This is a genomic window from Dactylosporangium sp. NPDC051087, assembly GCF_055586325.1.
Window position 1 is genome coordinate 273,452 of record NZ_JBVJIJ010000006.1, and the last position, 57,671, is coordinate 331,122.

The following is a 57,671-nucleotide window of genomic DNA, read 5'->3' on the forward strand; positions in this document are numbered from 1 at the left end:
CCACACCCCCCCCCCCCCCCCCCCCCCCCTCCCCACCCCCCCCCCCCCCCCTCCCCCCCCCCCCCCCCCCCCCCCCCCCCCCCCCCCCCCCCCCCCCCCCCCCCCCCCCCCACCGCCCTTTTGTCGGGACCTCTCTCAGATCGGGGAACGAGACACATGTTGAGTCCACGGGCCTTGCTGCGCGGCGCGCAAGCGAGGCCATACGTCGCGGTGGCCGCCGCCATGGGTACGGTGGCGGCGACGACCACCGTGGTCCTGGCGGTAGCGGCGATCGAGGCGCGCAGCCCTGAACCACCGCGGCCGGCGGCGGGGAAGTCGGTCACCGGGGTCTTCGAGATCCCGCCGCTGCCGACGGACAAGCAGAAGGTCGACGAGGTGTACCGGCCGACGGCGACGACCTGGCCGAAGGCGGCCTCCGCGTCGGTGGCGTTGTCGCCGGATCGGGCGAAGGCCGCGGGCACGCCGGTGTGGGCGCAGGCGATGTCCACCGGTGCGACGAAGGTCGACGTCCAGGTCCTCGACCACGACAAGGCCCTGGATGCCGGGGTCAGCGGTGTGCTGCTCACCGTGCAGGGTGCTGGTGATGTGCGGGTCGGCGTCGACTATGACGGGTTCGCGCAGGCGTACGGCGGCAACTACGGCACGCGGCTGCGCCTGGTCGGGCTGCCTGGGTGTGCGGTGACGACGCCGCGGCTGGCGGAGTGCCGGGTGCAGACGCCGTTGCCGTCGGCGAACAATGTCCGTGACTTGGACGTGTCCGCGCCGGTGCAGTTGAAGTCGGGTGCGGCGCCGACGGTGCTCGCGGTGACGAGTGTGGCGGCCGCCGATGGTGGTGCGGCGACGGGTTCGTATGCGTCGACGTCGTTGACGCCGTCGGGGTCGTGGGCGGGTGGGTCGAGTACGGGTGCGTTCACGTATTCGTATCCGATCGGGACGCCGCCGTCGCCGGGTTCGTTGTCGCCGAATGTGGATCTGTCGTACAGCTCCAGTGGTGTGGACGGGCGCACCTCGACGACGCAGGCGCAGTCGTCGTGGCTGGGTGACGGCTGGTCGGTGCCGGAGTCGTTCGTCGAGCAGACGTTCGTGTCGTGCAAGGAGGATCCGGGTGGTTCGGCGGCGCCGGTCGCGACCGTGGACCAGTGCTATGCGGGTCCGATTCTGACGTTGTCGCTGAACGGTTCCAGCAGTGCGTTGGTGTGGGATGCGACGAAGTCGGTGTGGAAGCCGCAGTACGACAACGGTGCGGTCGTGACGCACGTCGTCAACTCGGGGAATGGTTCGGGGACGTACAACACCGACTACTGGACGGTGACGCAGCGGGACGGCACGGTGTTCCAGTTCGGCCGCAACCAGTTGCCCGGTTGGACGTCGGGGAAGGCGACGACGAACTCGGTCGACTCGGCGCCGGTGTATGCGGCGCATGCCGGTGAGCCGTGCTACAACGCGACGTTCTCGTTGTCGGTGTGCACGATGGCGTACCGGTGGAACCTGGACTACGTCACCGACGTGCACGGTTCGGCGATGTCCTACTACTACGTCCAGGACACCAACTACTACGCGTCCTACCTGGGCGCGACGAAGCGGTCCTACATCCGGGCGAGCCGTTTGGATCACGTCGACTACGGCTTCACCGACGGCAACGCCTACGGCACGGTCGCGAACAAGGTGGTGTTCACGCCCGGCGACCGGTGCGTCTCCGGCACGTGCACGCCGCTGAACTCCAGCACCAAGGCCAACTGGCCGGACGTGCCGTACGACCTGATCTGCTCCTCGACACAGACCTGCACCAGCCAGAGCCCGGCGTTCTTCTCCACGGTGCGGCTGGCGTCGATCACGACGAAGCAGTACGACACGGCAACCTCGCAGCACGTCGCGATTGACACGTATGCGTTCACACAGACGATGCCGCCGGCGGGGAGTGGTCTGGCGCCGACGTTGTGGTTGTCGCAGCTGGTGAAGACGGGTTCGGACCTGACCGGTGGCGGCGCGGCGGCGATCACGATGCCGCCGGTCACGTTCGGCACCATCTCGCTCGCGAACCGGACGGATACCACCAACCTGCCGTCGTATTACCGGCACCGGATCGGGTCGATCACGACCGAGACCGGTTCGGTGATCACGCCGACGTATGCGCTGATCAACCCGTGCACGACGCCGGTGACGATCAACCCGGCGGCGAACACGTCGTCGTGTTACCCGGTGTCGTGGACCCCGGACGGCTACTCCCAGCCGATCAAGGACTGGTTCAACAAGTACGTCGTGAAGAAGGTGACGCAGACCGACCGCACCGGCGGTGCCCCGGCGGCGTCGACGACGTACGAGTACACGGGCGGCGCGGCGTGGCGCTACGACGACAACGAGGTCGTGAAGGCCAAGTACCGCACGTACGGCCAGTTCCGCGGCTACGGCACCGTCGACACGCTCGTCGGTGACGGGGTCAACGACCCGCAGACGCAGTCGCGGACGACCTACTACCGCGGCATGTCCAAGAACAACAACACCACGGTGGTCAACCTGACCGACTCCCTCGGCGGCGTCCACGAGGACATCGACGAGCTCGCCGGCAGCGCCTTGGAGAGCACCGAGTACATGGGCAAGGACGGCCCGGTCGACAACTCGACGATCACGTCGTTCTGGGTGTCGGACGCGACCGCGACCCGGAACCGGACCGGGCTGCCCGCGCTGACGGCGCGCCGGACCGGAGTCGTGAAGACCTACACCCGGCAGGCCATCACCGGGGCAGGGGCGACCACGTGGCAATACCTGCAGACGGACAGTTCCTACGACGCGAGCATCACCTCGCCGACGTTCGGGCTGCTGCAGCGGGTGTACACGCACACCTCGCCGGTCGTCGCGGTGTACGACCAGTGCGAGACGACGACGTACGCACCGGTCAACACCGCGAAGAACCTCGTCGGTCTCGTCGCTGAGACCGAGACGGTCTCCAAGGCCTGTGGCGGGTTCACGGCGGGTGCGAACTCGGCCACGCCAGCCACGTTCAACACGCTGACCGCGCCGGCGTCGGTATCGCGGCCCGCGCAGGTCATCGGCGTCGTGCGGAACTTCTACGACGACGAGACCTTCAGCACCACCTTTCCGCAGGTGAACGCACCGACCCGCGCTGACATGACCATGATCCGCAAGGCGAGCGGCTACACCGCCGGTGCGTACACGTTCCACACGCTGAGCCGGTCCAAGTACGACAGCTACGGCCGCGCGCACACCATCTACGACGGCAACGGCAACCCCAGTACCACCACCTACACAATGAACAGTGCCGGGCTGAACACCGGTGTGACGATCACCGATGCGCTCGGCCACGCCAAGACGACGACCGTCAGCCCGCGCCGCGGGTTCATCGTGGGATCGGTCGACGCCAACAATGTCACCGAGACCTATCGGTTCGATGCGCTCGGGCGGGCCACCGCGGCCTGGAAGGCCTCCCGGCCGACGAGCGCCCCGGCGGACCACCTGTACACCTACGACCTGTCGAACACCGGCCAGACCGCGGTCACGGCCAAGCAGCTGAATGACCAGCTTGGCTATGTGACGTCGACGCTCATCTACGACGCACTGCTGCGGCCGCGCCAGACGCAGTCGATGACGCCCAAGGGCGGGCGCATGGTCACCGACACGTTCTACGACAGCCGTGGCTGGACCACGTCGACGAACAACGGCTGGTGGGACAGCGCGACGCTGCCCAACACGACCCCGGTGTCCGCCGCGGCCCTCACCGCCCAGGTGCCCAACCAGACCTCCTACGTCTACGACGGTCTCGGCCGCGCGGTGCGGGAGGTCCGCAGCAAGAACGGCGTCGCCGTTTCCACCGTCACCTCCATCCACAATGGAGATCGGACCACGATCGTCCCGCCGGCGGGTGGTGTTGTCACCAGCACACTCCAGGACGCTTTCGGTCGCGCCACCGAGGTCAGTCAGTATTCGGCGGCACCGGTGGTGAATGTTCCGGCGAACACGTTCACCGGGACATTCAGCGTGACCGGTGGCACGAAAGTGACCACGACCTGGGGCTACGACGGCAACCACAACCGGTCCACGTTCACCGACGCGGTCGGCAACCAGTGGGTGAGCACGTACAACCTGCTCGGCCAGGTCGTCGACCAGGACGACCCGGACTCGGGTGTCAGCCACAAGGTGTATGACGGCAACGGCAACGTCACCCAGAGCACCGATGGCAGGACGGTCACCGTCTCGTACACCTACGACGCGGTGAATCGCAAGACCGGCCAGTACAACTCCACGACTGCCGCTCAGAGCACCGCCAATCGGACCGACTGGTGGGTGTACGACAACTCCGACAACGCCGTGCCTGGAATGCCTCGCCCGATCGGGCACCTCACCACCAAGACCGCCTACCGCGGCGGGTCCGAATACACCATGCAGGCCAAGGGTTTCAACGCTTGGGGAGCCTCAACCGGCGAGACCTACAACATCCCCGGCATCCCCGAAGGCGCCCTCGGTGGCTCGTACACATTTTTGCACCAGTACACGACGAACACCGGCCTCCTTCTGAGGGACGTATTCCCGGCCAAGGGCGGCCTGCCTGCCGAGACGGTCAACTACGGCGTGTCCGGCGTCTTCGACCTGCCTTCGTCGGTCGGCGGGCTCACCGGCTACGCCGAAGGTGTCACGTACGACGAATATTTCCGGCCGGAGTACGAGGTGATCGGCGCCCAGCCCAACATTGCGGCGCTGACGTACGTCTACGACAAGCACACGGGCAATGTCACCGACAAGGTGTTGACGCGTGCGGTCGGCACCCCGTCGGACGTTGACAAGGAGTCGTACAAGTACGACCTGGCCGGGAACATCACCAGGCAGACCAGCTACCGCTTCGGTTCGACGACACCGACCGAGACCCAGTGCTTCACCTATGACGGGCTTCGCCGGCTGACCGCCGCGTGGACCGCCACCGACGCGTGCGCCGTCACCCCGACCGCCGGCAACCACACGATGGTCGGCGACAGCCTCGGCGCCGCCAGCGCGTACTGGACCACTTGGACGTTCGACTCCCTTGGGCAGCGCACCAACCAAACCCAGCACAGCACGACCGGCGGCGTCGACACCAGCACCAACTACGCCTACGACGGCAACGGCGCCGCCCAGCCGCACACGCTCACGTCGACCAGCACCACCGGCCCGGGCGCCGGCACCACCAGCTACGCCTACGATCTCGCAGGCAACACCACGAGCCGTAATGCCGGCCAGGGCAACCAGATCCTGAACTGGAACAGCACCGGGAAGCTGACCAGCGTCACCGGCAGCACCGCAGGCCCCAGCACCTTCATCTACGACGCTGACGGCGAACTGCTCCTGCAGAGGGATCCCGGCACCACCACGCTCTATCTGCCCGGTCAGCAGCATGTCCTCAACACCACGACCAGCACGGTCACCGGTACCCGGTACTACACGCTGCCCGGCGGCGGAACATGTGTCCGCAGCGGGACAGCCGCGAATGCCGTCACGTTCCAGATGGAAGGTCTGCACGGCACTCCGGACCTGTATCTCGACGCCACTGCCCAAAACCCCACCTGGCGGCAGAGCACCCCGTATGGGGCACCGCGCGGCGCCGTCACCGGTCCCTGGGTCGACAACCGCGGATTCCTCGGCGCGCCCACGGATGTGACGACCGGTCTGACGCAAGTGGGTGCGCGTCAGTACGACCCTGGCACCGGACGGTTCATCTCCATCGACCCGATCCTCGACTTCACTGACTCGCAGACGCTCAACGGTTACACCTACGCCGGTGGCAACCCGATGTCGTTCAGCGACCCTTCCGGCCTGATGCGCGACGCGGACGGGGGCGAGGAATGGATTCCCGAGCCGAACACCAAGTGCGTCCAGAGCAGTTGCCGTGCCGATGGGGTCACCCGCTGCCACACGCAGAGCGCTTCCTGCGTCGGCGGCAGGTCGTCCGGCGGCAATCCGGTCATCAAGGTCTACAAGAACGGGACCGTCACGGTCCAGTACTACGGCAGGAGCTATCTCAACGGCGTCGACATGACCGATTTCGTCGATGCCCCGAACGGCATGTCGATCGAATGGTGGGCCAACGGCGCGGAGAAGTACCTCGACAGCAAGGACAACATGCTGGCCGTGCCGTACGAGGGCGACGACGCGGTCGGGTTCGTGATCACGCAGGCGGCGTCGAGCGGCTACTACGGCGAGATGGATCCGGTCCTGCTGATCTCCATCCAACGGCTCGATCCCAACCGCAAGAGCATGCTGGAGAGCGGCGGCGGCCAGCTGACGACCGGGTCGCTGGCGGACGCCGCGATGCTCAAGGCCGGAGGCGGCATCGGCGCCGGCGCCAAGGCGCGTCCCTGCGGCAACTCGTTTTCGGCGGACACGTTGGTCCTGATGGCCGATGGCTCGTTGAGGCAGATCGAGGATGTCCGGATCGGCGACGTCGTGTTGTCGACCGACCCCGAAACGGGAATCACGTCGCGCGAAGCCGTCGTCGCCACCATCGTTGGTTCGGGCCAGAAGACGCTCGTTGAAGTAGTCGTCAATGTCCACGGACCTGAGGGGGACGTCGAGGGTCTGGTCGTCGCCACCGACGGTCATCCGTTCTGGGTCGACAGCCAAGACCGCTGGATAGCCGCCGCGGACCTCCTCAAGGGCGACGTCCTCAACGCGCCCGACGGCAGAGCGATCGAAGTGGTGCGCACGCGGGTCTGGCAACAGTTGGAAAAGGTTTACAACCTGACCGTTGCCAACATCCACACCTATTACGTCGTGGCCGGCGGTGTTCCAGTGCTTGTCCACAACGCCGGTGGCGCGGCCTCCCCGAACAAGGGGAAGGCCGGCGTCGAGATGCTCCGAGTGCAGCTGCTGGACCGTGGGTACACGATCAAGGGCACGGAGATCAGCATGACGGCGGCAAACGGTGTGGAGGTCAGGTTCGACATCGTGGCCGAGAAGAATGGGAAGCTGTATCTGTTCGACGCGAAGAACGGGCCGAATGCGGGCTTCACCAAGAATCAAGGCACCCTGGGGGGATATGCCTCCGTGGAAGCCGCGGGCGGCACGTTCACCGGGGACAACGCGAAGGCTGCGCGGCTGCATGGCAGGACGATCGGTCCGACCACCGTCAACATCGGTGGCTTCGGTGGCTATCGTTTCTGCTAGGCGACCGGACCGAAGGATCTGAAACGATGACCAACCTCAAGGCCGACAGTCTGAAGGCGTGCGCGGTCGCGCTACGCGCCCATGGATTCGTGAAGAAGCAGGGAGTGTTTCTCAAGCCAGGCGCCAGTCCGGCGTGCAGCGGTTGGCTCGGGCTCAACCTGGCGACGTGGGACCTTCCTTCCAAACTGGAGGTGAACCCCGTCGTCGGTGTGCGGCATGTGCCACTGGAAGACGCCCTTGTGGAACTCGCCGGCTGGTCGGCTTTCGACGCGCAGGTGTCCAGCCCGCTCGGGTACCTGATGCCGGGGAAGACGTTTCAGACTTGGGATTTCCCCGCCGACGGCGACCTGTCGGCGGTCGCCGGGCAGCTTGCGGGTGCCGTGTCACAGTACGGTGAGCCGTTTGTGGAGAAATGGTGCGACTGGGAGGTGTTCTCGGCCGAGATCGGCGGATCCGGGCTGCTGACGGACAATGAGAAGTGTCTGGTGCTGCCCCTGGTCCTTGCCCTGAACGGAGACCGGCGCGAAGCGTCGAGGATCGTCGAACACGAACTCGACCGGGTCGGCGCTGCGGACGACGTCTACTCGCAGTCCTATCGCAAGTTTGCGGCTGGATTCGCTGCGTGGAGGCCCTCGCCGCAGTAGCTGTTGCACCGCAGCGATGCGGGACCGCAGGGCACGAATGACAGACGTGGCGGGGGCCTGGCTCCCGCCACGTCTTTCGCTGCGGATCCGCCTGTGAGGACCAGAGGCTTGTCGAGCTCGTGGGGCGCCGGACGTTCGAGGTGCTCGTTTCCGACGACTCCTGAGCACGGCGCCTCAGTGGGCGTCCGGGTCGGGGACCGCGTGTTCGGCGGCGCGGCTGACCTGCTCCCAGGAGGACCACGTGTCCATGCGCCGGCGGGACAGGTCGAAGGCCAGGTCGTACACCATGCTGCCGAGCAGGAGGCGCAGCGGTGGGTCGGCGCTGTCGACCAGCCGCAGCAGCGCCTCGGCGGCGAGGGCCGGGTCGCTGTCCACCGAGCCCGACGCCCACTGCTCCTCCAGTTCGGCACGCAACGGCGCGTACGGCTCCAGGGGAGTGGTGGCGGCGATGCTGGAGTACAGGTCGGTCCAGTAGCCGCCCGGCTGGACGATGCTGACCTTCACGTCGAACGCCGCGGCCTCCAGGGCCAGGGCTTCGCTCATGCCTTCGAGGGCGAACTTGCTGGCGCTGTACATGCCGGTGGAGGGGAAGCCGCCGAGCGCGGCGATGCTGGAGATCTGCACGATGTGGCCGGAGCGCTGGGTGCGCAGGTGGGGCAGGGCGGCCTGGGTGACCCACAGCGCGCCGAAGTAGTTGACCTCGAACTGGGCGCGGGCCTCGGCCTCGGTGAACTCCTCGAGCATGCCCATGGACATGGTGCCGGCGTTGTTGACGACGATGTCGAGGCCGCCGAAGTGTTCGGCCGCGGTGTCCACGGCGGCGGTCACCGCGGCGCGGTCGGTGACGTCGAGCGGCAGGGTGAGCAGGCGGTCGTCGGGGGTGTCGCGGGTGAGCGACCGTGCGGCGGCCACGACCCGGTCGCCCCGGGCGTGTGCGGCCCGGGCGAAGGCCCGGCCCAGGCCGCGGCTGGCGCCGGTGATGAACCAGGTGCGCATGAGCGCCTCCGTTCGGATAGGGCGAGACGAGACGGTCCGTCTCACTACAGGCAGCACCGTATGCCGACACATGCGACGGCGTCAAGACGAGACGGTTCGTCTCGGCGCGGGTACGATGGCCGCCATGACGACGCGACGGAACGAGGCTTCGCGGCGCGCCATCCTCGCCGCCGCGTTCGAGCTGCTGCAGGAGGTCGACTACGCGAAGCTCAGCATCGAGGGCATCGCCGCCCGGGCCGGCGTCGGCAAGCAGACCATCTACCGCTGGTGGCCGTCCAAGGGCGCAATACTGCTCGACGCGTTCCTGATCCTGAGCGAGGGAGCGGACGGCGGGCCGCCGGTGCTGCCCGACACCGGCGACCTCGAGGCGGACCTGACCGCGGTCCTCGACGCCACCGTCGCCGAGCTCGCCGACCCGAGACTGGGGCAGGCGATGCGCGCCCTGGCCATCGAGGTCGCCCGCGACGCCGACCTCGCCGCCGCCTACGCCGAACGCCTCGACGGCCCGCTGCGGCACGCCAAACGGGAGCGGCTGCGCAGCGCCCAACGGGCGGGTCAGCTCGCCGCCGACGCCGACCTCGACGTGGCGGTCGACCTGATCTGGGGGCCGGTGCTCAACCGGTGGCTGCACCGCACCGGCCCGCTCACCGCCGGCTACACCCGCGCCGTCATCACCGCCGCCCTCAACGGCCTGCGGCGCTGAGCCCGCGGCGGCAACCGGTTTGGCCAGGCGGGAGTGGGTAGTGCCCGCGCATGTCTTCGACGGTGGTGCCAGGTGAGGACCGGGCGAACGGTGTGACCGTGGCGGCGCAGGCGCGACCGGACCGCTGGTGGTTCGGGCCCGGGCAGCCGACCGTACCGATCAGAGCCGGCGCCGACGCCCCGGACGGCGGGCGCGCGCAGACGACCCAGGGCTACGTGTGGGCGTTCACCGCCGACGAGGCCCAGCGGCACCTGTGGTGGGGGACCGTCTCCAACGCCACCGGCGGCGGCATGGCGACCCTGGCCGCGGAGTTCACCGGCGCGGGGCTCGGCGCCCCGGTGCGGCCGTGGGACGACCCGGAGAACGTCACCTGCGAGTTCGACACCTCGTTCAACGCCGCGTACGACGTACCGCCGACCCAGAGCATCGCCGGTGACGCACTGCCGGCGCAGATCTGGCAGTACGACATCGACACCGGCGTCGCCACCGAACGCACCCCGGACCGGAAGCAGTGCCCGGAGTTTCAGCGGCTCGCGGGTGTCCGCGCGGCCGGGTCGGTCGGCGACGTCGTGCTCCTCGGCGGCATCGAGACCACCACGACCGCCGGCGCGCAGGCGGGCGGCACGGTGCTGCTGCTCGCGTACCGCGTGGACGGCACCTTCCTCGGCGCGCGGCGGTTCCCGGAATGGGACAACATCAAGAACTTCGTCGTCGCCGGCGGGCGGCTGTACTTCGGGGTGGGGCTCGCCGCGGACGGCAAGGCGAAGGGCAGCGTGCAGCGGTGGACGGGCACCGCGGCGGACCCGTTCAAGTTCGAGGAGGTCGGGCGGCTGGGCAACCAGCCGGCGTACTTCACCGTCCACCGCGACCGCATCGTCACCGGCACCTGGATCGGCACCGGCAGCACCGAGCCCGCCGGGGTCTACCTCAGCCCGCCGCTGCACGAGCTCGGCCCGGACACCCGGGACGGGTGGAAGCTCGTCTTCACCGCCGCCAACCTCTTCCCGGATCCGCTGACCGCGCACGCCATGGTGTCGTTCGCGGTCACCTCCTACGAGGGCTGGATCTACGCCACGTTCGGCATCCCGTCCGTCGCGCCGTCGCTGACCCACCACCTCGCCGCGTACCCGCAGATCCCGCGCGGCTCCGTCGCCGAGCTGGCGCTCGCGTACATGCGCACCTCACCCGGTGGGGTCGTCTACCGCATCAAGGACCCGGGCGAGGTCAACCAGCAGGTCGAGCTGCTCTACGGCGAGCACCGTTACTGGGTCTACGACCAGGTCACCGGCGAGTGGGCGCTGCGCGACAACCTACTGCACCAGGAGCCGCGGTTCGGCGGCGGCGGGTTCGGCAGCCGGTTCAACGACTACGTCGGCTGGGGCGCCGCCGTGTTCCGCGGGAAGCTGTACCTCGGGACGTTCAACACCGAGAAGGTGCTGCGTGACATCACGCTCAACCCCGCGACCGGCCTGCTGAACGAGGTGCTCGCCCGGCCCGTCCGGGACGTGGAGGTCAACCTGTGGCGGCAGATCGCGTCGCGTCTGGTGTTCCGCGACAACCGCACCGCCGGGCAGGTGTGGGTGTTCGACGACGCCGACAGCCCCGCCCGGCCGCTGACGACCACCGGGTTCAACAACGCCTGCAACTGGGGTGTCCGCGGCGTGCTGCCCGTCGGTGACGAGCACCTGTTCTTCGGCACCAACCAGGGCTGGCAGTACCCGACGGAACCCCGCGACGGCCCGCCCCGCCGCGCCGGCTGGCAGCTGCTCAGGCACGACCCCGCCGCCGCGGTCTCCTCGCCGCCGCTGTGGGAACGGGCGAAGCAGCTCGCAACCGCCGCGGGGCGAGCATCCCGATGAGGCCGTGCGGGGGCGGTGCCGCCGAAGATGACGAAGGCGCTACAGCTGCTCAGTGGCGATCGGGAGCGCCGGGATGATGACGAAGACCCGGTCCAGTGCGGTGAGCCGGAAGATCCTCAGCAGCCGTTCGTGCGGGCAGACCAGGGTCAAGGACTGGCCGCGTTCGGCGAGCCGCTTGTGGGCGCTGACGAGGACGCCCAGCGCGGTCGAGTCGATGAACTGCACCGCGGTCAGGTCCACGACGAGCGGCGTGTCGTGCTCGTCCAGCACCGTGTGCAGAAACCGCCGGAACGCGGTCGCGCTGGTGGTTTCCAGCTCGCCCGACGGGGCCACGACGGCGCCGTAGGGACGCAGTGTCAGGGCAGGTTCCACGCGTTCCTCGCAGCCGGAGTGGTGAGGGCGAGCTCGAACCAGACGTCTTTGCCGTTGCCGGGGTGCTTGCTGACGCCCCAGTCCGCCGAGATCGCGTCGACCAGCATCAGACCTCGGCCGTTGTCGAGATCCGGAGTCGGCGTGAGCCGGGCCACGGGCGTGCCGGCTCCCTGGTCGTGGACGGTGACCCGGAGGCGGCCGGCGTCGCACTGCAGGTGGACCGCTTCGAGGCCGCCGCCGTGCTGGACGGCGTTGACGCACAGCTCACTGAGCAGGAGGTCGACGTCGTCGGCGAGGTCGGCGCCGACCGGGTGGTCGAGCAGGCCCGGCAGGGTCTGGCGGGCCCAGGTGCGGGCCGCCGCCGACTCGGTGAGGTCCGTGGCGACCCGTGGCTGCCAGTGCGCGGAGCGGGCAGGGGGCCGCGGCCCGGCCGGAGGAGTGCCCGTGTCCAAAAGGCTGCCCTCCGCTCGGTGTGCGCCGCCGACAGCTCACAGGGGGACTGCGGGTGTACGCCCGCCGCCGAGCCGCTGTTGCAGTATTTGCCGGGCGGTACGAAAGCAAACATGTGCATACGGGGTCAGCCGGGCTGGGCCGCCATCGCCGGCTCGCGGGTCTCCACGCGCCGGGCGCCGCCGAACTGCAGGACGGCGACGCAGGACAGCACCAGGACGCCGCCGGCGAGCTGGATCGGCGTCAGCTGCTCACCGAGGGTCAGCGCGGCGAGGCCGGTGGTGACGACCGGCTCGAACGTCGACAGGATCGCCGCCGTCGACGGGCCGGTGCGCTGCAGGCCGGCGAAGAACGTCAGCATCGCCGCCGCCGTGGACACGAACGCGATGCAGGCCAGCCAGAACCAGCCGGCCGGGCCGAAGCTCAGGTCGAGCCCGCCGGACACCGCGGACCGCAGGCCGTAGCTGCCGGCGGCGCCGGTCATCACCAGCGCGCACAGCAGGATCGGCGGCAGCCGGTGTACCACCGTGTCGGCGACCAGGATGTAGACGGTGTAGACGACCGCGGTGCCGAAGCCGAACAGGGCACCGAGGGCGTCGAAGGTGCCGCCGCCGGCGCCGAGCAGCACCAGCAGCGTCCCGGCCGACGCGACCAGCAGCGCCGCACCGCGCCCCGCGGTGAGCCGCTCCCGGCCGATCAGGACCGCGGCCACGGTGACCAGGACCGGGTAGGTGTAGAGGATCAGCGACAGCAGCGACGCGTCCATCCGCTCCAGCGCGGCGAAGTAGAAGCCCGACTGCAGGGCATAGCCGACGGCGCCGAGCCCGACCGCGGTGGCCAGCACCTTCCCCCGGCCTCCGGCAGCGGTTTCGGCAGGTGTACGACTACCGCCCGGCATCCGCCGCAGCTCCGGCCGGACGAGCAGGACCAGCCACAGCAGGGCGGCCGCCAGTGCGAACCGCACGAGCAGCAGCGCCTCCAGCGACACACCCGCGTCGTAGGCGAACTTGCCGAAGATCCCGAGCGCGCCGAAGCACGCCGCGGACACCAGACATAACAGCGGTCCCATGCGATGCAGCTTCAGGCACCGGAAGCTGCAGGTCCAGCGATGAATCATGGAGCTGATTCGTTAGGATTCCCGCATGGTCGCTCTGGACCTCCGGCGCCTGCGGTTCCTGCGCGAGTTCGAGGAGCGCGGCACCCTCGCCGCGGTCGCCACCGCCCTCGGCTACAGCCCGTCCACGGTCTCGCAGCAGCTGGCCCTGCTGGAGAAGGACGTCGGCACGGCGCTGCTGGAGAAGGCCGGCCGGGGCGTGCGGCTCAACGACGCGGGGCGGCTCCTCGCGCAGCACGCGAGGGTGCTGCTGAGCGCTGCCGAGGCCGCGGAGTCCGACCTGGCCGCGCTCGGCGGCGACATCCGCGGCACGGTGCGTGCCGGCGGCCTGCAGTCCGCGGCCCGCCGCCTGCTCGTGCCCGCGGTCGCCCGCATGCAGGCCGAGCACCCGCGGGTCCGTGCGGAGATCTTCGAGCTGGAGCTCGAACAGGCCCTGCCCGGCCTGCGGCTCGGGGCCGTCGACCTGGTCATCGGCGACGACTACGACGGCCATCCGCGCCCCCGCCCGGCCGGGATGCGCTTCACGACCCTGCTCGAGGAGCGGCTGAAGGTGGTGCTGCCCGCGGCGCACCCGCTCGCCGCACCGGGCGGCCCGGTCCCGATCACGATGCTGCGCGCCGACGTGTGGACCGCCTCGGCCGAAGGCACCGGCCACCACGCGATGGTCGTCGGCACGTGCCGCGTCCTCGGCGGGTACGAGCCGGACCTGCGCCACCGCTCCAGCGACGCCGACGTGCAGCTGGAGCTGGTCCGTGCCACGGGCGCCGTCGCGCTCCTGCCGCCGCTGTCGCTGCCCGCCGCCGACCCGGCGATCGCCGTGCGTGACCTCGCGGAGGCGACCCTCGCCCGGCGGCTCGTCGCGGTCACCCGGGACACCCCGCCGGCGCCCGCCCTGACCGCCTTCCTGGCGGCCGTCACCGGCCAGGCGCGCAGGCTCGCCCGGTGACCCGCGGCGGGCACGGAGCCCGCCGCGGGGTGCAACGGTTATGCGTTGTTGGCGATGTCCCAGACGTTGGTGCCCGCGTCGACGCCGACGAGGTCGCACTTGCCGTCGTTGTTCAGGTCACCGACCCCGATCTGCACGAACCCGCTGAGCGCGTCGATGAGCACCTGCGGTCCGAAGGCCGTGCCGTTGTGCGGCAGGTCGTAGACGTCGCCGTTGGACGTGTTGCCGACGAGGTCGCTCTTGCCGTCGTTGTTCATGTCGCCGACGGAGAGGTTGCGGAAGGCGCTGTGGAAGATGATGTTCACGTTGGGGCCCCAGGACAGGCCGTTGGTGGCGTTGTTCTGGGTCGTGTAGACGTCGCCCAGGGAGTTGACGCCGACCAGGTCGGTCTTGCCGTTGGTCTCCAGGTCACCGACGGCGATGTCGGCGTACGGGCTGAGGCCGTAGATCAGCGTCGTCGCGCCCCAGCTGATGCCGTTGACGACGTTGTTCGGCACCATGTACACGTTGCCGTTGGACGTCATGCCGACCAGGTCGTTCCTGCCGTCGTTGTTCATGTCGCCGACCGCGACCCTGGTCCAGTTGGTGGCGCCGTTGATGAGCGTCATCGTGCCCCAGCCGAGGCCGTTGATGCCGATGCTCGGGATGATGTACACGTTGCCGGGCCCGGCGCCGGTGACACCGACGAGGTCGACCTTGCCGTCGTTGTTGAGGTCACCCACGGCGATGTCCTTGAACGCGCTGCCGCCTACCGCGAGGTGGTTGGTGTTCCACGAGATCCCGTTGCCCGGCGAGCCGACCATCGCCGCCGTGAGCCGGCTGTTCCACGCCTGCGCCTGGCTGACCTGCCCGGCGAAGTACGAGCCGCGGACACCGCCGAACTTCGCGCTGCCGATCACGAACCCGCCGGTCGCCGGCCATGACACCGTCGTGGTGTGCTTCTCGGTCGCCTTGTGCACCTTGTTGACGTACAGCGTCATCGCCTGCGACTGCACGTCGTAGGCCGCGACCAGGTGCGTCCACACGCCGATCGGGTTGACCGCCGGGGCCCTCGCCACGACATAGGTGGCCGTGCCGGTGTCCGACGTCGCCATGCCGAAGCGCCACTCGTGGTTCGTCGCGTCGGAGGACAGGTAGAAGCGTGCCGTGTTCGCGCCGTCCTCGGAGAGGATGACGCCGCCCTCGGCGGTCGGCTTGACCCACACCGACACCGAGAACGAGCCGTTGGTGTTGACGATCGGCGTGCTGTTCATCAGGGTCCCGTTGGGGCTGGCGACGACCGTGCCGGACGAGGTCGTGTTGAGCCGGATGCTCGGGTCGAACGTGTCGCCGGTGTGCTGCACGACGTTGCCGGCCGTGCCGGACGCGGTCAGTGTGGTGCCGCCGGTGGTGTCCGCGACCGTGCTGCCGGCCAGCTTGTCCAGCGGCCAATAATGCTCGGACGTGATGAGCGTCTGGCCGCTGCGCTGGGTGAGCGTGCCCGTGCTGCCGCTGAGGTTGCTCACCAGCCACGTCCCGACGCCCTGCGACGGGCCCACGGCCCACACGTCGGCGGTGCCGTCGGCGTTGACGTCGGCCGCCTGCAGCGCGACGTTCGCGTTGGTGTACCAGCCGGTCGCCAGCTGGTACTGGGTGTAGGCGAGCGTGCCGGCGTTCAGGTCGGCGGTCACGTTCTTCCACAGGTACAGCGCGCCGGTCGCCTTGTGCCACAGGAACATCTGCGTGCCCGACGCCGTCTGCGCGGTGGTGATCGTCCACGCCTGCCAGGTGGTGCCCCCCACCGGCGGTTGCGTGCTCAGCTGGTACGGGAACTGGTAGTTGTTCAGGCCGTTCTGGTTGGGGATGTAGGTGAGGTAGTAGCCGTTGCCGGCGTCACCGTTGACGGTGAGCAGGTCCGGGTAGGCCAGGCCCTGCCCCGCGCTGTTGTAGGCGTTGACCACCTGCAGCGGGTTGAGGCTGTTGATGTCGCTGAGCATCCCGGCGGAGATGGTGTGCTCGTTGCCGGAGCGGTGCGCCTGCAGCACCGAGCCGTCGCCGATGCCGTTGATGACCATGCCGCTGCCCGGGTTGGCGCCGCCCGGGTAGTACACCAGGAAGTCCTGCAGCCCGGTGCCGGTGAAGCGGCCGGTGACGACCTTCGCGCCGTCGAAGTTGGACGGCAGGTTGTCGCCCATCACGCCGTTGCCGTTGGCGCCGATGTTGATGCCGGCCACGTCGATCGCTGAGCCGGTGCCGCGGGCCTGCCACAGCCCGGCCGGGATGCTGTTGACCGCGCCGACGGCGTGCAGGTCGGCCTTGCCGTCGCCGGTGGTGTCCTGATCGGCCTGCGCCGCCGCGGCGTTGGAGTTGAACACGACGGTGGCGTTGTCACCGATGTTGCTGCCGGCCGACAGGCTCGTCACGGTCAGCACGTTGGTGGACCGGTTCGGGGTGACCGTGATGGAGGCGTTGCCCGACGTCGCGGTGACCTGGGTCGGCGGGCCGGCGTTGAGCTGGTACAGGTAGCCGGTGGGCGCCGGTCCGGTGGCCGGACCCGCGATCGTGAACGTCGCCGGCTGCCCGATCGTCGTGCTCGCCGGCTTCGTCACGGTCGGCGCGCCGGTGCGGGTCGGGTCGTAGGCGAACGTGCACGTGTCCGACCACGGGCTGTCGTAGACGGTGTCGGTGACCTTCACCCGCCAGGAGAACTGGGTGAGGCTCCCGTTGGCCGCGGTCCGCAGGACGTTGACCGGCACGATGAGGGTCGCGTTGGAGCCGGAGGGCGCGGTCAGCAGCGCCGGATTCGAGGTGGCGAGCAGGGTGTGGCCGGCGTCGGAGGTCTTCCAGAGCTCGTAGGTGACGCCGAGGCTGCCGCCCTCGCGGTCCGACACCGGCGCGAACAGGCTGACGTTGCCGTCGCCGATCGTCGACGGCGGGCTGGCGGCGCAGGCCGACGCCGGCGATGTGGTGAGATTCTGCGGCTTGTCCGGCGCGTGGTTGTAGGTGACCGACAGCGTCGTCCCGCTGACGGTGAACTCCTTGTAGTTGCCGACGTTCTCGTCGCCGCCCATCATGCCGAACGTGCGGGTGGCCCGGGAGGCCGCCACGTCCGCGACGATGGTGCTGGTGACGACGAACGACTCCCCGGCGGCGGCGCAGCCGCTGTTGTAGCCGTGGGCGAACGTGCCGGTGGCGACGACGGTGCCCATGTTGTCTTTCCACGCGTTCCAGTTGGCGTTGCCCGAGGTGAGCGTCGCGCTGGGGGCGGTGATGTTGAGCTGCTTCGCCGTGCAGCTGTACGAGTACTGGTTGAGCACGTACAGCCGCGCCTCCTGGATGGTGGCACCGGCGAGGGTGCCGACCGGGATCGCGAAGTTGACCAGCGTCCGGGACTTCATGGAGCCGGAGTTGCCGACCTGCATGCGGCCCTGCGGGTCCGGTGTGTTGTTCCAGTAGTTGCTGCTCGGGAAGTTGGCCGTGACGGTGGACCAGGCGCTCCTGGCCGGGCCGATCGGCTCCCAGCCCGGGTCGATGTAGACCGGGTAGGTGGTGCCCTCGCCCTTCAGCACGGTGCTGTCCGGCACGAGGTTGATCTCACCGGAGCTCGCCGAGGTCATCTTCGCCGCGGTGCCGAGCTGCGCGGTCCGGGCGTGCGAGCCCGGCCCGTCCGCCGTCGACGGCTCCTCGATGGTGCCCGGCGCCACGGACCGCATCGTCCCGGCAGTCGCCGCGGTGGCCGAGTCCCACATGATCGGGGCGGCGGCGCTGAACACCGGCCGGCCCTTGTCGTCCTTCGCGGCGAGGTTGCCGGCACCGTCAGCGGTGACGCTCAGCCCGGTGGTCTTCGTGCCCATCCGCAGTTTCGCCAGCGCCGGGTTCGCCGCCGCCTTCGCGTCGCGCACGACGAGCACCTGCCGGACCCCGCCCTGGGTGTCGGCGGTCAGCTGCAGGTCGACGCCGGGCAGCACGCTCTTGTACGTCGCGGTCGCGCCGGACAGTGTCGGCTCCGGCAGCGTGAACGGCACCTCGAGGCCGAGGGACCGGCCGGTGTCGGTCATCGTCACGGCCGGGCCGGTCCCGCCGCCGGACAGCCGCAGGTCGCCGGTGGCCACCGCCGGGCTGATCGAGCCGTCGCCGTTGCGGCGCAGCGTCGCGTCGAGCGTCTTCCACTGCCCGCCGACCCGCTTGCGGACCGGTGCCGCCGCCCGGGTCAGCGTGAACGTGCCGGTCGGGTTGGCGACGAGCGTGTCCGTCGCGGTGGTCGAGCCGGTCACGTCGACCGGCTTGCGGGTCGCCTTGGCCTGGGCCAGGGCCTGTTCGGCGGTGAGTGGTGCGCTGGCCGGGTTGCCGGCCGGCGGCGCGGCGGCCGCGACGTCCGGCGCCAGCGCCGGCAGCGCGGCGGCGACCATGGTCAGCGCTACGGCCGCGAGCCGTCCGCGCCGCCCCCGTGAACCATCAACGTGCATGTTCCGTCCTTCGCTACGAGCCGGGGCATTCGGCGCCCGGGCGCGCAACGTAACGATCAAAAGCGATCCGTGGGGGGCGCCCGTCGGCGCCGATGTCGGACACGACCGGACAAACGATCTCCAACACAACAGCGGTACCGGTAAATATTCACCGAACCGTGATGTGTCCGGTACCGCCGCACGCCACCCCCGCGTAACCCCGTGACCAGCGGTCCCGCGGTCTACAGTGGATCAGCGGGGGCCACGGTCGTGCGCTCCGTGCGGGGCGGGCACCGGAGGAGGAAGCGGATGAGCTGGAGCGGAAGGCTCGGCACCGTCGGCGTGTGGCGGGGCGTCACCGCCGTCGACCCGGCGCTGGCCAGGACCATCGAGGGTCTCGGGTACGGCGCCGTCTGGCTGGGCGGCTCCCCGGGTTCGGACCTGCGGCCGGCCGAGGCCCTGCTCGACGGCACCGATTCGATCGTCGTCGCCACCGGCATCGTCAACATCTGGTCGTCCGACCCGGCCGAGCTCGCCGACTCCTACCACCGCATCCAGGACCGGCACCCCGGGCGGCTGCTGCTCGGCATCGGGTCCGGGCACCGCGAGGCCAACGCGGGCCGCAACCGCCCCATCGAGGCGATGGCCCGCTACCTCGACGTCCTCGACGAGCGGGGCGTGCCCGCCGCGTCCCGGGTGCTGTCCGCGCTCGGGCCGCGCATGCTCGCCCTGGCCGCCGAGCGCAGCGCCGGCACCCACCCGTATCTCACCGTCGCCGCGCAGACCGCCGAGGCACGGGCCACGCTCGGCCCGGACGCGCTGGTCGCACCCGAGCAGACGGTCGTGCTGGACCCCGACCCGGAAACCGCCCGGCGCAGCGCCCGCGCCTTCCTCACCCGGTACCTGGGCCTGGTGAACTACACCAGCACCATGCACCGCGCCGGGTTCACCGAGCAGGACACCGCGGGCGAGGGCAGCGACCACCTCGTCGACCGGATCATCGCGCACGGCGACGCCACGGCCCTCGCCGCCGCCGTCCGCGCCCACCTCGACGCCGGCGCCGACCACGTCTGCGTCCAGGTCCAGCCCGCCGACGGCGACGTCGTCCCCGCGCTGACCGCCATCGCCGGCGAGCTCCACCTGCGCCCGGCCCCTTAACCCGACCGGCCCGACCGGCACGGCGAAAGTTTCACGGCCGCACGGCGGCGGACAGGACCGGTCACGGGAAAACCGTAATCGGCGGGCGGCCGGACGCACCTCCTTCAACGACAAACGGGATTCGTTTGCGGTTGAAGGGAGGGGCCTGTGGGAAGACGCCCACGAATACTCTCGGTCGCGCTCGCCTGCGTGGCGGCGTCCGCCGGGGTCGTCACGCTGTCCGTGTGGCCGACGGAGGCGGCCGTCGCGCGGTCGGTGGTGGTGTGTACACCCTCGCGTCCGGCTCCAGCGGCAAGTGCGTCACGGTCGCCGGCGCCGGGACCGGCAACGGCGGCCTGCTGCAGCAGGTGGCGTGCAACGCGGCGGCCACGGAGCAGCAGCTGTCGGTCGTCGCGCAGAGCGGCGCCTACGGCCTCGTCAACGTCAACAGCGGCAAGTGCGTCGACGTGCCGTACTCCTCGACGACCACCGGCACCCAGCTGTGGCAGTGGACGTGCGGCGGCTCGGCGAACCAGACGTGGCAGCTGACCGCCAGTGCCGCCGCGTCCGGCAAGTACCTGGTGAAGAGCGCGGCGAACGGGTTGTGCGTCAGCAACAAGGACGGCTCCACCGCCGGTAACAACCCGATCGTGCAGGAACCCTGCGCGGACATCGCGCGGATGCAGTGGTCGTTCAACTACGTGTCCGGGCCGGCGACGCCGACGTCACCGGCGGGCAAGCCGACCGTCGCCGCCGACGGCAGCGGCACCTACCGGACCGTGCAGCAGGCCGTGGACGCGGTCCCGGCGAACAACACCACGCGCAGGGTCATCACCGTCAAGGCCGGGACCTACCGCGAGATCGTCACCGTGCCGGCGAACAAGCCGTTCATCACCCTGCAGGGCCTCGGCACGTCGCCAAGCCAGACGACGATCGTCGGCAACCGCGACGCCGGGCACTACGGGCTGCAGGGCAGCGCCACCGTCGGCGTGCTCGGCAAGGAGTTCACGGCGCTCAACCTGAGCATCGCCAACGACTACGACGAGAACACCTACGAGACCGGCGACCAGGCCCTGGCGCTGTACCTCGACGCGGACCGGGCCCGGTTCGACAACGTGCGGTTGCTCGGCGACCAGGACACGTTCCTCGTCGACGGCAACGCCCGTACGTACTTCACCCGCTCGTACATCGAAGGCACCACCGACTTCATCTTCGGTGCCGGCATCGCGGTCTTCAACGCCTCCACCATCCACGAGAAGCGCAGCACCGGCGGCACGATGACCGCGGCGAGCACACCGCCGGAGAAGACCTACGGCTTCCTGTTCTACAAGTGCACGATCACCGGCGCCGGCGGCAACAACACCACGCTGGGCCGGCCGTGGCGGCAGGGCGCGCAGGTGCTGTACCGCGAGTCGAACCTCAGCGCCACGGTCCGCACGTCGCAGCCGTGGACGGACATGTCGACGAACACGTGGAAGAACGCGCGGTTCGCCGAGTACCGCAACACGGGCTCCGGCGCGGGCACGAACGGCAACCGCCCGCAGCTCAGCGACGCGCAGGCACCGAACTACACCCCGCAGAGGTACCTCGCGGGATCCGATGGCTGGAACCCCGTCTAACAAAGGAGCACCCCAGTGCAGTACCGCAGAACGGCCGTCCTGGTCGCGTCGGTCCTCGCGACCTCCGCCGGTGTCGTGGCCGTCACCGTGTGGCCGTCGGAGGCGGCCGTCGCCCCCGTGAACGGCGGCGTCTATACCCTCGCCTCCGGCGCCAGCGGCAAGTGCGTCACCGCCGCCGGGACCGGCAACGGCGGCCTGCTCACCCAGGTCGCCTGCAACACCGCCGCGGCCGAGCAGCAGCTGTCGGTCGTCGCGCAGAGCGGCGCCTACGGGCTCGTGGTCAAGAGCAGCGGCAGGTGCGTCGACGTGCCGTACTCCTCGACGACCACCGGCACCCAGCTGTGGCAGTGGACGTGCGGCGGCTCGGCGAACCAGACGTGGCAGCTGACCGCCAGTGCCGCCGCGTCCGGCAAGTACCTGGTGAAGAGCGCGGCGAACGGGTTGTGCGTCAGCAACAAGGACGGCTCCACCGCCGGTAACAACCCGATCGTCCAGGAGCCCTGCGCCGACGTCGCCCGGATGCAGTGGTCGTTCAACCCGGCCGCCGGGGGCAGCGCCAGGACCTGGTCGAACACCGCCGACGGCTTCGCGCAGGGCACGACCGGCGGCGCCGGCGGCACGGCCGTGACCGTCACCACCTACGCCGACCTGCTCAAGTACGCGACGGCGTCCGCCGCCTACGTCATCCGGGTCAGCGGCACCATCACCGTGCCGAACTACGGCTACGAGATCCCCGTCGCCTCCAACAAGACCCTTGTCGGCGTCGGGAAGACCGGCCGCATCAAGAACGGCGGGTTCTTCCTCGGCGCCGGCGTGCGGAACGTCATCATCCGGAACCTGACGATCGGGGACACGGCGGTCGCGTCCGACGACCCCGACGACAAGGACTTCGACTACGACGGCATCCAGATGGACACCGCCGACCACGTGTGGATCGACCACAACACGTTCACGAACATCAACGACGGCTACATCGACTCGCGCAAGGACACGAACAACGTCACCGTGTCCTGGAACATCCTCGGCAACCACAACAAGACGTTCGGCATCGGCTGGACCGAGAACGTGGTGGCCCGCATGACCATCCACCACAACTGGCTGCACGACACCGCGCAGCGCAACCCGAGCGCGGACAACCTCGCCTACGCCCACCTGTACAACAACTACCTGCAGAACGTGACCAGCTACGGCAACTACGCCCGCGGCGCCACGAAGATGGTCCTGGAGAACAGCTACTTCGACCACGTGAACAACCCCTACTACCCGGACGCGAACGCGCAGCTGAAGCAGTCGGGCAGCATCGTGGTCAACAGCAGCGGACGGCAGGAGACGAGAGGCTCGGCGTTCAACCCGGGCAGCTTCTACTCCTACACCCTGGACCCGGCCGCCGACGTGCCGAACCTGGTGAAGACCTACAGCGGCCCGCAGGCGAACATCGTCATGTGACCGTCACGGCTCCCGCATCCCGGCGCCGGCGTCCGCGGTTGCGACGGCGACGAGGAAGTCGGTGAGGGGCAGGCGCCCGTCGGCCTGGCGGGCGCCCTGCGCGGTGGTGGGATCGGTGGACCGGAAGGTCGCCGCGCCCGCCACCGCGCCGCCCCCCACGCCGTCCCGCCGGCGCGGACCAGCGCACCGAGCGCGTCGCGGTCGCCGCCCCGCGCGGCGTGCACGAGCTCGACGACCGGGCGTTGGGGGCGGGTGTGAACCTCTCCGGCATGCGGGGTCCCTTCGGGTAGGTGCGGTCAGGCGTCCTTGTACAGCTGCGCGCCGACCCACCCGGATTGCAGAAACCTCACGGAATCGTCGGGACCGCCTGGTTGAGGCTCGGCACGTGGCCGACGATGAAGCGCCACGCCATGCTCTGCCGGTCGACGCGGTTGCTGCGGCCGAACCAGGACGCCGGCCGGTTCGTCATGTCGCCCTTGCCGCACGTCGCGCTGTCCCCGCCGCCGCTGGTCACGGCGAACAGCTCCGGCACGCCGGCCTCCCACTCCAGGGTCGGGCCGCCGCTGTCGCCGGAGGAGTGCCCGCCGATGACGCTGCGCACGTACATCATGTTCGCCGGCAGCGCGGGCACGGTGCAGCTCATCGTGTTCACCCAGGCCCGCGGCACGTTCTTGACCTCGGCGACCAGCGGCAGGCGCTGGATGTCGCCCTTGCCCTCGGCGGTCTCGCCGAAGCCGTACGCGTAGGCGTTGACGCCCGCCGGGATCGGCCGCGCCGCGATCCGGATCGGCGTGACGTTCGGGAACGGCTCGGCGAGCCTGAGCAGCGCGACGTCGTTGGCCATCGTGTTCTCGTCGTAGCCGTCCATCCGCCAGATCTCGCTGACCTTCAGCCGCCGCCCTCCGGGCGAGGTGACGGACGCGTCCGGCCGCACCATGATGTGCCTCGCCTTGTACGGGTCGCCCTGCTTCTTGCCCTTGTTCGTGCAGTGCTGCGCCGTGAGGACCCAGCGCGGCGCGATGATCGTCCCGGTGCAGTACTCGGTGACGTCGTACCGCAGCCCGCCGTCCGCCTCGAGCCGCACCAGCGCCGGAACGAGCGTCCTGCCGTTCTCGTGCGCCGCGAACCCGCCGATGACCGCGGCCGCCGGCTGTGCCGCCCCGACCGCGGCGAGCACGGCGGCCGCCAACATCGTGCCCGCCACGCGGCGGACCCGGACTCCAATGACCATGACTGTGCTGGGCCTTTCCTCGCTGACCGCTGACCCGCTCACGGTAGGCAGCGGCCCTCGGGCTGACCTCGCCCGACGGGCCCGTTGTTCCCGCCGTGGGGGAGCCCGTGCCGTCCGGCCGGTGTACCCCGATCAGGCGCCGGCCTTGGCCGTCCGGCCGAGGGTCACACTGCCGGCGTCATGCGTCGTACGCCGCGAACCGGTCGAGCAGGCCCTGCGGTGCGGTGTCCTCGAAGCAGAGCGCGAGGTTGTCGGCGGCGTCGCGGGCGGCGTCGGCGCTGCGCGGGAAGAGCTCCCGCTCGTATGCCGTCAGCGCGGCCTCCACGTCGCCCGGGTGCGCGGCGATCGCCGTGCCGAGCGAGGCGCCGTCGAGCATGGCCAGGTTGGCGCCCTCGCCGGCGAACGGCGACATGAGGTGCGCGGCGTCGCCGAGCAGGGTCACGCCGGGGACGCGGTCCCAGCGGTGCTCGACCGGCAGGGCGTTGATGGCGCGGGGGACCAGCGGCCCGTCCGCCTCGGTGATGAGGGCCCGCAGCTCGGGAGCCCAGCCGTCGAACTGCTCCAGCAGGACGGCCTTGCTCCTGCCGGGGTCGGCGAAGTCCACAGTGGATGCCCAGCCGGCCGGGACCCGCAGGGCGCAGTAGATGTGCAGGCTGCCGTCGGGCTCGCGGTGGGCGAGGAACCCCTTGCCGGGGCCGAGCGCGAAGAGCATCCCGGCGCCGACGACCGCGGCGGGTCCCGGGTGGCGGGTGTCGGCGTCGTGCAGGTCGACCTCGACGAACGACACCCCGGTGTATGCGGGTGCGGCGTCGGACAGCAGCGGGCGGATCCGGGACCAGGCGCCGTCGGCGCCGACCAGTACCTCGGCGACCTCGGCACGGCCGTCGGCGAAGGTCAGCTCGTGCCGCCCGTCGCCGAGGGCGCGGACCCCGGTGACCTTGCTTCCCCAGCGGATGGTGCCGCCGGGCAGCGAGTCGAGCAGGAGCTGCCGCAACCGGCCCCGGTCGACCTCCGGGCGGCCGCCGTCGCCGTCGTCGGCGTCCTCCCGGCGGACGGTGTTGTGCCGGTCCAGGACGCGGGTGGCCTCGCCGCCGGCGTGGATGATCGCCCGGAACCGGTCGAGGAGGCCGGCCTCGCGCAGGGCGACCTGCCCGTTGTAGTCGTGGATGTCGAGCATGCCGCCCTGGGTGCGGGCGTCCGGTGACCCGTCCAGCTCGTGGATGGTGGCGGGGATGCCGTGGACGTGCAGGACCCGGGCCAGGGTCAGTCCGCCGAGCCCGGCTCCGACGATGTCGATGGTGGTCATGACCGCTCCTTGTCGGGGAATGTGTTCGTGACGAACATGTTCGTGACTGATACGGAAAGCTCAGCGCAGGCCGTCGATGACCGCGGCGAACGCCCAGCGCTGGCGCTCCTCGCCGGTGCCGGAGAACAGCTCCCCGCGCACCCGGGCGAGGTGCGGATACGTGTCGGCGGGCGCCTCCGCCACCGCTTCGGCCAGGTCCTGCTGCTCGCGGGCGGCGTCGGCCTCCTCCGCCCGGCTGCCCTGCTCGGCCGCGGCGGCGGTGGCCTGCTGCAGCAGCAGGTCGACGCCCCAGGCGGCCCGCCGGTCCGGCACCCCGCCGGCGTGCAGCAGCCCCAGGGCGGTGTCGATCAGCCGCAGGTAGTTCGGCCCGGACGGCCGCAGGGTCAGCACGGACCGGGCGAGGCTCGGATAGGCGAACAGCAGGCGCGTGTAGCTCCACAGCAGCTCGATGAGCCGGTCCCGCCAGTCGCCCGTGGCCGGCGGCCGCAGGTCGGCGAGGAGCTCGTCCAGCACCGCGCCGTGCAGCTCCGCCGTGTTGCGCACATACACGTAGAGCGACGCCGGCCCGGTGTCGAGCTCCGCGCCGAGCCGGCGCATCGTGACCCGCTCCAGCCCCTCCTCCCGCATGACCCGCAGCGCCGCGGCGATCAGGGACTCGCGGCTCAGCGGCGCCTTGGCGGGCCGGTCGCGGCGGCTGACGGGGACCCGGCGTGGACTCATAACACGATCGTAGCGAACATGTTCGTCAGCGCCCACTGTTTCGCTCAGGGGCCGTAGTCGTACCGGTCACTCACCTGCGTCATCGGGCTGCCCGGGAAGAGCCCGCCCTGCCCGGCGAGGCGCTGCGCGACGGCGGCCGCCGCGTTGACCCCGGTCTGCAGGGCACCCTCGATCCAGCCGCCGCACCAGCCGACGCTGTCGCCGGCGAGGTAGATGCCCGCCGGGGAACGGTCCAGGAACTGGTAGTAGAGGTTCGCGTTCTCCGTGTCCTGGCCCGGATAGTTGAGCTTGAACGCGCCGTAGTACTGCTGCTCCAGCTGCCAGTCGACCATTGCGGTCCGGTCCGGGACGATCTGCTCCCGCAGGGCCCGCACGAACTGCGGCGCCCCCGGGGCGAGCGAGTCCAGCAGGGTGTCGAGCCGCTGCTTCGCGTCGCGCAGCGCGATGTACTTCGTGGAGTCGTCACCCCAGGAATAGCTGATCAGCACGACGCCGTAGTCGCTGTCGGGGTAGTCCAGGCAGTACAGGCCGCGGCAGAGACCGTCCGTCTGGATGTTCTGCGGTAGGTCGGTGCCTTTCCAGAACTTGGTCCTCGTGAGCACGAACAGCTTCGAGGAGTTCATCAGGTGGATCTCGCGCAGCGCGGTGCCGGTCGCCCCGGGCAGCAGCCACTCCGGTGCGCTGGTGATGCCCATGTCGACCTCCATCGCGCGGGTGGTGGTCGCCACGACGACCGCGTCGAACCGCGCCTTCTCCGGCCCGGTCGTCGACGGCGGCTGGAACGTGACGGTCGGCCGGTCCCCGGTCTGCGCGACGCCGATCACCTTGGTGCGGAACTGGATCTGCGAGGACCGCAGCCGCTGCACGAACCCGTCGGCGATACCGCCCAGCCCCGACGGATAGAACTGCTGATCCGTCTCGAGCCCGTTCACGACGAGCCGCGCGATCTCCGCGAAGTTCACCTGGTACAGCGGCCCGAAACCGCCGGAGCCGAGGCCCAGCGCGCCGAACAACGCGAAGTCCTGCGCGGTCCACCGTTTCGTGCCCCACCGGCCGGGGTTCTCCACGAACGCCTGCACGAGCCCCTGGTAGAACGAGACCTGGCTGTAGCCCCGCTCCGGCCCGTCCGGGGTCGACGGGTGGATCAGGCGCTGCCAGTTGTCCCGCGCCATCGGGAACCGGGCCGGGTCGGCGAGGTTGTTCCCCACCTGCTGCATCCAGTACCCGGCGAGCGCGTCCCAGCCGGCGCTCACGTTGTCGAAGATGGCCGGCGCCTTGAGCCCGGCCGCCCAGTCGTACGTCGTGTTCTGGAAGATGATGCTGGTGTTCACCTTCCCGGGGTCGGGGAACTGCCCGTACGGCTTGATCCCGAACTGCGCGGCGAAGTGGTTGAACAGCTGCTCCGACGGCGGGACACGCATCGCGCCCATCTCGAAGACCGCCGGATCCCCGGGCACCGGGGACAGCGACCGCACCCGGCCACCGCCCCGCTCGGACGCCTCGAAGATCGTGACCTTCGCGCCCTGCTGGTCCAGCAGGTAGGCCGCCGCGAGGCCGGCCATCCCGGCGCCGACGACCGCGACGGACCGGCCGGACAGCGCCCCGCCCGGCCCGAGCCGCCCGCCGTTCGCCTCGAGATAGCCGGTGTGGTCGTACAGGACGTCGACGAACGTCCGCTGCACGTTCTGGTTGCTCTCCGAGGACCGGTTCGTGGTGAAGAATGGCATCTGTCCGCTCCGCTCTGCGGCTGCGCCGCGCACGACGAGACCCCGGCACCGCTCACGGTGGCGGGGTCGGACTGACTTGCGGATTCGGCCACGCGCTGCTGAAGGCCTCGTCGATCGTATTGCCCAGGCACCCCCGCTGAGCTGCGACTTCGGCATATTGCACCGGCGCCGCCCGGTTCGTGCGGTCAGGTGTTGCGCAGGATGCGGTAACCGAGCGCGGGCGACAGCCGCATGATCGGCGGGAGCAGCCTCGACCGGCCGACGAGGATGTCGTCGGAGCCGCGGCGCAGGCCGTCGACGATCGCGGCGGCGGCGCCGGCCGCGGTGAGCTTCCGGTCGCCGCGGCCCCGGGTCATGTCGGTGTCGACGAGCGCCATGACGGCGTCGACGACACGGACGTGCGGGGCGTCGTCCTGGCACTGGTACCGCAGCGCCCGGGTGAACGCCCGGACCGCGGCCTTGGTGGCGCAGTACACCGGCGCCGACCGCTTCGGGGCCAGGGCCAGCCCGGTGGTGATGTTGACGATCGCGGCGGACGGCCGGCGGCGCAGGTGCGGCAGCAGCCCGGTGGACAGCGCGACGACCGCGTCGAGGTTGACGGCGACCTCCCGGCGCAGGACGGGCCGCAGGTCCCGCGGGTCCTCGGTGAGGAAGTCGGTCAGCGTCTGCACCGCCGCGTTGTTGACGAGCACCGACAGGTCGGGGTGCCGCTCGGTGACGTGGTCGGCGAGCGCGGCGACGGCGTCAGGGTCGGCGAGGTCCGCCGGCCACACGGCGACCCGGTCGTCCCGCATGGCGGCGAGGGCGTCCCGGTCGCGGCCGACGGCCACCACGTGGGCGCCCAGCGCGACCGCCTGCCGGGTCAGCTCCCTGCCGATGCCGCGGGTCGCGCCGGTGATCAGGACGGTCCGGTCTGCCAGGTTCATCGCTGTTGCTCCTGTACTGGACGGGCGAACGCCGCCCGGTAGGCGGCGGGGGTCATCGCGGTGCGCCGGCGGAACTCGCGGGTGAAGTGCGGCTGGTCGGCGTAGCCGCTGGCGAACCCGACCACGCCGAGCGCGTGCCGGGTCCCGATGAGCAGGCCCGCGGCGGCGTCGGCGCGGGCGGCGGCGAGCAGCGCGGTGAAGCCGCCCTCGGGCCGCAGCTGCCGTTGCGCGCTGCGCGGCGACAGGGCGAGCTCGGCGGCGAGGTCCCGCAGCGTCCACCGGCGGGCGAGGTCCCCGGCCAGCACCCGCCGCGCCCGCTCTGCCGAGAACGCCGGGTCCGGCGGCAGCCGCGGCAGAACCCGCCCGACCCGCAGCAACGGCAGCAGCCCGTGCGCACCGGCGACGTCGGCGAGCAGCCGGCGCTTCACGGCCAGCGGGACGAGCGCCCCGTCCGGCGCCGGCACCCCGGCGTCGATGCCGTCCTCGGCGAGCGCCCGCAGCACCGCGGCGACCAGCACCCCGCTCGCGAACTCATCCATGACGGGAACGGTAGGCGGCCGCGGGACCCCTGTATTGAACGATCGCGCCAACCGCGCCGCGGCCTGATGTGCGCCCAAATGCCGTGGCCGGCCGGACGGGTTTGCGCCTACCCTGACCGGACCGTCGAGGAGGTGGTCCGGTGGCGCGCAGGAGCCCGCAGGAGAAGAAGGCGCTGAGCTACGCCAAGGACCGCCGCAACGACTACGGCGAGAACGACAAGAGCTCCCGCAAGAACATCCGCCGCAACAAACGGTTCCCGAACCGGGCCGACCGGCACCGCGAGCGCCAGGTGCTCGCCGCCGCCACCGGCCGCGACGTGACCGACGCCGCGGACCGGGTCGAGGTGAGACTGCTCGCGAAGAAGTCGCTGTGGATGACGTTCCGCTGGCGCAAGGGGCGCGACGCCCCGCTCGCCGACATCGTGACGTACAAGCTGCGCCGTCGCATGCGTCTCGGCATCATCGACGCGGCCACCGCCGAGGCCCGCGCCGACCGCGTCCGGCGCGCCCGCGACCGCGCCGGCCGGTAGTCACGCGGCGGCCGCCGCGAGCCAGAGCGCCCGGCGGCTGGCAGACTCAACGACGTGATCGAGTTCGTCCCGGCCGGCGGCCTCGGCGCCGACCCGGTCCGCTTCGATGCCCAGCTCACGTTCACCGGCATCCTCGTCGCGCTCCCGGGCGTCAAGGACGCCGATGCGGCGCTGGCCGAGCTCGCCCGCTTCACCGACACGGCGGGCCTCACCTTCGACACCACCCGTACCACGTCGGCGCTCCGGTTCCTGGCCGGGTGATGACGGGTCGCCGGGGCCGGCGCGTTCACGGGTGAGGACGGCGACTGCGTGGACCTGTGGTTGCGGCTGCCGGATACGGTACGGCGATGAACCGCTGGTGGTGGGTGCGGTGCGGGGTGGCGCTGGCCGCCACGGTCGGGATCGCCGTGCCGGCGGCCGGGGCGTCCATCCTGCGCGGCGACGCGATGACGTTCTTCGCGCTGATGGTCGGGCTGTCCGCGGGGCCGGCGTGGCTGTACGCATGGCTGATCCGCACCCCGGCCATGTCGATCGTCGTCGGGATCGCGTTCGTGCTGATCGACGTCGTCCTGCCGATCCCCGGCTACCGGGAGGCGTTCGTGACCGGTGCGGGCGCCGGTGGGTGGCTGCTGTGGTACGACGCGCTGATCGGCATCCCGCTCGCGTGGCTGTCGTTCCTCGGCGGGTGGGGCATCGACGCGCTGATCCGGGTCGGGTCGCGCCCGCCCGGCGAGGTCAACCGTTTCTGAGGTCGCGGACCAGCCGGCGGTACATCGGCTGCAGCTCGACGTCGGTCTCCGCGGACTCGGCGGGGTCGGACGGCAGGGTCGCGGGCGACTCGGGGAGCGTCTCGATGCGCCGGCCGAGCGGTGGCGTGATCGCGAACGGTGACGCGGTGCGGGTCACGTCGGCGTCGCACCGCTCGGGCAGCGTGGGTGCGTTGTTCGCCAGGACGCCGGCGGCGAGGGCGGGCCAGCCGGCGACGACCGTCGCGGGTTCGTCGCGGCGGACCGCGCCCGAGCGGTCGCCGGCGCGGGCGTCGCGGCGCAGGACCGTCACGATCGGCTCGGCGAGCAGCCGGGCGGCGAGGACCGACCGGACCTCGGGCGTGCCGGCGACCTCGGCCGCCCGGCCGTCGGCGGCGAGGACCGCCCGGAACGCGTCGGGCTGCAGCAGCGTCAGGTAGCCGAGCCGGACGAGACCGAAGAAGCCCTGCAGGAGCGCGATGAACGGGCGGACCAGGCCCTCGACGAGGTTCATCGACGCCTGACCCTTGCCGACCTGCTGGCCCGGGTTCGCCTGGATCATCTTGACGACGTCGTCGTCCCGGCCGGTGTGCAGGTGCTTGTCCGCGCCGGGTTCGAGCATGGCGACCACGGTGGTGAGGGTGCGCTCGACGGTGCCGGTGAGCGCGGCGCGGCCCGGGTCGCCGCCGCCGAACCGGGCCAGCTCCACGGCCACCAGCGCGGTGCGCTGCGCCGGGTCGAGCACCGCCCACAGCGGGGCGCCGACGCACAGGTACCGGCGGCGCAGGAACCCCGCGTGGCCCGATCCGGCGGTGAACCCGTCGTCCACCAGCACGACGTGCGGCGCGGGCACGCCCAGCTCGGCGGCGACCCGGTCGGTCAGCGCATACAGCGCGGGTGCGTCGGCGCGGCGCAGGGCAACGGCGTCGCGGGGCGGGGCGGCGGGCCGGGGCAGGGCCGCCCCGGCGAGGCAGAGCAGCACCGCGCCGGGCAGCAGCGCGGCGCTGGGGAACCGCACCGTGCACAGCCACGCACCGAACAGCAGCGTCGCGAACGCGCCGACCTGCACGGCGACGGCGACGGCCACGGTGGCGGCGCGGCGCAGGCGGCTCGGCGGGGGAGCGGACCGGACCCGGCGGTGGGCCCACCGGTGCAGCCGCACGTCGAGCCATCGCCAGCCGATGATGCCGTCCGGGCTCCCCGCCATACGTCCAGTATCGCAGCAGTTACGCAGTTACGCGGTCCCGCGGCTCCGCCGCATGGTCAGACGGTGAACCGCAGGGGCGCCGGGTGCTCGTCCAGGTTGAGCACGTCGCCGAGGGTCGCGCCGGTGGCGAGCCGGTCCGCGACGCGGGCCTCGGTCACCATGACCTCCGCGGCGGCGGTGAGGCGGGCGATCGCGTCGGCCGGGTCGAGGACGACGACGCCGTCGTGGTCGGCGACGACGATGTCGCCCGGGTGGACCACGACGCCGCCGCAGCTGACCGTCCCACCGATCGCGCCCGGACGGACCGTGGTGCCCGCCTTCGGCGTGACGTGGCGGCTGTAGACGGGCAGCGCACACGTGGACACGAAGCGCATGTCGCGGTAGCCGCCGTCGACGATGATGCCGGCCAGGCCCTTGTTCAGGGCGACCCGGGCGAACAGTTCGCCGGCGAGGGCGGTCTCGCGGCCGGCGCCGTCGACGACCAGTACGTCACCCGCCGCCGCCTGCTCGATGGCCCGGATGACGCCGAGGAAGTCGTCGCGGCAGCGGACGGTGAGCGCCGGCCCGCACACGACCGGGTTCGCGGACCGGCACCGCAGCGCGGGCGACATGACGCGGATGTCCGGGGTGGCGTCGCACAGCGCGGTCGTGTCGACGCCGGCGGCGAGGCGGCGGATCGTGGCCAGGTGTTCCGTCATGTGAAGGCCTTCCTCAGTGCGGGTAGGCGCGCGGGATCCGCCGGGATCCGCGCGGTGGTCCCGCGTAGACGTCGAACCCGCCGCCGGCCCCGGCGATGAGCACGTTGCGCGCCGGCGCGAGCGTGGCGAACAACGGTGGCACGGCCAGGCTCACCGCTGGGGTCACGGCCGGGTGTGGCGGGACGGGCCGGCGGGGGCTGCGGACAGCATGCGGGCAGCGTAGTCGGTGCCGCGGACCCGATGTGACCGGGAAGATCATCCATCGGTGAAAGCCGATGTCTAGGGGTTTCGGTGGTGCGGCAACGGATCTACTGGGCACCGCACAACGACACACCACGGGAGGAACCATGAACATCGGGCGCTTGCTCGCCGCCGTCACCCTGCTCGCCGCCGCAGGCACGGTCGCCGTCGCGTCGCCGGCCGCCGCCGCCGGGCCGCAGACGTGCACCGTCCCCACGCCGGGGACCTCGGAGCTCATGCCCAATTCGCCTGCGGACGGGCCGGGCACGTACCGGGCGATCTTCGTCTACGGCTCGCAGCTGTCGTGCACGTTCACGCCGTACAAGAAGTACACGAAGACGACGTTCTACGGCACGCTCGACGGGGTCGCCGGCCCGGTCCGGACCACCGAGCAGACCTGCACGGGCGGCTGGACGTGCTACCCGCCGGTCTCGTCGTACTGGTGGGACGGCCTGCGCTGCGACACCGCGTACGCGTACGACAACCACGCCGTCGCCGAGGGCTGGTATCAGGCCACGTCGACGTCGGCGAAGGTCACGCTCGCACCCGTCGCCGGCCCGCACCGGACCGGCACGGCGCTGCACCCGAGGGCCTGCGACTGACGCGGCACCGGCCGGGTGCGGCCCCGTTCGCGGGTCGCGCCCGGCCGGTCGCGCTACTCGCGGCCGCGCAGCAGCGAGACGCGGAACTCCCGCAGCTCACCCGTCGCGTAGCCGCCGGCGATCGCCGGGTCGTCCTGCATGATGCGGCGGGCGGTGGCCTCGTCGGGTGCCTCGATGACGGCGATCCCGGTGTTCGTCTCGCCGAGGGTCGGGCCGGCCAGGACCAGGACACCGTCGGCGAGGAGTTGTTGCAGGCGCGCGAAGTGCGCGCCCCAGACCGTCTTCTCCTCGTCGGTCATGGTCGCCGCGAAATTCGCCCGCGGCGGATGCAGGAAGCAGACCCACTCGGACACGGTCGCACCCCTTCGGAGCCGGCTGCGCCGACCCGACGGCGCGCCGCCACAGCCTAGTTCCGGTCAGGTGCTTAGCCGCACCTGCGCGGACATCTGCTCCACCAGCGACGCCCACATGTGCGGCGGCAGGTTGTGTCCCATGCGTGGGTAGGTGACCAGGCGCGACCCGCGGACCTTGCGGTGCAGTGCCCTCGGTCCGCTCGGGCGCACCAGGGGGTCGCTTTCGCCGTACACGATGAGGGTGGGCACGGCGATCCGGCTGACGTCGATCTTCAGCCGGGTCGACCGCCCGGCCGCGAGCTGCCGCCGCTCCGCCGCGGGGTCGAACGGCCGCCGGTCGTGGCAGCGTCCGGCGACCTCCCTGGCCCACGGCTCGTCGAAGCTGCCGTCGGGCGAGGCGATCAGGCGGAACACGTCGACCAGCCGCTGGACCTGTCCTTCACGGTCGGCGGCGTACCGCCGGCCGCCCATCGTGAACACCGGGCCGAGCCTGATGTGGCGCAGCGCGGCGAGGCTGGCCGACGCCGGCATCGTCATCATGGCGGTGACGCTGCGGACCCGCTGGGGATGCAGCACGGCGAGCACCTGGCAGATCGCGCTGCCCATCGAGGCGCCGGCGACGTGTGCCGAGCTCCAGCCGAGCGCGTCCATGACCGCCAGGGCGTCGTCGGTGAACGCCGTCGCGGAGTACGGCGGCCGGCCGCCACCGAGCAGCGCCTGCCACCACCTCTGCTGCCCGGCGGTGTCGCCGGGCCCGTCGAAGTGGGTCGACAGGCCGGAGTCGCGGTTGTCGAAGCGCGCGACGTGGAAGCCGGCGGCGGCGAGGGCCTCGCAGAGCCCGTCGGGCCAGAGCAGCATCTGGTGCCCCAACCCCATGATCATCAGCAGTGGCTCGCCGCCCTCCTCGCCGAACGTCTCGTAGGCGAGCTCCACGTCGCCGTTACGGGCTATCTTGACCGTCATGTCGCACCTCCCCGTTTCCGATACGACTGTATCATAAAAGCATGCCGAAGATAGTCGACCAGGACGCCCGCCGCCGGCACGTCGCCGACACGGTGGTGCGCGTCATCGGCACCCGCGGGATCGAGGCCGCCACCGTGCGCGTCGTCGCCGCCGAGGCCGGCGTCTCCGCGGGCGCCGTCCAGCGCTGCTTCGCCACCCGTGCCGAGCTGCTGCGCTTCGTGCTGCAGCACATCAACACCCGCTTCACCGGACGGGTCACCGCCAGGATGGCCCAGCAGCCCGACCCCACCGACGAGACCGTCGGCCTGCGCGTCGTCATCGACGAGATGCTGCCCCTGGACGACGAGCGCCGCCTCACCTCCGCGGCCACCCTCGCCCTGCTCGCCTACAGCGCCACCGAACCCCAGGCCGCCGAAGTCATGCGCGCCGCGTACACGGGCGCGCACACCTTCTTCGCACGCGCCTTCACCGAGGAGTCGGCGATCGGCCTGTACGCCGTGATCAGCGGCCTGCAGGGCCCCCTCATGCTCGGCGCGATCACCCCGGCGCAGGCCTGGTCCGTCGTCGACGCCACCCTCGCCGCCGCCACCGCCGCCACTGTGCAACGGCCCGCCGCCCGGTCAGAATGAGCCCGTGCAGGTATACCAAGGCGTGGTGGCCTACCACCTGACGGCCCTCGCCCCCGGCGTGGACACGGTCGAGCAGTCGCTGCAGGCCGCCGGCCTGACCTTCACCCGCACCGCGCTGACGGTCGTCTGGCCGGGCGGCCGCGGTGACGGCGTCGAGTTCGTCTTCGTGCTGCCCGCCCACAACCAGCGCGTCGGCCTCGACGTCGTCCAACGCCTGCGCGCCTCGGGAATCTGGCTGCAGATCCGCAAGGTCGACGGCTCCACCCCCAGCTGACCGGCGCCGTAGACCCAGGACCTGCCGCGCCCTGGCCAGGCCCGCGTCGCCGGGCCCGTCAGCCGTTCGCCCGGCGAGGACGGCGCATGACGGCGGAGAACCCGTTCCACGCCAGAACGTTGACCAGCTCCCACGACTCGTCCTCGAGGATCTCGATCGCGGTGAGCAGCCGTGGCATCGCCTGCCGGGGCAGGCCGAAGCCGAAGCCTGTGTCGGCCTGCACGAACAGATACCGGTGCGGATATTCGTCGAGGTCCAGCGTCGCGTCGATCACGTCTGTGGCGGTCACGACACGCTGCTCGAACGGATCCTCCGGGCGCCTCATCGCCGCAGCCTACCGGCCCCACGGCGGCGCCGTGCACAGGAGAAGCCGCGTCCAGATCGGCCGGACGCTACCACCAGTAGTTGTCCTGGGGCTGGTAGGGCTCCTCGAGGGAGGTCAGCTCCTCGGTGGTGAGGTGCAGGTCCAGGGCGGCGACCGCGTCCGCGAGGTGGTGCGGCTTCGTGGCGCCGACGATCGGGCACGCGACCACCGGCTTCGACAGCACCCACGCCAGTGCGACCTGCGCCATCGGCACGCCGCGCGCCGCGGCGACCCGCTCGACGGCTTCCACGACCGGCTGGTCGGTGTCCCGGTCGAAGGCCATGGCGACCTGGTCCGACGACGACCGGGCGGTCCGCTCACCCCACGGCCGGGCGGCGCGGCCCTTCGCCAGCGGCGAGTAGGGCGTGAGACCCACCCCCTGGTCCAGGCACATGGGGATCATGTCGCGCTCTTCTTCGCGTTTGAGCACGTTGTACTGGTCCTGCATGGCCGAGAACGTCGTCCAGCCGTGCAGGACGGCGGCGTGCTGCAGCTTCGCGAACTGCCAGGCCCACATCGAGGACGCGCCCAGGTAGAGGACCTTGCCGGCGCGGACGAGGCCGTCCAGGGTCTGCATGGTCTCCTCGACCGGGGTGTCGGGGTCGAAGCGGTGCACGTAGTAGACGTCGATGTAGTCGGTGCCGAGGCGGCGCAGCGACGCGTCCACCTGCGCGAGGATCGCCTTGCGGGACAGGCCGGCAGGTCCGTCGGCGGTCGGCCCGCTGACCTTCGTGGCGAGCACGATCTCCGACCGCCGGGCGAAGCGGGTGATCGCCCGGCCGACGAACTCCTCCGACGTGCCGCCCTGGTAGACGTTCGCGGTGTCCCAGAACGTCACGCCGAGCTCGACCGCCTGCCGGAACAGCGGCGCCGCGGCGTCCTCGTCGAGGGTCCACCGGTGCATGCCGGCGGCGGCGGTGCCGTAGCTCATGCAGCCGAGCGCGATCCGGCTGACCCGCAGCCCCGTCCGGCCCAGCCGGGTGGTCCGCATCAGGCCTCGTACTGCTCGTCGGTGACCTTCTCCAGCCACTCGACGGGCCGCCCGTCGAGCAGGCCTGTGAGCGCGATGTGCGTCAGGGACGTCGAAGGCGACGCGCCGTGCCAGTGCTTCACGCCGGGCGGGCACCAGACCACGTCTCCGGCCTGCAGCTCCTCGACCGGGCCGCCCCACTGCTGGGTGCGCCCCGCGCCGGCGGTCACGACGAGGCGCTGCCCGGCCGGGTGCGTGTGCCAGGCCGAGCGGGCACCCGGCTGGAAGGTGACGGCCGCGCCGGTCTGCTCCTCGCCGGCGAACAGCGGCTCCACCCGCACGTCGCCGGTGAACCATTCCGCGGGACCGACACCGGCCTCACGCGAGGACGGGCGGGAGATCGTCTGGTCTGTCATGGTCTCATTCTCCAAGGTGTACCGGTGTGCTCCAGCTGGACAGCAGCTGCAGCGCCTGCTGTGACGGCGATCCGGGCTCGGCCGTGTACGCGTTGAGCCGCAGCCCCTGGTCCGCGGCGAGGTCCAGCGACTCGTACGCCAGGATGAGATCCCCGACCACCGGATGATGAAACCGTTTGACGCCGGTCCGGTGCATCCGCACGTTGTGCGCCGCCCACCAGGTGCGGAACGGCTCGCTGCGGGTGGACAGCTCACCGACCAGGTCGGTCAGCGCCCGGTCGTACGGGTCGCGGCCCGCCTCCGCCCGCAGCAGCGCCACGGTGTCGGCGGCCAGCTGCTCCCACTCGAGGTAGAACTCCTGCGCCGCCGGGTGCAGGAAGATGAACCGCGCCAGGTTCGGCGTGGCCGCGGCCGTGTCGAACACCGGCGCGAAGACGGCCCGGCCGAGCTGGTTCGCGGCCAGCACGTCGAGGCGGCCGTTGCGCACGTACGCCGGAGCCATCGTCATCGCGTCCAGTAGCCGCTGCACCTCGGGCCGCACGTGCCCGGGCGGCCGGCGGGTCCGGGCGCGGGCCGACGTGTTCGCGGTGCGCGCCAGGTCGTACAGGTGGGCACGCTCGGCCTCGTCGAGCTGCAACGCCCGGGCGAGCGCCTCCAGGACGCTGTCGGACACCCCGGACAGGTTCCCGCGCTCCAGCCGCGTGTAGTAGTCGACGCTCACCCCGGCGAGCAGGGCGACCTCCTCCCGGCGCAGCCCGGCGACCCGGCGCTTCCCGCCGTACACCGGCAGACCCGCCCGCTCGGGGGTGATCTTCGCCCGGCGGGTGGTCAGGAAGTCCCGGATCTCGTCTCGGCCGTCCACACCTGCGACGCTACGGCCGTCCCACCCGTTCTGAGGGGTTCTGTCAGTACCTGGAACGCCAGCCACTGCCACCGGCGACGATCCAGGGGTTGGCTGGAACCGTCCACCACGCACCACCACACACGGGAGGCCGTCATGGAGCTGCGACCGCTCGGCCGGACCGGCGTCCAGGTCAGCAAGCTGTGCCTGGGCACCATGATGTTCGGCGACTGGGGCACCACCGACCACGACGAGAGCATCAAGATCATTCACCGGGCGCTGGACGCCGGGATCAACTTCGTCGACACCGCCGACGTGTACTCCCAGGGCGAGTCCGAGATCATCGTCGGCAAGGCCCTGGCCGGGCGGCGGGACGACATCGTCCTGGCCACCAAGGCGCACATGCCGATGGGGGAGGACCCGAACCACCGCGGCAACTCGCGGCGCTGGATCACCCGGGCGGTCGAGGACTCGCTGCGCCGGCTCGGGACCGACTGGATCGACCTGTACCAGATCCACCGCTGGGACCCTGACGTCGACCTCGACGAGACGCTCGGCGCGCTCACCGACCTCGTCCGCGCCGGCAAGGTGCGCTACATCGGGCACTCGACGTTCCCGCCGTCGACGATCGTCGAGGCGCAGTGGGTCGCCCGCGACCGGGGCCGGGAGCGGTTCGTCACCGAGCAACCGAGCTACTCGATCCTCACCCGCGCCGTCGAGCTCGAGGTGCTGCCCGTCTGCCAGCGCTACGGGATGGGCGTCATCCCCTACAGCCCGATCGCCGCCGGCTGGCTGTCCGGCCGCTACCGCAAGGACGCCGCGACGACCGGCCCGGCGTCCAAGGCGCGGCAGCGGCTCGCGAACCGCTTCGACCTGTCGCTGCCGGAGAACCAGCGTAAGCTCGACGCCGCGGACCAGCTCGCCGCGCTGGCCGACGAGGCCGGGCTCACCCTCATCGAGCTGGCCGTCGCGTTCGTGCTGCGCCACCCCGCCGTGACCGCGGCGATCATCGGGCCACGCACGATGGAGCACCTCGAATCGCAGATGGCGGCGGCGGACGTGGTGCTGACCGCCGACGTGCTCGACCGGGTGGACGCGATCGTCCCGCCCGGCGTCACGCTCAACCCCGCCGACAACGGGTGGGTGCACCCCGCCCTGCAGCCGTCGGCACGCCGGCGCTGACCGGTCGCACAGCAGCAACCACACTGGAGGACGTCATCCTTACCGTCAACGCCATCGCCGCCACCTCGCCGACCGCGCCGCTCGTGCGGGGCACGATCGAGCGGCGCGACCCGGGCCCGCGCGATGTGCTCATCGAGATCCGCTACGCGGGTGTCTGCCACTCCGACATCCACGCCGTGCGCGGCGAGTGGCGCGAGATGCCGTACCCGCTGACGGTCGGCCACGAGATCGTCGGCACGGTCGCCGGGGTCGGCGCCGGGGTCACCCGCCACGCGGTCGGCGACCGGGTCGGCGTCGGCTGCATGGTCAACTCGTGCCGCGAATGCGACAACTGCCGCGCCGGGCAGGAGCAGTACTGCCTGCGCGGCAACACCCAGACCTACGCGGGCGTCGACCGGGACGGCACCGTCACCCAGGGCGGCTACTCGACCCACATCGTCGTCGACGAGGACTTCGTACTCAGGGTCCCAGAGAGCATCCCGTACGAGGCGGCCGCGCCCCTGCTGTGCGCGGGCATCACCACCTACTCGCCGCTCGCGCACTGGAACGCCGGGCCCGGCACGAAGCTCGCCGTCGTCGGCATGGGCGGCCTGGGCCACATGGCGGTCAAGCTCGCCGCCGCGCGGGGCGCTTCGGTGACCGTACTGTCGCAGACGCTGGACAAAAAGGACGACGGCCACGCGTTCGGCGCCGAGGACTACTACGCGACCAGCGACCCGTCGACGTTCGAGGCGCTCGCCGACACCTTCGACCTGATCATCAACACCGTCAGCGCGCCGATCGACGTGGCGGCCTACCTGCGCCTGCTCCGCCTCGACGGCACGCTGGTCAGCGTCGGCGCCCCACCGCAGCCGCTGCCGGTGCCGGTGTTCGCCCTGTTCCGCAACCGGCGCTCGTTCGCCGGCTCCGGCATCGGCGGCATCGCCGAGACCCAGGAGATGCTCGACTTCTGCGCCGCCCGCGGCATCGCCCCCGAGGTCGAGGTCATCCCCGCCGACGCGATCAACGAGGCGTACGAACGCGTCCTCAGGTCCGACGTCCGCTACCGCTTCGTCATCGACATCGACACCCTGCGATGACCCGGGCCCGCTGACGCCGGCGGACGTCCTCGAGGTGGTTCAGACCTCGTAGGGCTGCACCACGACGAAATGGCCCTGCAGGCCCATGAACTGCAGGGCCAGCCCTTCGCCGCTCTCGCCGGCGTACATCTGGCGGGAGATCCTGACCTGCGTGTTCACCGAGACGCGCATCCCGGACGTCCAGGCGACGACGGCCTTCATGTCGGCGAACGTCGGACCCTGGCACATCAGCGTGACCGGGGTGCCGCGGGTCATCACGACGACGGATCCCTGCCCGGACACGACGAGGTGGAACACACCCCCACCGGGGATGCCGGCACTCTCGATGCGCTGGATCTCGGTGTTCAGGGTGGCGTCGAACGCGAGCACGTTGTCGGCGTTGATGCACAGCGACTGCCCCTGCAGATCGACGATGTGCAGGTCGGTGGCATTCTCGGCGAGGAAGACCTCGCCCTGGCCCTTGCAGGTCATGAGCTTCAGGCCCTGGCCGGTGACGGCGCCCTCGAACATCGCGCGCAGGCCGCCGGAGCCCTTGTAGATGAACTCGACGTTGCCCTGGTAGGCGACCATCGACCCGCGCCGCGCGTGGAACTCTGGGCCGAGGGTCACCTTGACCAGCTTGCCGTTCTGCTTGGTCCAGCGGCCGGTGGTCGGCGCCTCCCGGTACTTGTCCAGGCTGGTCATCACCCCGGGCCGGACCCGCTCAGGCTGCGGCGCCCCGTGCGGCATCCCGTGCGGCATCCCCTGCGGGGGTCCCTGTGGCGGTCCCTGCGGCATGCCGGGCGGCGGGCCCTGGTGGTGCTGGAAGTGCTGCTGGGGCGGGGGCGGCGGGGTGAAGCCGGGCTGCGGGGGCGGGGGAGCGGGCGGCCCGGGCGGCGGCGCGAACGCCGGCGGTCGCTGCGGCTGCGGCGCCGGTACGGCCGGGGCGGCCGCCACCGGAGCCGGCGCGGGCTCGTCGTCGACGGTGCCGCCATACGAGCGGATCAGGTCGGCGAGCCCACCGGCGAACCCCTGCCCGACAGCGCCGACCCGCCAGACGCCCTTGCGGTACACGTCACCGATGATGATCGCCCGCTCGGCGCCGAAGTCCGCGCCGGTGAAGCTGTAGCGCACGACCTCTTTCCCGCCCGCGACGACCCTGATGTGCCCCGCCCTGAGCTGCCGCGCGGTCCCGCTCCCGTCGATCGACGCGCAGAACGACAGCTTCGCGATCTTCTCCGGCACCCGCCCGAGCTGCGCCCGGAACCCCTCCGTGTCGCCGGCCTGCGCCCCGACCTTCTGGATCGAACCCTCGGGCGAGCTCGGCTGGTTGAAGAAGACGAAATACGCGTCGTCGGACATCTTGTTGGCCGCGTCCAACCCGAAGCACGAGATGTCCCAGGTCAGCCCCGGCCCGTCGAGGAACACCCCGACGTAGAGGTCGTCAGCCGTGGTCAGCGCCGAGAGCGGGCTCTTCTGCCCCCGAGTGAACACCTGAGACACGGGCTACTCCTCGGCTCCTGCGCGACACGTCCACGACGAACTTACCCCGCACGATCAACACCCGCCGCGCCCGGTGCCGGGATCGTCGCGCCCCGGCCCAGGCCCGTATGGCCATCAGCGAGGGTGCGGGTGTGGAAGCTGTAGCGGGCCAGCTGGGGGCACCAGGGCTGGAAACGGCCGGCGGTGGTGGCCCAGGAATGCTGCTCGTCCCGGATGGTGGACAACAGGTCGCCGAGTCTGGTGCGGGCGAGGTCGGTGGCGCCGGCACCGAGGACGACGGTGAGGTCGTCGGCTGGGTCGGCGTCACGGATGGCGGTGAATATCGCGGCGGACTGGGTCGGGGCTCCGACCAGAATCGCCAGCAGGATCAGCACGACGCGGTAGGTGCCTTCGCTGGTGAAGGATTCGAGCTCGGCGTCGGGCACGGTGATGCGTACGAGCCGATACAGGTTGACCAGCTTCTTGGCCGCCCGCGGGGTGGGTAGCAGCGGCCCGAGGCGGACGAGGAACGCGGTCTCGTGCGCGGTGAGCACCAGCCCCGGTGGGCGCAGGTCGGGCACGGTGCGCACCGCTGGCCCTCCGAGGTTCATGGCCGCGGGCTGGTCGGTACCCGCGAAGACGCCGGGCCGCGGGGGTGTCGCCGGATCGGGTCCGGGCGGTCGGTCAGGGACCGGGCCGGCGGCCGTGCCGTGAGCTTCCGGCGGATTTCCATCGCCGGGCGCGAAGCTGGCGCCGGGGCGTGCCGTCGTGGCGAACACCGCGCTCGATTCGGGCGTGAGCAGGGCGGTCAGGTAGCGCTCGGCGGCGTCCGGGTGCATCGGCGCGACCGCGAACGGCACCTGGAAGATCTTGTCGAGGTAGTCCAGCGGGCTGACCGGGCCGTCGCCGGTGGTGGTCGAGGCGGCGAACAGCTCCTGATAGTGGTTGGCCAGGCAGGACAGCAGCCAGCGCGGGTCGACGGCGACGACCACCACGAAGAGCGGCAGGGCGAGCATGAGGTGCACCGCGGCGAGCACCTCGACCACCCGCCGGGGCGGGCACCGGTCAAGGTCGTCGATGTAGAGCACGATGCGTTGCAGCGGTGGGCTGGGCACCGGATCGGGTATCCCCACGCCGCGTCTGCGGCGCAGGATGCCGGTCCGCCGGCGGCGGACCGGTGGCGGTGGTGGGCTGGCCGCGAGCGCTGCCCATTGCTGCTGTGCTTCGGTCAGCGCGGTGCTGAGCTCGGTAAGGTCCCGGTGGACCTGGCCCAGCAAGCCGCGGTGAGGGGCATAGGCGGTGGGGTCGGCGCGTTGGACGAGCAGCTGCGACAGGCGTTCGGCCGCGTCGATCTCCAGGAGCCGGGCGCCGGCCTGTTCGGCGTCGGCGCGGACCTGCCGGCGGCGTTGTTCCAGGTAGGAGCGGGCGCGTGAGGTCAGGTCGGTGCCCTGCCGGTGCCAGGCACGCAGCCGGTGCCAGACCATCAGCAGCGGCACCAGTGCCGCCAGCGTAGGGGTGAACGCGGTGACCCAGGCCCGCACCGGCGACCGCAGGTGGTGCCATGCCAGGTACCCGCCGAGACCGAGGAGCGCCCAGCTGAACAGCAGCGCAAGCCACGACCGGATCTCGCGGGCCGATTCGGCAACAGCGTTGGCCAGGACCCGCATGGCCGCCGCCGGCGAACCCAGGCCGGCGAACAACCCGCCGGGTTCGCCCAGACCGGCGACGGTCAGCTGCCGGGTGATCCGTTCATCGGTCGCCTGGCCGACCGCCCGGGTCCGCCGCAGCCGCTCGGCCTCGGCCCGCAGGGCCTGGACGGCAAGCTGATCGGTGTGCTGATGCGGTGCCGGCGGCTGGTTCGGGTCGTGGGCAAGCGTTTCGAGCAGGTGGCTGATCAGTCCGGTCCACAGGTGCTCATCGCTGTAGTGCCAGGCGTTGAACCGCACCTGGCGGACGTTCTCGACGAAGTCGCTCAACCCTCGGTTGTTCGCGGACAGCTCCGCCAGCTGAGCGACCCGGTGGTGCATCTGGGCCATCACGCTGGACTTTCCGGCGCCCCAGTCGCCGAGCAGCGCGATGGCCAGCGGTGGCTCGGTCGCCGCTGCCGCCGCCAGGACGGCCAGGGTCTCAACGTCGTCGCCGACGCCCAGCTGGTCCTCGACGCTGGCGGTGTCGGTGCGGATGCCAGGCAGCGGCCGCATCGGGCGGAACACCACACCGAACCCTGTGCCGGCGAACTGCCGGCCGGTGCTCGCGTTCCACAGCCGGATCGTGCCGTCCTCACCACAGCTGGCCACCTGCTGCGGGTAGTGCGGATGGAACACAGCGGATCTCACCGTGTCGGTGTGCCCGGTCAGGACATGGCCCGGGATGCCGGTGCGGGTGTCCCAGAGTCGTACGGTGCCGTCGTTGCCGGCGGAGGCCAGCTGGGTGCCGTCGGGGGAGAACGCCACCGACATCGCCGCACCGGGCTGGACCAGGACGTGGCCGGGCGTTCCGGTGCGACTGTCCCACAGTCGTACGGTGCCGTCGTAGCCGGCGGAGGCCAGCTGGGTGCCGTCGGGGGAGAATGCCACCGACATCGCCGCGCCCGGTTGGACCAGGACGTGGCCGGGTGTTCCGGTGCGGGTGTCCCACAGTCGTACGGTGCCGTCGACGCTGGCCGAGGCGAGCTGGGTGCCGTCGGGAGAGAACGCCACCGACCACACAAGGGTGCTGTGGCCGGTCAGGACCCGGACGGATGCTCCGGTGCGGGTGTCCCACAGGCGCACCGTGCGGTCGTAGCCGGCGGAGACCACCAGCCGCCCGTCGGGTGAGAACTCCACCGCCCCGACCGCACTCATATGGCCGGTCAGGATCCAGACCTGCGCGCCGGTGCGGGCATCCCACAGCCGCACGGTGCCGTCGTACCCGACGGAGGCGAGCCTGGTGCCGTCCGGGGAGAACGCCACCGACCACACCAGCCCGGTGTGGCCGGTCAGGATCCGGCCCTGCGCGCCGGTTCGGGAGTCCCACAGCCGGACCGTCCCGATGCCGCCGCCGGACACCAGCTGGGTGCCGTCGGGGGAGAACGCCACCGACAACAACGGCCCGGTGTGGCCGGTCAGGGCCCGGCCGGCGGTGCTGGTGTGAGCGTCCCACAGCAGCACCGCGCCGTCACTGCCCGCAGAGGCGATCTGGGTGCCGTCCGCGGAGAACGTCACTGACTCGACCGCACCGGTGTGGCCGGTCAACGGTGGGCCGACCCGTGCGCCCGTGGCGATGTCCCACAGCCGCACGGTGCCGTCTTTGCCGGCGCTGGCCAGCAGGCTTCCGCCCGGATAGAACGCCACCGACCGGACCGCGCTGAGCTGTCCGGCCAGTCGTAAGCGTGCCGGGCTCCCGGTTGCCGCGCCCCACAGCAGCACCGCACCGTCGCTGCCCGTGGAGGCCAGCAGCCCTCCGTCCGGGGAGAACGCCAGCGCCAGGACCCTGTGTGCGTGGCCTGTCAACGGCGGCCGGACCAGGACGCCGGTGGCCGGATGCCACAGGCGCACGGTGCCGTCGCTGCCGGCGGAGGCGAGTAGTTGCCCGTCGGGGGCGAATGCCACGGATTCCACTGTGCCGGTGTGGCCGGTCAGGACCTGGCGTGGTGCGCCGGTGTGGGCGTCCCAGAGCCGCACGGTGCCGTCGCCGCTGGCGGAGGCGAGTAGTTGCCCGTCGGGGGCGAACGCCACGGATTCCACTGTGCCGGTGTGGCCGGTCAGGACCTGGCGTGGTGCGCCGGTGTGGGCGTCCCAGAGCCGCACGGTGCCGTCGCCGCTGGCGGAGGCGAGCAGTTGCCCGTCGGGGGCGAACGCCACCGACTCCACCGTGCCGGTGTGGCCGGTCAGGTGCCCGGCCGGCCGGCCGGTGACCGGGTTCCACAGCCGCACGGTGCCGTCGATGCCGGCGGAGGCCAACAGGCGCCCGTCCGGGGCGAACGCCACCGATCGGACCGCTTCGGTGTAGGCCGAACCGCCGAACGTGAACCGCGACGATCGTTCCGTCATGGTCACGCGCTGCTCCAATCGCCGCGGGGACCTCTCCGAAGGATCGCGCCCGGTGCAGACCGGATCCCGCCGCGGGCTGCTGCCTCGGACACTGACGGACCGCGGCCCGGGCCGACCCCCGGTCGCGCCCGTGGTTCAGCCGAGGCAGGCGAGACGGTGGGCGCGCAGGGCGTTCGGGTCCGGCCAGGCGGCGCGGTCGAGCGGGAGGTGCAGGAGCCGGCCGTCCCAGTGGCGGTAGGTGGCGTCGGTGATGGAGGGGGCGACCCGCACCGTGTAGTCGTCGTCGAGCCACAGCAGCCGGGCGGCGAACAGGTTGTGCAGGTCGGCGCGCAGGAGCAGGCAACTGGTCACGGCGTCGTGCGGGGTGATGTGGGCGACCTCGAGCGCGGACAGGGTGGCGACGCTGCTGATCGCGCAGCGGCCCTCGTACGCGGCGAGGAGGTCGGCGCGCAGCGTCCGGGCCCGGCGCCGGGTGACGCGGGGCTGCACCGAGGCCGGTTGGGAGCGCAGCAGCATCAGGCCTCCACGAGTTCGTCGGCGCTGGGGAGGTGGTGCAGTTCCAGGTCGGCGGGGAGCAGCGGGCGGGCGTAGTGGTAGCCCTGTGCGTACCGGTACCCGAGGCGGCGCAGCTCCGCGGCCTGTTCGGCGGTCTCCACGCCCTCGGCGACGGCGCGTAGGTGCAGGCCGTTGCTGATGTCGATGAGGGCGGCGGCGACGACGGCGTGTTCGCCGCCGTGGGTGACGGTGTCGACGAAGGACTTGTCGACCTTGAGCAGGTCGACCGGGCAGGTGCGGAGCAGGCCGAGGGACGAGTGGCCGGTGCCGAAGTCGTCCAGGGCGACGGTGACCCCGAGGTCCTTCAGGGCGTGCAGCGCGTCCAGGGCGGCGCCGCCGTCGAACACGGCCGTCTCGGTGACCTCGACGGTCAGGTGCCGGGGCGGCAGGCCGGTGCGCCGCAGGACGGCGGCGACGTCGGCGGCGAAGCTCGCCTCGCGCAGCTGCCGGGCCGACACGTTGACGCTGACGATGGCGGGTGCGGCCGCGCCGAGCCGGGAGCGCCATGCGGCGGCCTGGCGGCACGCCTCGGCGAGGATCCACGCGCCGAGGGGCACGATGAGGCCGGTCCGTTCGGCGGCGGGGATGAACTCCACCGGCGGGATCGGGCCGCGGGTCGGGTGGTTCCAGCGGACCAGGGCCTCCACCCCGTAGAGGGAGCCGTCGGTGATGTCGACGATCGGCTGGTACACCAGGTGCAGCTGACCGGTGTCGAGGGCGGTGCGCAGGTCGGCGGCGATGCGGGCCTGCTCGGCGCCGCGCTGGTCCATCTCGTCGGTGTAGACGCTCCAGCGGCCCTTGCCCTGGTTCTTCGACTCGTACATGGCGACGTCGGCGCGGCGCAGCAGGTCGGCGGCGGTGTCGCCGGGGCGGGCGGCGGCGAGGCCGATGCTGGCCTCCACGACGAGGTCGTGCCCGGCGGCGTGTAGGGGGCGGCGCAGCGACCCGGTGATCGTGTTGAGGACCGCGGCGTGGTCGGTGCCGTGCAGCAGCAGCGCGTACTCGTCGCCGCCGAGGCGGGCGACGGTGCTGCCGGGCGGGGTGTGCGCGGTGAGGATCCCGGCGACGGCCTGCAGCAGCGCGTCGCCGACGGCGTGGCCGAGCTGGTCGTTGATGCCTTTGAAGTTGTCCAGGTCGATGACGGCGACGCTGAGGGCGGCCGGGCCGGCGCCGAGCGCCGCGGTGGTCGCCTCGCCGAAGACGGTCCGGTTGGCCAGGCCGGTCAGTGCGTCATGGCCCGCCTGGTGCGCGAGTTTCCGCTGGTACGTGTGGAGGTCCCGCAGCCGGGAGTCGAGCTGCTCCACGAGCCGGGCGTTGTCCTGCAGGCGCGCGTCGAGCTGCTGCAGGAGGGCGGCGTTGTCGCGCAGGGCGATGATCTGCCGGGCGGCGACGAGGACGGTGACGCTGATCGCGCCGATGGCGACGACGACGACGTCCGGGGAGCCCTGGATGGTGGACAGCAGCAGCAACGCGCCGGTGGCGACGACCGCGGCGTACGGCATGACGCTCAGCCGGCGGCCCGGCGGGCGGTCCGGGGCGGGCGGGGCGCCGGCGGCGCGCAGCTGGCGGTCGGCGGCGAGGCACAGCACCAGGCAGGTCGCCGGCAGGATCAGGTGGGCGGTGTTGAGGTGCGGCTTGGCCGCCAGCAGCGGGGCGAGGGACCCGCCGCCCGCGCCGACTGCGCCGGTGAGGGCGAGCAGGTGCAGGGCGCGGCGGTCGATCGGGCCGGTGCCGGTGAACGCGACCTTGATGAACGCGAAGACGCAGATGAAGCCGCCGCCGACCACGGTGAGCGCGGACCAGGTGTCGCCGGCGCTGCCCGCGAACCAGGTCTCCCAGCGCGGGTACACCAGGTGCCAGGCGAAGGTGAGGGTGGTGACGATGACGGTGGCGATGTCCAGGCCGAAGCGGGTCCAGGCGCCGGTGGTGCGGCGGATGCCGGGGATGCGCAGCAGGCCGATCATCATGACCAGCAGGCCGCTGAGGTAGATGGCCGAGGTCACGCCGCTGACGTGCTGGTTGCGGTCGTCGCCGGCGAGGTTGTCGCGGGCGTTGCTCATGGCGCCGGCGCCGACGAGGAGCAGGCCGACGCTGACGTACCGCCAGAACGTCCGCGGCGCGGATCCGTGGTGCGGCGCGCCGGCCCGCCACGAGCTGACGGCGGCGACGGGGACGCTGACGAGGAGTGTGCCCCAGCCCAGCAGGCCCGGTGTCTCGACGACGAGGCCGATGCCGAACCAGATCGCCGCCACCACGACCAGTCCCGCGGTGATCGCGAGGGGCGCGGTCACCCGGAGCGGCGTGACGCCGGAGCCGCCGGGCCGGCCCGTGGGCGTGACTGTCATGGCCGCACCATCGGCGTGTGAGCGCCGCTCATGAGTGTCGGCCGGGGTGCGAACCGGGTCGCTCGGCGACCCGGCCCGCACCCGGTGGCGGGGTGACTCAGCTGACCGTGACGGCCAGGTCGTCCAGGACGAAGGACGTCTGCAGCGACGAGTCCTCGGTGCCGTTGAACTTCAGGGTCACCGTCTGCCCGGCGAAGGCGTTCAGGCTGTAGGTCTTGGCCTGGTAGCCGGACGCCTTGTTGAGGTTGGACAGGGTGCCGAGGGTGGTCGAGCCGGCGGTGACCGTGAGCTTGTCGTAGGCCGTCGAGGTGGTCGTCTCGGCGGTGTCGATGTGCACGTAGAAGGTCAGGGTCGCCGAGCAGCCGGCCGGGATGGTCACCGACTGGGAGACCGACTCGGTCTTGGTCGAGCCGTAGCCGAGCAGCCAGGCCGAGTAGGTGCCGGTGCGGGCGGGCTGGCCCTGCGATGCCCACTGGCCGATGGCGCCGGTCGTGCCGGTCCAGGAGGTCGCGCCGGACTCGAAGCCGGGGTTGAGCAGCTTCTGGCCGCTGCACGTACCACCGCCGCCGCCGCTGACGGTCCAGTTGAACGTCGCCGTCCCGGTCGCGTTGGTGGTGTCCTTGACCGTCACCGTGGAGGTGGTGGTCTGCGCGGTGGTCGGGGTGCCGGAGATGAGGCCGGTGCTGGCGTTGATGCTGAGACCGGCGGGCAGGCCCGTCGCGGAGTAGGTCAGGGTCTGGCCCGAGCCGGACGACGACGCGGAGATCTGCAGCGACTTCGCGGTGCCGACGGTCGCGGTCTGCGCGCCCGGGTTGGTGACGGTGACCGTGTTGCCGGTGCCGGCGGGCTTGGTGAGCAGGCAGCCGGCGATCGTCAGGTCGATGGCCCGCGAGGAGTTCAGGCAGGTGTTGAACCAGTAGGTCTGCTCACCGTAGCTCTGGCCCTGGTGGACGCTGACGTTGCCGTTCGCGTCGACCTCGCACGGGTTGTTGAGCGTGCAGCTGGCGCCGTCGTCGTTGCCGGTGTTGTTGATGCCGATGATCGTGTTGTCCGAGGAGCGGACGATCGGCGAGCCGGACGTGCCGTGCGTGGTCTGGCAGCCGGTGTTGTACCGGATCGAGTCGTGCCACGTCCACTGGTCCTCGCGCAGGGTGGGCACGAAGCCGTTGATGGAGCAGGTCCAGACCTGCTTCCAGTAGCTGGACGGGATCGTCATCGCGGTGCCGTCGGCGGGGCGGGTGGCGCCGATGGTCAGGGCGGTGGTGTTGTAGCTGGTCTTGATCTGCGCGAACGTCTGGTTCAGCCGGTACAGGGCGACGTCGGTGTTCGTCATGGTCGCGTAGATCAGCTGGTCCGCGCGCACGGTGCCGAGTGAGGTGCCGGTGTTGCTCAGCAGCGTTCCGGTGCGGGTGCTGCTCCGGTTCTGCAGGACCACGCCGTTGTTGATGAAGCCGCCCTCGTAGCAGTGGCCGTTGGTGAGCAGCATCGCCCGGTCGCTGTCGACCGAGGAGGGGTACCGGACCAGGGCGCCCGAGCAGTTGTTCAGGGCGATGGTCGCCGTCAGCCCGGTGACCTGGACGGCCTGGGCCGGCGCCGGTCCGGCGACGACGCTCGCGGCGACGGCGAGGATGGCCGCGCCGATCGCGATGACCCTTCTTGTGCGCATGGGTGGGTGGTCCCTTCCGGTTGGGGGGTACGCAGCGGGCGGACGCGGGGATGCCGCGAACACTTCGCCGACCGTCGATGTGGTGATGGCACCATCACATCGACGGGCATGCCGGTCAACGGGGTGGACCCTTTGCGTACCCCCACCGTTGCCCTGCATGCTGCGGTGCATGAGTGCGCTGCTGTTCATCAACGGGCGGGTCTTCGCCCCCGGCCTGGCCGGGGCCGCTGAGGCGGTTGTCGTCCGCGACGGGCGGATCGCCGCCGTCGGCCCCCGATCGGCCGTGCTGTCCGAATTGTCCGGCGGGGCGTTCGACGTCGTCGACCTCGACGGCCGCGCGCTCGTCCCCGGCCTGCAGGACGCGCACATCCACCCCGTCTCCGGCGCCCTCGAACGCCTCCGCTGCGACCTCACCCCCTGGCACACCGCGGCGCAGTACCTCGCCGCCGTCGCCGCCTACCCGGGCGACGGCTGGATCACCGGCGGCGGCTGGTCGATGGCGGCGTTCCCCGGCGGCCTGCCGCACCGCGACGACCTCGACACCGTCGCCCCCGACCGGCCCGTCTTCCTGCCCAACCGCGACCACCACTCGGCGTGGGTGAACAGCCGCGCGCTGCGGATCGCGGGCATCGACCGGGACACGCCGGACCCGGCCGACGGCAGGATCGAGCGGGACGCGGCGGGGGAGCCGACCGGCGTCCTGCACGAGGGCGCCATGGACCTGGTCACCGGCCTGCTGCCGGCCGACACCGCCGCCGACTACGACCGGGCGCTCGCCGAGGCCCAGCGGTACCTGTTCAGCCTCGGGATCACCGGCTGGCAGGACGCGATCGTCGGCGCGTACGCCGGCGCCCGCGACCAGTTCGACACCTACGTGTCCGCGGACGCCGCAGGTGTACTGCGGGCGAGGGTGACCGGTGCGCTGTGGTGGGACCGCGCGGGCGACGCGTCGCAGATCGAGCTGTTCGCGTCCCGCCGCGCCGCCGCCCGCTTCGGCCGGTTCCGTGCCACCGCCGTGAAGATCATGCAGGACGGCGTGGCGGAGAACTTCACCGCCGCGATGATCGACCCGTACATCGGCCAGGGTCATCACTGCGGCCACTCAAACGTCGATCCCGCCCTGCTCGCCGGCTACGTCGCACAGCTGGACGCGGCCGGCTTCGGGGTCCACTTCCACGCCATCGGCGACCGGGCCGTGCGCGAATGCCTGGACGCCGTGGCCGGCATCGGCACCAGGTCGGGCGCCCGCCACCACCTCGCCCACCTGCAGGTCGTCCACCCGACCGACGTGCCGCGCTTCGCCACCCTCGACGTCACCGCCAACATCCAGGCGTTGTGGGCCACCCATCACGAGCAGAACGACACGTTGTGCGTGCCGTTCTTCGGCCCCGAACGCGCCGGCTGGCAGTATCCGTTCGGCTCGATCGCCCGCGCCGGTGGCCGCCTCGCCGCCGGCAGCGACTGGCCCGTCACGACCCCGGACCCGTGGTGGGCCATCCACGTCGCCGTCAACCGCACCGAGCCCCCGGTCTCCGGTGAGGCCGACTGGCCGACCTCCCAGGTCCCGATGCTCCCCGACGAGGCGCTGTCCCTGGAGCAGGCGCTGACCGCGTACACGATCGGCTCCGCATACGTGAACGGCACCGACGAGCACACCGGCTCGATCACCGTCGGCAAGGCCGCCGACCTCGTCGTCCTGGACCGCGACCCCTTCACCCCGGACGCCGACCTCTACAAGACCACCGCCGACCTGGTCTTCATCGACGGCGAGGTGGTCCACGAGCGTTAACGGTCCAGCTTGATCCACCGGGCCGGCGCGCCGTGCTTCGTGACCTCGCCCAGCCCGCGCGATTGCGGATCCTTGGACAGCCCGATCGTCGTGGTGCCGAGCGCTGACAGACGCCGCACCACGGGATCGGACGCGATCGACGGCGCGAAGACGACGACGTGCAACCCGAGCCCCCGGGCGTGCGGCAGGAACTCGACGAGCGCCGTGAGCGGCGTGAGGTCACCGTCCTCGATCACCCACAGCTCGGCGCCCGCCCACCCGCCCTGCCGCCCGGCGTAGTCCCGAAACGACTGCCGCCGCCGCAGCTCCTGTACCGCGGACACGGTCGCCTCAGCGCCGTGCACGGTGCCGGCCGCGGCCCGCTCGATCCGCCGCCGGACCGCCTGCCGGTCCGCGGGCAGCCCACCGATGACGAGCAGGTGCGGGTCGGCGGAGAAGTCGGCGGCGAACTCCCCGCCGTCCGGCTCGAAGGCGCCGAGCCGGATCCGTGGGTGCCGGGACCGGCTCCAGCTCGTGGCGAGCCGCGCGACGTAGTCCTCGTGGGTGCCGCCGAGTGCCTCGACCGGCAGCGCGACCTGCAGCAGCAGGCGACCGTTGACCAGCGCCCGCCCCGGCCCCGCGTGCCGCAGCCGCTGCGCGGCGGTGATCGAGATGCGGGACGTCTCCGGGTCGGCGATCCGCAGCTCGACGGTCGTCTGGAATGCCGCGAGGTGGCGGATGTCGAACTGGCTCCATCGCTCGTCCGTCGCCATGATCCGCAGTCCGTCGGTGAACAGCAGCGCATCCAGCTCCGGATGCCTGCCCAGCACCTCGGACCAGCCGTCGACGATCAGGACGGTGTCCGACAACGGCGCGTTGCGCAGCAAGGCGATCAACGCACCAACCGCGTCGTCGTCCGGCGCGTGGACGGCGCCCACGAACGGCAGACCGGCGACCGTGCCGAGCTCGGCACCGATGCAGTACACGGCGGGCGGCAACGAGGTGCGGGCGAAGGCCGTGACGATCGTCCGGAGCGTGGTGGTCCTGCCCGTGCCGGGCTCGCCGACGATCGCCACGTGCCCCACGGTGGCGAGCAGGGAACGCCGGTGCTCGCGCGGCATGTCGACCTCGCCGATCGCGAGCCCGGCCGCCGGTAGCGCGCCCAGAGCCAGCTCGGCCGGCAGCGGCGGCAGCCAGATCTGGTGCACCGGCCCGCCGTGGCCGGCCATGGTGTCGAGCAGGATGTCGAGCAGCGCCGCGACGGGCGGGGCGTGGAAGCGGCGCGGGACGTCGTCTCCGGAACGCAGGTGGCCGTGGCCCGGCTCGCCGAAGTGCTGGAGCTCCGCCCGGCCGCACAGCGACGGGTCCAGCGCCCGCAGGGTGGCGTCCTCGATGTGCCGGGCCGCCAGCAGGAGGTGGATGTCGAGGGCGGCGCCGAGCCGGCTGACGGTCATGAGCAGGTCGTTGAGCGACGGATCCGCGGCGAGCAGCGCATACAGGTTGTCGACGGCGATGAGCAGGTGGGGGCGGGGCGTGAGGTCGCGCCGCCGGGCGATCTCGCCGAGGACGACCTCCTTGAGCCGCTGGGCGAGGCCCGCCGGGTCGGCGGAGCCGTCGGCGAGGCCGGACAGGTGCGGCAGCGGCTCGAAGCCGGCGAACGTGCCGCCGCTGAAGTCGACGGGCAGGATGTTGAGCACGGCGGGGCCGTGGGTGACGGCGAGCCCGAGGACGATCGCGCGGAGCAGCTCGGACTTGCCGGTGCCGGCCTGACCGGTGACGAGCAGGTGCGGTCCCATGCCACCGGCCGCCGCGTCGCGCAGGTCGAGCCGGACCGGGCCGCCGTCGGTGCCCGTGCCGACCCGCACCGTCAGGGTTTCCGGCGCGAGCGACCAGGTCCGCTCGGGGTCGTAGGTGGCCGGGTCGATGGCGTGCAGGGACGCGAACGGCTCGGGACCGGCCGGCCCGTCGAGCACGAACCGTTGCGCCGGGTGGCCCGCGACCAGCAGTTCTCCGCGGCCCGGGGTCGACGGGTCGAGGACCAGCAGCGGGACGGCGAGGGAGGTGAGGTCCGACACGACCGGGTCGGCGCCGTAGGAGCCGGCGAAGACGATGACGTGCAGTCGCAGCTCGCTGTCGAGCGGCAGGAACTCGCGCAGCGGCGCCAGCAGGTCGAGGTCGTGGTCGGCGATCACCCAGGACTCGGGGATGCGGACCGCCCGGCGCAGCTCGTCGGCGACGTGCGCGGCGTCGGCGGGGCGCAGGAGGTCGCCGCGCGCGGACCGCTCGATCGTCCGGCGGATCGTGTGCCGGTCGTCGGGCGAGCCGCCCAGCACGAGCAGGTGCGGGTGGTCGGTGAAGTCGATGGTGAACTCGGTGTCGGTGTCGGTGAACGTGCCGAGGCGCACGATCGGGAACGGCAGGCCGGGACGGGTCGTGGCCAGCTCGCGCAGGTACGTGTCGCGGTCGCCGCCGAGCTGCCGGACCGGCAGGGCGACCTGCAGCTGGAGCCCGTCGGCGACCAGCGCGCGACCGGCCGGGGCGGCGTGGAGCAGCCGGGCGGCGCGCGCCGAGATCCGTGACGTGCCCGGGTCGGCGAGGCGGAGCTCGACGAGCGTGCCGAACGCCGGCAGGTGGTCCTCGTCGAACAGGTCCCAGCGGTCGTCGGTCGCGACGATCACCGCCACGCCCGCCGAAACGAGATCGTCGAGTGCCGGGAACCGCCGGACGGCCGCGGACCATCCGTCGACGACCAGCACGACGTCGCTGTCCGGCTTGAGCAGCCGCAGGAAGGCGAGGAGCCCGGCGACCGCCTCGGTGTCCGACGACGGGTCCCAGACGTCGATGACGGGAGGGAGGTCGATGAGCGGGCCGAGGCCGGCGCCGAGGCAGTACACACTGGTCCGGCGCGTCCGGCGGGCGACGGCGGCGACCAGGGTCAGCAGGGCGGTCGTCTTGCCGGTGCCGCGGTCACCGACGATCGCCACATGCCCCGAGGCGCCGGACAGGTCGAGGTCGAGCGGCCGGCGCCGGTGCTCGCGGGGCGCGTCGACCTCACCGACCGTGGCCGAGCCGAGCGGCAGGTCGCCGAGCGCGAGCTGCGCCGGCAGCGGCGGCAGCCACACCTGGTGCACCGGCCCGCCGTGCCCGGCCAGCCTGCCGGCGAGGATGTCCAGCAGCGTGGCGGATCGTGGGGCGCCGAACGGGTCGAGGACGTCGGCCCACGACGGCGCCGGTGGCGGGTAGGGGCCGGACACGTACGCCGCGCGGAACCGGCGTAGTGGACCGTCTGCCAGCCGCAGATAGCCGTGGCCGGGACCGCCGGAAAGCTGGAACGCCTGCGGGCCGCCGATGGCGTCGTGCGACTCGGCTGCGGAGAACGTGCGCAGGACGATCCGGATCGACAGCAGCGGCTCGAGCCGGGGCAGGCGGGCGGGTTCGAACCGTTGGGTGGCCAGGACCAGGGTGATGCCGTGGGAGCGGCCGCTCCGGCCGATCGTGACGAGGGTGTCGATGATCGACGGATCCATGGTGACGAGGGCGTCGAACTCGTCGATGACGACGAGCAGGTGCGGGCGGTCGTCGAAGCCGGGCTGCTGCCGCCGGACGAGTTCGCCGAGCAGGACCTGCTTGAGACGCTCGACCAGCGACATCATGTCGCCGTCGCGGTCGACCGCCAGGCCGGCGAGGTGCGGCAGCGACTCGAGTCCGGCGAACGTGGCGCCGCCGCGGAGATCGACGGGCAGGATGTTGAGCCGCTGCGGGCTGTTGGTGACCGCGAGCCCGAGGATCAGGGTCCGCAGCAGTTCGGACTTGCCGGAGCCGGTCGCGCCGACGACCATCGCGTGCAGGCCGGGCATCACCAGGGGGAGCGTGACCGGCCGGCCGTCCGGGTCGGAGCCGATCGGCACGGACATCGGATCCGCCAGCGGATCCGGGGAGTCCCAGGCGGGTGTGAACGTGAGCGGGTCGATGCCGTGCAGCGCCGGGAACGGCACGGCCCGGTAGCCGTCCTTGGCCAGTTCGCGGACGCGTTGCCGGGGCGGCGGCGGGACGAGCTCGACGATGGTGGCGAGGATGCCGGCGGCCAGGTCGCGCCGTGCAGGGTCGGAGTGGACCAGCGACTCGAGGTGCAGGGCGATGGCGCGCACGTCGGCGCCGGGGAGCAGGGCCAGCTCGGCGAGTTCGGCGAGCGCCGCCAGCCCGGGTTCGGCGAGCGCCAGGCGCGTCCGCTCCTGCAGCGACGCGCGCGGGCGCAGGCGGCCCGACATGGCGACGAACCATTCGCGGGTCAGGGCCGGGCCGCCGGCGGCGGCGCGGTTCGCGGTGAGCCAGTCCGCGGCGCGCACCGGGTCGACGAGGTTCAGGGCGGTGAGGCGCTGGGCGTGCTCCAGTTCAGGCTGGCTGTGCCACGTCGGGTGCTGGTCGGTGTACTGCTCCAGCAGCACCGCCACGCGGGCCGGTCGTTCGGGGCCGAACCGGGCGACGAGGGCGGCGAGCAGCGCGTCGCGCAGGGCCGGGTCGATCTCGTACAGGTCCTCGCCGACCTCCCGGAACAACGGCGACAGCAGCAGCGCCGCCTCGGCCTCGAACGGCAGGACCGCCGGCGGGTCGAGGAAGAAGTTGATGCGCAGCAGGTGCAGCAGGCCCGCGTCGACCGCGACGGGGACGGCCGCGTGGCAGGCCAGCTCCAGCGCGCCGGCGGGCAGGCGGGACCGCGCGGCGGCCAGGCGGGCCGCGACGGGGGAGGCGCGCACCCACGCGCCGGACGTGGTCACAGCGGCCTGGCCACGGGGAACGGGCGGCCGCGCAGGACGTCGACGGCCTGGTACATGCCGGCCCGGGTCAGCGGGAACATCGGCAGGTGCCGGGCGACCTGCTCGGCGGTGCTGCGCGGCCACCGGGACACGGGCACCGGGTTGAGCCAGGACACGGCTCCCGCCGCGGCGTGCAGGGCCTTGCCGAGGGCGACGGTGTCCAGCAGCCGCGCCGGACTCAACGTGCCGCGGGCCGCCCCGGCGTCGCTGATGACGGCCGCGCCCGTCGTCGCGGTCACCAGGGACAGCACCGAACGCAGCGACACCGGCACCGTCAACGCGGGGTCCTCATACAGGGTGCCGTCCCGCAGCGGCGGCAGGGCGGGCAGGACCGCGTCGATGGTGGGGGAGAACGGGTCTGGGACCTCGTCGAGCAGTGCCGGGTCGGCGCTCCCGGCGGTGTTGTGGAAGTAGACGACGGTGAGCGCGCTGAGCCGGCCGGCGCGCTGGATCGCCTGGACGATGTGCGAGACGTACCGGTGGAAGGGCGTCATCGAGCCCTGCCGGTCGACGAGCAGCAGCAGCCTGGTCGTGTTGCGGCGGGCCGGGACCAGCACCGGGGGCACCGGCACGCCGAGCCGCGCGGAGCGGTCCAGCGTCTCGGCGACGTCCAGCTCGACGGGCGGCCC

At 71.7% G+C, this 57,671-nt stretch carries 45 protein-coding genes (1 of these 45 cut by a window edge); 17 read left to right on the forward strand and 28 right to left on the reverse strand.

Going from position 1 to position 57,671, the window contains the following annotated elements:
• Window positions 1-222 precede the first annotated feature (222 nt).
• Together ACZ6TV_RS14240 and ACZ6TV_RS14245 are read left to right on the forward strand one after the other, a co-directional pair.
• Window positions 223-7,149 (forward strand): polymorphic toxin-type HINT domain-containing protein, encoded by a 6,927-nt coding sequence (locus ACZ6TV_RS14240; RefSeq protein ID WP_465297577.1) that lies wholly within the window; start codon window positions 223-225, stop codon window positions 7,147-7,149.
• A gap of 26 nt (window positions 7,150-7,175) precedes the next feature.
• On the forward strand, window positions 7,176-7,793 hold the full coding sequence (locus ACZ6TV_RS14245; RefSeq protein WP_465297578.1) for a hypothetical protein: 618 nt from the start codon (window positions 7,176-7,178) through the stop codon (window positions 7,791-7,793).
• 174 nt (window positions 7,794-7,967) lie between these two features.
• Here ACZ6TV_RS14245 and ACZ6TV_RS14250 read toward each other — a convergent pair whose 3' ends face one another.
• Window positions 7,968-8,789 (reverse strand): SDR family NAD(P)-dependent oxidoreductase, encoded by an 822-nt coding sequence (locus ACZ6TV_RS14250; protein ID WP_465297579.1) that lies wholly within the window; start codon window positions 8,787-8,789, stop codon window positions 7,968-7,970.
• 115 nt (window positions 8,790-8,904) lie between these two features.
• Between ACZ6TV_RS14250 and ACZ6TV_RS14255 the strand changes: the two genes are divergently transcribed.
• Entirely contained in the window at window positions 8,905-9,492 is a 588-nt protein-coding gene (locus ACZ6TV_RS14255) for a TetR/AcrR family transcriptional regulator (RefSeq protein WP_465297687.1), read from the forward strand.
• A gap of 50 nt (window positions 9,493-9,542) precedes the next feature.
• Entirely contained in the window at window positions 9,543-11,351 is a 1,809-nt protein-coding gene (locus ACZ6TV_RS14260) for a hypothetical protein (RefSeq protein WP_465297580.1), read from the forward strand.
• A gap of 39 nt (window positions 11,352-11,390) precedes the next feature.
• Here the strand turns inward: ACZ6TV_RS14260 and ACZ6TV_RS14265 are convergent, their stop codons facing one another.
• The 3 genes from ACZ6TV_RS14265 to ACZ6TV_RS14275 form a co-directional block, all read right to left on the reverse strand.
• A complete protein-coding gene (locus ACZ6TV_RS14265) occupies window positions 11,391-11,723 on the reverse strand; it encodes an STAS domain-containing protein (protein ID WP_465297581.1) in 333 nt (110 codons plus the stop codon).
• Complete coding sequence (locus ACZ6TV_RS14270; RefSeq protein ID WP_465297582.1) at window positions 11,708-12,175, reverse strand: ATP-binding protein; 468 nt, start codon at window positions 12,173-12,175, stop codon at window positions 11,708-11,710. Before ACZ6TV_RS14270 ends, ACZ6TV_RS14265 begins: the two co-directional genes overlap by 16 nt.
• Window positions 12,176-12,300: 125 nt before the next feature.
• Window positions 12,301-13,242, reverse strand: a complete 942-nt coding sequence (locus ACZ6TV_RS14275) for a DMT family transporter (RefSeq protein ID WP_465297583.1) — start codon at window positions 13,240-13,242, stop codon at window positions 12,301-12,303.
• A 73-nt stretch (window positions 13,243-13,315) separates the two neighbouring features.
• On the opposite strand from ACZ6TV_RS14275, the gene ACZ6TV_RS14280 reads away from it, so the two are divergent.
• Window positions 13,316-14,233 carry a LysR family transcriptional regulator gene (locus tag ACZ6TV_RS14280; RefSeq protein WP_465297584.1) on the forward strand — a complete coding sequence of 306 codons (918 nt, stop codon included), beginning with the start codon at window positions 13,316-13,318 and terminating at the stop codon, window positions 14,231-14,233.
• A 38-nt stretch (window positions 14,234-14,271) separates the two neighbouring features.
• Here the strand turns inward: ACZ6TV_RS14280 and ACZ6TV_RS14285 are convergent, their stop codons facing one another.
• A complete protein-coding gene (locus ACZ6TV_RS14285; RefSeq protein WP_465297585.1) occupies window positions 14,272-18,678 on the reverse strand; it encodes a LamG-like jellyroll fold domain-containing protein in 4,407 nt (1,468 codons plus the stop codon).
• A gap of 288 nt (window positions 18,679-18,966) precedes the next feature.
• On the opposite strand from ACZ6TV_RS14285, the gene ACZ6TV_RS14290 reads away from it, so the two are divergent.
• The 3 genes from ACZ6TV_RS14290 to ACZ6TV_RS14300 all read left to right on the forward strand — a co-directional run bounded on the left by ACZ6TV_RS14290 (window position 18,967) and on the right by ACZ6TV_RS14300 (window position 22,859).
• Entirely contained in the window at window positions 18,967-19,815 is an 849-nt protein-coding gene (locus ACZ6TV_RS14290; protein WP_465297586.1) for a TIGR03620 family F420-dependent LLM class oxidoreductase, read from the forward strand.
• A gap of 224 nt (window positions 19,816-20,039) precedes the next feature.
• Window positions 20,040-21,413: a pectinesterase family protein gene (locus ACZ6TV_RS14295; RefSeq protein WP_465297587.1), complete on the forward strand. Its 1,374-nt coding sequence runs from the start codon at window positions 20,040-20,042 to the stop codon at window positions 21,411-21,413.
• A 15-nt stretch (window positions 21,414-21,428) separates the two neighbouring features.
• Window positions 21,429-22,859 carry an RICIN domain-containing protein gene (locus ACZ6TV_RS14300; protein WP_465297588.1) on the forward strand — a complete coding sequence of 477 codons (1,431 nt, stop codon included), beginning with the start codon at window positions 21,429-21,431 and terminating at the stop codon, window positions 22,857-22,859.
• Window positions 22,860-22,862: 3 nt separating this feature from the next.
• On the opposite strand, the gene ACZ6TV_RS14305 is transcribed toward ACZ6TV_RS14300, so the two are convergent.
• The 7 genes from ACZ6TV_RS14305 to ACZ6TV_RS14335 form a co-directional block, all read right to left on the reverse strand.
• Entirely contained in the window at window positions 22,863-23,003 is a 141-nt protein-coding gene (locus ACZ6TV_RS14305) for a hypothetical protein (RefSeq protein WP_465297589.1), read from the reverse strand.
• A 202-nt stretch (window positions 23,004-23,205) separates the two neighbouring features.
• Window positions 23,206-24,090 carry a S1 family peptidase gene (locus ACZ6TV_RS14310; protein ID WP_465297590.1) on the reverse strand — a complete coding sequence of 295 codons (885 nt, stop codon included), beginning with the start codon at window positions 24,088-24,090 and terminating at the stop codon, window positions 23,206-23,208.
• A gap of 178 nt (window positions 24,091-24,268) precedes the next feature.
• Complete coding sequence (locus ACZ6TV_RS14315; RefSeq protein ID WP_465297591.1) at window positions 24,269-25,396, reverse strand: FAD-dependent oxidoreductase; 1,128 nt, start codon at window positions 25,394-25,396, stop codon at window positions 24,269-24,271.
• 60 nt (window positions 25,397-25,456) lie between these two features.
• Window positions 25,457-26,116: a TetR/AcrR family transcriptional regulator gene (locus ACZ6TV_RS14320; RefSeq protein ID WP_465297592.1), complete on the reverse strand. Its 660-nt coding sequence runs from the start codon at window positions 26,114-26,116 to the stop codon at window positions 25,457-25,459.
• A 44-nt stretch (window positions 26,117-26,160) separates the two neighbouring features.
• Entirely contained in the window at window positions 26,161-27,843 is a 1,683-nt protein-coding gene (locus ACZ6TV_RS14325; RefSeq protein ID WP_465297593.1) for an NAD(P)/FAD-dependent oxidoreductase, read from the reverse strand.
• Window positions 27,844-28,028: 185 nt separating this feature from the next.
• Window positions 28,029-28,769, reverse strand: a complete 741-nt coding sequence (locus ACZ6TV_RS14330; protein WP_465297594.1) for an SDR family oxidoreductase — start codon at window positions 28,767-28,769, stop codon at window positions 28,029-28,031.
• Window positions 28,766-29,308 (reverse strand): helix-turn-helix domain-containing protein, encoded by a 543-nt coding sequence (locus ACZ6TV_RS14335; RefSeq protein ID WP_465297595.1) that lies wholly within the window; start codon window positions 29,306-29,308, stop codon window positions 28,766-28,768. The genes ACZ6TV_RS14330 and ACZ6TV_RS14335 overlap by 4 nt, the downstream gene beginning before the upstream one ends.
• A 140-nt stretch (window positions 29,309-29,448) precedes the next feature.
• Between ACZ6TV_RS14335 and ACZ6TV_RS14340 the strand changes: the two genes are divergently transcribed.
• The 3 genes from ACZ6TV_RS14340 (at window position 29,449) to ACZ6TV_RS14350 (ending at window position 30,587) form a co-directional block, all read left to right on the forward strand.
• A complete protein-coding gene (locus ACZ6TV_RS14340; RefSeq protein WP_465297596.1) occupies window positions 29,449-29,838 on the forward strand; it encodes a hypothetical protein in 390 nt (129 codons plus the stop codon).
• Window positions 29,839-29,892: 54 nt separating this feature from the next.
• Window positions 29,893-30,099, forward strand: a complete 207-nt coding sequence (locus ACZ6TV_RS14345) for a hypothetical protein (protein ID WP_465297597.1) — start codon at window positions 29,893-29,895, stop codon at window positions 30,097-30,099.
• An 86-nt stretch (window positions 30,100-30,185) separates the two neighbouring features.
• Entirely contained in the window at window positions 30,186-30,587 is a 402-nt protein-coding gene (locus tag ACZ6TV_RS14350; protein ID WP_465297598.1) for a hypothetical protein, read from the forward strand.
• Here ACZ6TV_RS14350 and ACZ6TV_RS14355 read toward each other — a convergent pair.
• Genes ACZ6TV_RS14355 through ACZ6TV_RS14365 form a run of 3 tightly spaced genes read right to left on the reverse strand, consistent with a single transcriptional unit; the run spans window position 30,574 to window position 32,631 of the window.
• The gene (locus ACZ6TV_RS14355; RefSeq protein ID WP_465297599.1) at window positions 30,574-31,791 is read right to left on the reverse strand and encodes a M48 family metallopeptidase; all 1,218 of its coding nucleotides are present in this window, start codon (window positions 31,789-31,791) and stop codon (window positions 30,574-30,576) included. The genes ACZ6TV_RS14350 and ACZ6TV_RS14355 overlap by 14 nt on opposite strands.
• Before the next feature lie 56 nt (window positions 31,792-31,847).
• Window positions 31,848-32,489 (reverse strand): RraA family protein, encoded by a 642-nt coding sequence (locus ACZ6TV_RS14360; protein WP_465297600.1) that lies wholly within the window; start codon window positions 32,487-32,489, stop codon window positions 31,848-31,850.
• Between the two features lie 13 nt (window positions 32,490-32,502).
• On the reverse strand, window positions 32,503-32,631 hold the full coding sequence (locus tag ACZ6TV_RS14365; protein WP_465297601.1) for a hypothetical protein: 129 nt from the start codon (window positions 32,629-32,631) through the stop codon (window positions 32,503-32,505).
• Between the two features lie 205 nt (window positions 32,632-32,836).
• Between ACZ6TV_RS14365 and ACZ6TV_RS14370 the strand changes: the two genes are divergently transcribed.
• Window positions 32,837-33,331 carry a hypothetical protein gene (locus tag ACZ6TV_RS14370; RefSeq protein WP_465297602.1) on the forward strand — a complete coding sequence of 165 codons (495 nt, stop codon included), beginning with the start codon at window positions 32,837-32,839 and terminating at the stop codon, window positions 33,329-33,331.
• 53 nt (window positions 33,332-33,384) lie between these two features.
• Here the strand turns inward: ACZ6TV_RS14370 and ACZ6TV_RS14375 are convergent, their stop codons facing one another.
• Window positions 33,385-33,684 (reverse strand): YciI family protein, encoded by a 300-nt coding sequence (locus tag ACZ6TV_RS14375; protein ID WP_465297603.1) that lies wholly within the window; start codon window positions 33,682-33,684, stop codon window positions 33,385-33,387.
• Between the two features lie 63 nt (window positions 33,685-33,747).
• On the reverse strand, window positions 33,748-34,647 hold the full coding sequence (locus ACZ6TV_RS14380) for an alpha/beta fold hydrolase (protein ID WP_465297604.1): 900 nt from the start codon (window positions 34,645-34,647) through the stop codon (window positions 33,748-33,750).
• A 41-nt stretch (window positions 34,648-34,688) separates the two neighbouring features.
• Between ACZ6TV_RS14380 and ACZ6TV_RS14385 the strand changes: the two genes are divergently transcribed.
• Window positions 34,689-35,276 (forward strand): TetR/AcrR family transcriptional regulator, encoded by a 588-nt coding sequence (locus tag ACZ6TV_RS14385; RefSeq protein ID WP_465297605.1) that lies wholly within the window; start codon window positions 34,689-34,691, stop codon window positions 35,274-35,276.
• Between the two features lie 4 nt (window positions 35,277-35,280).
• On the forward strand, window positions 35,281-35,550 hold the full coding sequence (locus ACZ6TV_RS14390) for a hypothetical protein (protein ID WP_465297606.1): 270 nt from the start codon (window positions 35,281-35,283) through the stop codon (window positions 35,548-35,550).
• Window positions 35,551-35,608: 58 nt separating this feature from the next.
• Here ACZ6TV_RS14390 and ACZ6TV_RS14395 read toward each other — a convergent pair whose 3' ends face one another.
• From ACZ6TV_RS14395 to ACZ6TV_RS14410, 4 genes are all read right to left on the reverse strand, one after another.
• The gene (locus ACZ6TV_RS14395) at window positions 35,609-35,875 is read right to left on the reverse strand and encodes a hypothetical protein (RefSeq protein ID WP_465297607.1); all 267 of its coding nucleotides are present in this window, start codon (window positions 35,873-35,875) and stop codon (window positions 35,609-35,611) included.
• 67 nt (window positions 35,876-35,942) lie between these two features.
• Window positions 35,943-36,905 (reverse strand): aldo/keto reductase, encoded by a 963-nt coding sequence (locus ACZ6TV_RS14400; protein ID WP_465297608.1) that lies wholly within the window; start codon window positions 36,903-36,905, stop codon window positions 35,943-35,945.
• Window positions 36,905-37,300 (reverse strand): (R)-mandelonitrile lyase, encoded by a 396-nt coding sequence (locus ACZ6TV_RS14405; protein WP_465297609.1) that lies wholly within the window; start codon window positions 37,298-37,300, stop codon window positions 36,905-36,907. Before ACZ6TV_RS14405 ends, ACZ6TV_RS14400 begins: the two co-directional genes overlap by 1 nt.
• 4 nt (window positions 37,301-37,304) lie before the next feature.
• The gene (locus ACZ6TV_RS14410) at window positions 37,305-38,162 is read right to left on the reverse strand and encodes a helix-turn-helix transcriptional regulator (RefSeq protein ID WP_465297610.1); all 858 of its coding nucleotides are present in this window, start codon (window positions 38,160-38,162) and stop codon (window positions 37,305-37,307) included.
• A gap of 135 nt (window positions 38,163-38,297) precedes the next feature.
• Between ACZ6TV_RS14410 and ACZ6TV_RS14415 the strand changes: the two genes are divergently transcribed.
• Together ACZ6TV_RS14415 and ACZ6TV_RS14420 are read left to right on the forward strand one after the other, a co-directional pair.
• Entirely contained in the window at window positions 38,298-39,323 is a 1,026-nt protein-coding gene (locus tag ACZ6TV_RS14415; protein WP_465297611.1) for an aldo/keto reductase, read from the forward strand.
• Between the two features lie 35 nt (window positions 39,324-39,358).
• Window positions 39,359-40,402, forward strand: a complete 1,044-nt coding sequence (locus ACZ6TV_RS14420; protein WP_465297688.1) for an NAD(P)-dependent alcohol dehydrogenase — start codon at window positions 39,359-39,361, stop codon at window positions 40,400-40,402.
• Window positions 40,403-40,441: 39 nt separating this feature from the next.
• On the opposite strand, the gene ACZ6TV_RS14425 is transcribed toward ACZ6TV_RS14420, so the two are convergent.
• The 5 genes from ACZ6TV_RS14425 to ACZ6TV_RS14445 form a co-directional block, all read right to left on the reverse strand.
• Entirely contained in the window at window positions 40,442-41,884 is a 1,443-nt protein-coding gene (locus ACZ6TV_RS14425; protein ID WP_465297612.1) for a TerD family protein, read from the reverse strand.
• Window positions 41,885-41,925: 41 nt separating this feature from the next.
• Window positions 41,926-45,894 carry a P-loop NTPase fold protein gene (locus tag ACZ6TV_RS14430; RefSeq protein WP_465297689.1) on the reverse strand — a complete coding sequence of 1,323 codons (3,969 nt, stop codon included), beginning with the start codon at window positions 45,892-45,894 and terminating at the stop codon, window positions 41,926-41,928.
• Between the two features lie 135 nt (window positions 45,895-46,029).
• Entirely contained in the window at window positions 46,030-46,410 is a 381-nt protein-coding gene (locus ACZ6TV_RS14435) for a hypothetical protein (RefSeq protein WP_465297613.1), read from the reverse strand.
• A complete protein-coding gene (locus tag ACZ6TV_RS14440) occupies window positions 46,410-48,794 on the reverse strand; it encodes a putative bifunctional diguanylate cyclase/phosphodiesterase (protein WP_465297614.1) in 2,385 nt (794 codons plus the stop codon). The genes ACZ6TV_RS14435 and ACZ6TV_RS14440 overlap by 1 nt, the downstream gene beginning before the upstream one ends.
• Window positions 48,795-48,891: 97 nt before the next feature.
• A complete protein-coding gene (locus ACZ6TV_RS14445; RefSeq protein ID WP_465297615.1) occupies window positions 48,892-50,460 on the reverse strand; it encodes a putative Ig domain-containing protein in 1,569 nt (522 codons plus the stop codon).
• A 169-nt stretch (window positions 50,461-50,629) separates the two neighbouring features.
• Here ACZ6TV_RS14445 and ACZ6TV_RS14450 point away from each other — a divergent pair, with 169 nt between their 5' ends.
• Window positions 50,630-52,249 (forward strand): amidohydrolase, encoded by a 1,620-nt coding sequence (locus ACZ6TV_RS14450; RefSeq protein ID WP_465297616.1) that lies wholly within the window; start codon window positions 50,630-50,632, stop codon window positions 52,247-52,249.
• On the opposite strand, the gene ACZ6TV_RS14455 is transcribed toward ACZ6TV_RS14450, so the two are convergent.
• Both ACZ6TV_RS14455 and ACZ6TV_RS14460 read right to left on the reverse strand, forming a co-directional pair.
• Window positions 52,246-57,003 (reverse strand): FtsK/SpoIIIE domain-containing protein, encoded by a 4,758-nt coding sequence (locus ACZ6TV_RS14455; protein ID WP_465297617.1) that lies wholly within the window; start codon window positions 57,001-57,003, stop codon window positions 52,246-52,248. The genes ACZ6TV_RS14450 and ACZ6TV_RS14455 overlap by 4 nt on opposite strands.
• Window positions 57,000-57,671, reverse strand: the 3' portion of a protein-coding gene (locus ACZ6TV_RS14460; protein ID WP_465297618.1) for a VWA domain-containing protein. Its footprint extends 489 nt past the window's final position; 672 of the gene's 1,161 nt are visible here — the last part of the coding sequence; the start codon falls outside the window, past its right edge; it ends in the stop codon at window positions 57,000-57,002. Before ACZ6TV_RS14460 ends, ACZ6TV_RS14455 begins: the two co-directional genes overlap by 4 nt.

Bases quoted from the DNA above. Each gene is read 5' to 3' on its own strand.
- ACZ6TV_RS14240 (WP_465297577.1), top strand. From the start codon at position 223: ATGGGTACGGTGGCGGCGACGACCACCGTGGTCCTGGCGGTAGCGGCG.
- ACZ6TV_RS14245 (WP_465297578.1), top strand. From the start codon at position 7,176: ATGACCAACCTCAAGGCCGACAGTCTGAAGGCGTGCGCGGTCGCGCTA.
- ACZ6TV_RS14250 (WP_465297579.1), bottom strand. From the start codon at position 8,789: ATGCGCACCTGGTTCATCACCGGCGCCAGCCGCGGCCTGGGCCGGGCC.
- ACZ6TV_RS14255 (WP_465297687.1), top strand. From the start codon at position 8,905: ATGGCCGCCATGACGACGCGACGGAACGAGGCTTCGCGGCGCGCCATC.
- ACZ6TV_RS14260 (WP_465297580.1), top strand. From the start codon at position 9,543: ATGTCTTCGACGGTGGTGCCAGGTGAGGACCGGGCGAACGGTGTGACC.
- ACZ6TV_RS14275 (WP_465297583.1), bottom strand. From the start codon at position 13,242: ATGGGACCGCTGTTATGTCTGGTGTCCGCGGCGTGCTTCGGCGCGCTC.
- ACZ6TV_RS14280 (WP_465297584.1), top strand. From the start codon at position 13,316: ATGGTCGCTCTGGACCTCCGGCGCCTGCGGTTCCTGCGCGAGTTCGAG.
- ACZ6TV_RS14285 (WP_465297585.1), bottom strand. From the start codon at position 18,678: ATGCACGTTGATGGTTCACGGGGGCGGCGCGGACGGCTCGCGGCCGTA.
- ACZ6TV_RS14290 (WP_465297586.1), top strand. From the start codon at position 18,967: ATGAGCTGGAGCGGAAGGCTCGGCACCGTCGGCGTGTGGCGGGGCGTC.
- ACZ6TV_RS14310 (WP_465297590.1), bottom strand. From the start codon at position 24,090: ATGGTCATTGGAGTCCGGGTCCGCCGCGTGGCGGGCACGATGTTGGCG.
- ACZ6TV_RS14315 (WP_465297591.1), bottom strand. From the start codon at position 25,396: ATGACCACCATCGACATCGTCGGAGCCGGGCTCGGCGGACTGACCCTG.
- ACZ6TV_RS14320 (WP_465297592.1), bottom strand. From the start codon at position 26,116: ATGAGTCCACGCCGGGTCCCCGTCAGCCGCCGCGACCGGCCCGCCAAG.
- ACZ6TV_RS14325 (WP_465297593.1), bottom strand. From the start codon at position 27,843: ATGCCATTCTTCACCACGAACCGGTCCTCGGAGAGCAACCAGAACGTG.
- ACZ6TV_RS14330 (WP_465297594.1), bottom strand. From the start codon at position 28,769: ATGAACCTGGCAGACCGGACCGTCCTGATCACCGGCGCGACCCGCGGC.
- ACZ6TV_RS14335 (WP_465297595.1), bottom strand. From the start codon at position 29,308: ATGGATGAGTTCGCGAGCGGGGTGCTGGTCGCCGCGGTGCTGCGGGCG.
- ACZ6TV_RS14350 (WP_465297598.1), top strand. From the start codon at position 30,186: ATGAACCGCTGGTGGTGGGTGCGGTGCGGGGTGGCGCTGGCCGCCACG.
- ACZ6TV_RS14355 (WP_465297599.1), bottom strand. From the start codon at position 31,791: ATGGCGGGGAGCCCGGACGGCATCATCGGCTGGCGATGGCTCGACGTG.
- ACZ6TV_RS14360 (WP_465297600.1), bottom strand. From the start codon at position 32,489: ATGACGGAACACCTGGCCACGATCCGCCGCCTCGCCGCCGGCGTCGAC.
- ACZ6TV_RS14370 (WP_465297602.1), top strand. From the start codon at position 32,837: ATGAACATCGGGCGCTTGCTCGCCGCCGTCACCCTGCTCGCCGCCGCA.
- ACZ6TV_RS14380 (WP_465297604.1), bottom strand. From the start codon at position 34,647: ATGACGGTCAAGATAGCCCGTAACGGCGACGTGGAGCTCGCCTACGAG.
- ACZ6TV_RS14385 (WP_465297605.1), top strand. From the start codon at position 34,689: ATGCCGAAGATAGTCGACCAGGACGCCCGCCGCCGGCACGTCGCCGAC.
- ACZ6TV_RS14395 (WP_465297607.1), bottom strand. From the start codon at position 35,875: ATGAGGCGCCCGGAGGATCCGTTCGAGCAGCGTGTCGTGACCGCCACA.
- ACZ6TV_RS14400 (WP_465297608.1), bottom strand. From the start codon at position 36,905: ATGCGGACCACCCGGCTGGGCCGGACGGGGCTGCGGGTCAGCCGGATC.
- ACZ6TV_RS14405 (WP_465297609.1), bottom strand. From the start codon at position 37,300: ATGACAGACCAGACGATCTCCCGCCCGTCCTCGCGTGAGGCCGGTGTC.
- ACZ6TV_RS14415 (WP_465297611.1), top strand. From the start codon at position 38,298: ATGGAGCTGCGACCGCTCGGCCGGACCGGCGTCCAGGTCAGCAAGCTG.
- ACZ6TV_RS14430 (WP_465297689.1), bottom strand. From the start codon at position 45,894: ATGACGGAACGATCGTCGCGGTTCACGTTCGGCGGTTCGGCCTACACC.
- ACZ6TV_RS14435 (WP_465297613.1), bottom strand. From the start codon at position 46,410: ATGCTGCTGCGCTCCCAACCGGCCTCGGTGCAGCCCCGCGTCACCCGG.
- ACZ6TV_RS14440 (WP_465297614.1), bottom strand. From the start codon at position 48,794: ATGACAGTCACGCCCACGGGCCGGCCCGGCGGCTCCGGCGTCACGCCG.
- ACZ6TV_RS14445 (WP_465297615.1), bottom strand. From the start codon at position 50,460: ATGCGCACAAGAAGGGTCATCGCGATCGGCGCGGCCATCCTCGCCGTC.
- ACZ6TV_RS14450 (WP_465297616.1), top strand. From the start codon at position 50,630: ATGAGTGCGCTGCTGTTCATCAACGGGCGGGTCTTCGCCCCCGGCCTG.